This window comes from Bacillus sp. AFS031507, from assembly GCF_002584635.1.
Classification (GTDB): Bacteria; Bacillota; Bacilli; order Bacillales; family Cytobacillaceae; genus Neobacillus.
This window is the reverse complement of record NZ_NUOW01000009.1, coordinates 1-57,671: the sequence shown is the minus strand read 5'-3', so window position 1 is coordinate 57,671 and position 57,671 is coordinate 1. Positions and strand designations below refer to the sequence as shown.

General features: G+C 39.5%; 47 protein-coding genes, 2 pseudogenes and 1 riboswitch (1 of these 50 running past the window's edge). Of the genes and pseudogenes, 34 read left to right on the top strand and 15 right to left on the bottom strand.

Annotated features, from left to right (window positions below; genetic code table 11):
• From COE25_RS10405 to COE25_RS10395, 3 genes are all read left to right on the top strand, one after another.
• Positions 1-1,540, top strand: the 3' portion of a protein-coding gene (locus tag COE25_RS10405; protein ID WP_098932594.1) for a BglG family transcription antiterminator. It extends 380 nt beyond the left edge of the window; 1,540 of the gene's 1,920 nt are visible here — the last part of the coding sequence; the start codon falls outside the window, past its left edge; the stop codon is at positions 1,538-1,540.
• A gap of 392 nt (positions 1,541-1,932) precedes the next feature.
• Positions 1,933-3,873, top strand: coding sequence for a PTS fructose transporter subunit IIABC (locus COE25_RS10400; protein WP_098932593.1), 1,941 nt, complete (start codon positions 1,933-1,935; stop codon positions 3,871-3,873).
• A gap of 273 nt (positions 3,874-4,146) precedes the next feature.
• Positions 4,147-5,109 (top strand): bile acid:sodium symporter family protein, encoded by a 963-nt coding sequence (locus COE25_RS10395; RefSeq protein ID WP_088089939.1) that lies wholly within the window; start codon positions 4,147-4,149, stop codon positions 5,107-5,109.
• A 172-nt stretch (positions 5,110-5,281) separates the two neighbouring features.
• On the opposite strand, the gene COE25_RS10390 is transcribed toward COE25_RS10395, so the two are convergent.
• Both COE25_RS10390 and COE25_RS10385 read right to left on the bottom strand, forming a co-directional pair.
• Entirely contained in the window at positions 5,282-6,391 is a 1,110-nt protein-coding gene (locus COE25_RS10390; RefSeq protein WP_098932592.1) for an FtsZ/tubulin family protein, read from the bottom strand.
• Between the two features lie 700 nt (positions 6,392-7,091).
• Positions 7,092-7,574: a sigma-70 family RNA polymerase sigma factor gene (locus COE25_RS10385; protein WP_098932591.1), complete on the bottom strand. Its 483-nt coding sequence runs from the start codon at positions 7,572-7,574 to the stop codon at positions 7,092-7,094.
• A 614-nt stretch (positions 7,575-8,188) separates the two neighbouring features.
• Between COE25_RS10385 and COE25_RS10380 the strand changes: the two genes are divergently transcribed.
• Entirely contained in the window at positions 8,189-9,637 is a 1,449-nt protein-coding gene (locus COE25_RS10380; RefSeq protein ID WP_098932590.1) for a L,D-transpeptidase family protein, read from the top strand.
• Positions 9,638-9,839: 202 nt separating this feature from the next.
• Complete coding sequence (locus COE25_RS10375; RefSeq protein ID WP_098932589.1) at positions 9,840-10,262, top strand: HIT family protein; 423 nt, start codon at positions 9,840-9,842, stop codon at positions 10,260-10,262.
• Between the two features lie 338 nt (positions 10,263-10,600).
• On the opposite strand, the gene COE25_RS10370 is transcribed toward COE25_RS10375, so the two are convergent.
• Complete coding sequence (locus tag COE25_RS10370; RefSeq protein ID WP_180247477.1) at positions 10,601-11,344, bottom strand: DUF4253 domain-containing protein; 744 nt, start codon at positions 11,342-11,344, stop codon at positions 10,601-10,603.
• 456 nt (positions 11,345-11,800) lie between these two features.
• Between COE25_RS10370 and COE25_RS10365 the strand changes: the two genes are divergently transcribed.
• The 3 genes from COE25_RS10365 to COE25_RS30685 all read left to right on the top strand — a co-directional run bounded on the left by COE25_RS10365 (position 11,801) and on the right by COE25_RS30685 (position 15,325).
• Entirely contained in the window at positions 11,801-12,889 is a 1,089-nt protein-coding gene (locus COE25_RS10365) for a HupE/UreJ family protein (RefSeq protein WP_098932587.1), read from the top strand.
• Between the two features lie 112 nt (positions 12,890-13,001).
• On the top strand, positions 13,002-14,642 hold the full coding sequence (locus tag COE25_RS10360) for a bifunctional metallophosphatase/5'-nucleotidase (protein ID WP_098932586.1): 1,641 nt from the start codon (positions 13,002-13,004) through the stop codon (positions 14,640-14,642).
• A gap of 524 nt (positions 14,643-15,166) precedes the next feature.
• A complete protein-coding gene (locus tag COE25_RS30685) occupies positions 15,167-15,325 on the top strand; it encodes a hypothetical protein (protein WP_179195967.1) in 159 nt (52 codons plus the stop codon).
• Positions 15,326-15,773: 448 nt separating this feature from the next.
• Here COE25_RS30685 and COE25_RS10355 read toward each other — a convergent pair whose 3' ends face one another.
• The gene (locus COE25_RS10355; protein ID WP_098932585.1) at positions 15,774-17,123 is read right to left on the bottom strand and encodes an MFS transporter; all 1,350 of its coding nucleotides are present in this window, start codon (positions 17,121-17,123) and stop codon (positions 15,774-15,776) included.
• Positions 17,124-17,378: 255 nt separating this feature from the next.
• A complete protein-coding gene (locus tag COE25_RS10350) occupies positions 17,379-18,155 on the bottom strand; it encodes an IclR family transcriptional regulator (protein WP_098932584.1) in 777 nt (258 codons plus the stop codon).
• Between the two features lie 320 nt (positions 18,156-18,475).
• Between COE25_RS10350 and COE25_RS10345 the strand changes: the two genes are divergently transcribed.
• On the top strand, positions 18,476-19,918 hold the full coding sequence (locus COE25_RS10345) for an alkaline phosphatase PhoX (protein ID WP_098932583.1): 1,443 nt from the start codon (positions 18,476-18,478) through the stop codon (positions 19,916-19,918).
• A 139-nt stretch (positions 19,919-20,057) separates the two neighbouring features.
• Here COE25_RS10345 and tatC read toward each other — a convergent pair whose 3' ends face one another.
• Positions 20,058-20,780 (bottom strand): twin-arginine translocase subunit TatC, encoded by a 723-nt coding sequence (tatC, locus tag COE25_RS10340; protein WP_098932582.1) that lies wholly within the window; start codon positions 20,778-20,780, stop codon positions 20,058-20,060.
• 63 nt (positions 20,781-20,843) lie between these two features.
• Positions 20,844-21,041: a twin-arginine translocase TatA/TatE family subunit gene (gene tatA, locus COE25_RS10335; RefSeq protein WP_098932581.1), complete on the bottom strand. Its 198-nt coding sequence runs from the start codon at positions 21,039-21,041 to the stop codon at positions 20,844-20,846.
• Between the two features lie 383 nt (positions 21,042-21,424).
• Between tatA and COE25_RS32255 the strand changes: the two are divergent.
• From COE25_RS32255 to COE25_RS10305, 7 genes and pseudogenes are all read left to right on the top strand, one after another.
• A pseudogene (locus COE25_RS32255) lies at positions 21,425-21,711 on the top strand (Ger(x)C family spore germination C-terminal domain-containing protein).
• A 600-nt stretch (positions 21,712-22,311) separates the two neighbouring features.
• Positions 22,312-24,057 carry a beta-N-acetylhexosaminidase gene (gene nagZ, locus COE25_RS10325; protein WP_098932579.1) on the top strand — a complete coding sequence of 582 codons (1,746 nt, stop codon included), beginning with the start codon at positions 22,312-22,314 and terminating at the stop codon, positions 24,055-24,057.
• A 312-nt stretch (positions 24,058-24,369) separates the two neighbouring features.
• Complete coding sequence (locus tag COE25_RS10320; RefSeq protein ID WP_098932578.1) at positions 24,370-25,002, top strand: FMN-dependent NADH-azoreductase; 633 nt, start codon at positions 24,370-24,372, stop codon at positions 25,000-25,002.
• Positions 25,003-25,351: 349 nt separating this feature from the next.
• On the top strand, positions 25,352-25,588 hold the full coding sequence (locus COE25_RS10315; protein ID WP_142292208.1) for a hypothetical protein: 237 nt from the start codon (positions 25,352-25,354) through the stop codon (positions 25,586-25,588).
• Positions 25,575-25,745, top strand: coding sequence for a hypothetical protein (locus tag COE25_RS30680; RefSeq protein ID WP_180247476.1), 171 nt, complete (start codon positions 25,575-25,577; stop codon positions 25,743-25,745). Before COE25_RS10315 ends, COE25_RS30680 begins: the two co-directional genes overlap by 14 nt.
• A gap of 550 nt (positions 25,746-26,295) precedes the next feature.
• Positions 26,296-28,509, top strand: coding sequence for an arylsulfatase (locus COE25_RS10310; RefSeq protein WP_098932599.1), 2,214 nt, complete (start codon positions 26,296-26,298; stop codon positions 28,507-28,509).
• A gap of 17 nt (positions 28,510-28,526) precedes the next feature.
• Positions 28,527-29,753, top strand: coding sequence for an anaerobic sulfatase maturase (locus COE25_RS10305; RefSeq protein WP_098932577.1), 1,227 nt, complete (start codon positions 28,527-28,529; stop codon positions 29,751-29,753).
• A 285-nt stretch (positions 29,754-30,038) separates the two neighbouring features.
• Here the strand turns inward: COE25_RS10305 and COE25_RS10300 are convergent, their stop codons facing one another.
• A complete protein-coding gene (locus COE25_RS10300) occupies positions 30,039-30,665 on the bottom strand; it encodes a hypothetical protein (protein ID WP_098932598.1) in 627 nt (208 codons plus the stop codon).
• A 699-nt stretch (positions 30,666-31,364) separates the two neighbouring features.
• Positions 31,365-31,787, bottom strand: coding sequence for an organic hydroperoxide resistance protein (locus COE25_RS10295; RefSeq protein WP_098932576.1), 423 nt, complete (start codon positions 31,785-31,787; stop codon positions 31,365-31,367).
• A 179-nt stretch (positions 31,788-31,966) separates the two neighbouring features.
• Here COE25_RS10295 and COE25_RS10290 point away from each other — a divergent pair, with 179 nt between their 5' ends.
• The 3 genes and pseudogenes from COE25_RS10290 to COE25_RS10280 all read left to right on the top strand — a co-directional run bounded on the left by COE25_RS10290 (position 31,967) and on the right by COE25_RS10280 (position 33,393).
• Positions 31,967-32,407: a MarR family winged helix-turn-helix transcriptional regulator gene (locus tag COE25_RS10290; protein ID WP_088090596.1), complete on the top strand. Its 441-nt coding sequence runs from the start codon at positions 31,967-31,969 to the stop codon at positions 32,405-32,407.
• A 612-nt stretch (positions 32,408-33,019) separates the two neighbouring features.
• Positions 33,020-33,175: pseudogene (locus COE25_RS10285) on the top strand (FMN-dependent NADH-azoreductase); the annotation flags it as partial.
• Positions 33,176-33,207: 32 nt separating this feature from the next.
• Positions 33,208-33,393, top strand: a complete 186-nt coding sequence (locus COE25_RS10280) for a VanZ family protein (protein WP_098932575.1) — start codon at positions 33,208-33,210, stop codon at positions 33,391-33,393.
• Between the two features lie 486 nt (positions 33,394-33,879).
• Positions 33,880-33,965, top strand: a riboswitch (cyclic di-GMP riboswitch).
• A gap of 644 nt (positions 33,966-34,609) precedes the next feature.
• Here the strand turns inward: COE25_RS10280 and COE25_RS10270 are convergent.
• On the bottom strand, positions 34,610-35,593 hold the full coding sequence (locus COE25_RS10270) for an LCP family protein (RefSeq protein WP_098932573.1): 984 nt from the start codon (positions 35,591-35,593) through the stop codon (positions 34,610-34,612).
• Positions 35,594-35,930: 337 nt separating this feature from the next.
• On the opposite strand from COE25_RS10270, the gene rfbA reads away from it, so the two are divergent.
• From rfbA to COE25_RS10245, 5 genes are all read left to right on the top strand, one after another.
• Positions 35,931-36,809 carry a glucose-1-phosphate thymidylyltransferase RfbA gene (gene rfbA, locus COE25_RS10265; RefSeq protein WP_088089912.1) on the top strand — a complete coding sequence of 293 codons (879 nt, stop codon included), beginning with the start codon at positions 35,931-35,933 and terminating at the stop codon, positions 36,807-36,809.
• Between the two features lie 13 nt (positions 36,810-36,822).
• On the top strand, positions 36,823-37,383 hold the full coding sequence (rfbC, locus tag COE25_RS10260) for a dTDP-4-dehydrorhamnose 3,5-epimerase (RefSeq protein WP_098932572.1): 561 nt from the start codon (positions 36,823-36,825) through the stop codon (positions 37,381-37,383).
• A 3-nt stretch (positions 37,384-37,386) separates the two neighbouring features.
• Complete coding sequence (rfbD, locus tag COE25_RS10255) at positions 37,387-38,241, top strand: dTDP-4-dehydrorhamnose reductase (protein WP_098932571.1); 855 nt, start codon at positions 37,387-37,389, stop codon at positions 38,239-38,241.
• A complete protein-coding gene (gene rfbB / locus COE25_RS10250) occupies positions 38,241-39,269 on the top strand; it encodes a dTDP-glucose 4,6-dehydratase (RefSeq protein WP_098932570.1) in 1,029 nt (342 codons plus the stop codon). The genes rfbD and rfbB overlap by 1 nt, the downstream gene beginning before the upstream one ends.
• Positions 39,270-39,613: 344 nt before the next feature.
• On the top strand, positions 39,614-39,748 hold the full coding sequence (locus COE25_RS10245) for a BA3454 family stress response protein (protein WP_098932569.1): 135 nt from the start codon (positions 39,614-39,616) through the stop codon (positions 39,746-39,748).
• A 203-nt stretch (positions 39,749-39,951) separates the two neighbouring features.
• Here COE25_RS10245 and COE25_RS10240 read toward each other — a convergent pair whose 3' ends face one another.
• Entirely contained in the window at positions 39,952-41,664 is a 1,713-nt protein-coding gene (locus tag COE25_RS10240; protein ID WP_098932568.1) for a fibronectin type III domain-containing protein, read from the bottom strand.
• 247 nt (positions 41,665-41,911) lie between these two features.
• Between COE25_RS10240 and COE25_RS10235 the strand changes: the two genes are divergently transcribed.
• The 4 genes from COE25_RS10235 to COE25_RS10225 all read left to right on the top strand — a co-directional run bounded on the left by COE25_RS10235 (position 41,912) and on the right by COE25_RS10225 (position 43,655).
• A complete protein-coding gene (locus COE25_RS10235; protein WP_088089906.1) occupies positions 41,912-42,421 on the top strand; it encodes a DUF2179 domain-containing protein in 510 nt (169 codons plus the stop codon).
• A 98-nt stretch (positions 42,422-42,519) separates the two neighbouring features.
• On the top strand, positions 42,520-43,113 hold the full coding sequence (locus COE25_RS10230) for a YdeI/OmpD-associated family protein (RefSeq protein ID WP_098932567.1): 594 nt from the start codon (positions 42,520-42,522) through the stop codon (positions 43,111-43,113).
• 39 nt (positions 43,114-43,152) lie between these two features.
• Positions 43,153-43,338, top strand: a complete 186-nt coding sequence (locus tag COE25_RS32250) for a cupin domain-containing protein (protein ID WP_373605349.1) — start codon at positions 43,153-43,155, stop codon at positions 43,336-43,338.
• Between the two features lie 50 nt (positions 43,339-43,388).
• Positions 43,389-43,655: an ABC transporter permease family protein gene (locus tag COE25_RS10225; protein WP_257208765.1), complete on the top strand. Its 267-nt coding sequence runs from the start codon at positions 43,389-43,391 to the stop codon at positions 43,653-43,655.
• Positions 43,656-44,199: 544 nt separating this feature from the next.
• Here the strand turns inward: COE25_RS10225 and COE25_RS10220 are convergent.
• Positions 44,200-45,573 carry a sigma-54 interaction domain-containing protein gene (locus tag COE25_RS10220; protein WP_098932566.1) on the bottom strand — a complete coding sequence of 458 codons (1,374 nt, stop codon included), beginning with the start codon at positions 45,571-45,573 and terminating at the stop codon, positions 44,200-44,202.
• Positions 45,574-45,848: 275 nt separating this feature from the next.
• On the opposite strand from COE25_RS10220, the gene COE25_RS10215 reads away from it, so the two are divergent.
• The 5 genes from COE25_RS10215 (at position 45,849) to COE25_RS10195 (ending at position 51,375) form a co-directional block, all read left to right on the top strand.
• Positions 45,849-46,931: an aromatic ring-hydroxylating oxygenase subunit alpha gene (locus COE25_RS10215; RefSeq protein ID WP_098932565.1), complete on the top strand. Its 1,083-nt coding sequence runs from the start codon at positions 45,849-45,851 to the stop codon at positions 46,929-46,931.
• Complete coding sequence (locus COE25_RS10210) at positions 46,924-48,375, top strand: aldehyde dehydrogenase family protein (protein ID WP_098932564.1); 1,452 nt, start codon at positions 46,924-46,926, stop codon at positions 48,373-48,375. Before COE25_RS10215 ends, COE25_RS10210 begins: the two co-directional genes overlap by 8 nt.
• A 17-nt stretch (positions 48,376-48,392) precedes the next feature.
• On the top strand, positions 48,393-49,484 hold the full coding sequence (locus tag COE25_RS10205) for a tartrate dehydrogenase (RefSeq protein ID WP_098932563.1): 1,092 nt from the start codon (positions 48,393-48,395) through the stop codon (positions 49,482-49,484).
• Between the two features lie 239 nt (positions 49,485-49,723).
• On the top strand, positions 49,724-49,912 hold the full coding sequence (locus tag COE25_RS10200; RefSeq protein ID WP_088089896.1) for a DUF3311 domain-containing protein: 189 nt from the start codon (positions 49,724-49,726) through the stop codon (positions 49,910-49,912).
• Complete coding sequence (locus tag COE25_RS10195) at positions 49,909-51,375, top strand: sodium:solute symporter family protein (RefSeq protein WP_098932562.1); 1,467 nt, start codon at positions 49,909-49,911, stop codon at positions 51,373-51,375. The genes COE25_RS10200 and COE25_RS10195 overlap by 4 nt, the downstream gene beginning before the upstream one ends.
• A 453-nt stretch (positions 51,376-51,828) precedes the next feature.
• On the opposite strand, the gene COE25_RS10190 is transcribed toward COE25_RS10195, so the two are convergent.
• The 3 genes from COE25_RS10190 to COE25_RS10175 all read right to left on the bottom strand — a co-directional run bounded on the left by COE25_RS10190 (position 51,829) and on the right by COE25_RS10175 (position 56,171).
• Positions 51,829-53,328: a sodium:solute symporter family protein gene (locus COE25_RS10190; RefSeq protein ID WP_098932561.1), complete on the bottom strand. Its 1,500-nt coding sequence runs from the start codon at positions 53,326-53,328 to the stop codon at positions 51,829-51,831.
• On the bottom strand, positions 53,328-53,531 hold the full coding sequence (locus tag COE25_RS10185; RefSeq protein WP_098932560.1) for a DUF3311 domain-containing protein: 204 nt from the start codon (positions 53,529-53,531) through the stop codon (positions 53,328-53,330). The genes COE25_RS10190 and COE25_RS10185 overlap by 1 nt, the downstream gene beginning before the upstream one ends.
• A 417-nt stretch (positions 53,532-53,948) precedes the next feature.
• The gene (locus COE25_RS10175; protein WP_257208764.1) at positions 53,949-56,171 is read right to left on the bottom strand and encodes a glycerophosphodiester phosphodiesterase family protein; all 2,223 of its coding nucleotides are present in this window, start codon (positions 56,169-56,171) and stop codon (positions 53,949-53,951) included.
• A gap of 641 nt (positions 56,172-56,812) precedes the next feature.
• Between COE25_RS10175 and COE25_RS10170 the strand changes: the two genes are divergently transcribed.
• A complete protein-coding gene (locus tag COE25_RS10170; RefSeq protein WP_098932558.1) occupies positions 56,813-57,460 on the top strand; it encodes a hypothetical protein in 648 nt (215 codons plus the stop codon).
• Positions 57,461-57,671: the final 211 nt, after the last annotated feature.

Sequence of the window (57,671 nt, the reverse complement as noted above, 5' to 3'; positions counted from 1 at the left end):
GATTACAAATTGGCTCGAGCGGTTTGAGCTGGAACTCATTTCGAAGCCGCGGGTGGGAAATGTGATTCAAGGATCAGAATTGAAGAAACGTAATGCTTTGGCGCACTTGTCTGAGCTGTTTTTACACGAAAAAAATGTAGTGTTGGATTTATTTTTACCCTATGAGATTTCGACTGTTAGGAATGCCCTTAAGGATATGCAGGGGCGATTTTCAATTGCATTTTCAGATGATGCGTTAGAGAGCTTGCTCGTTCATGCACTGATTATGGTGAAACGGACCCGGCAGCGGTCGCCTGTATTTGTTCAAGAGTCCGAAAAGGTGATGGCGTTTGAACGGAAAGAATATCAATTTGCCAGCTGGTTTTTTGATAAATTGGAAATTGCCTTTCGGTTAACCTTTCCGGACGTGGAGCAGGTTTATTTCACTTGGCACCTGATTAGCAGCAAGCGTGTCGGAGAGGAATTCCACCAAGATTTAACAGTGGATGAAGAGGCAACTGCGTTTGTTCTTGCTTTCGTTCGCAAGATGGAAAAGTTGACTTTCATTCATCATGAAGCGGATCCGATTTTAATCGATGGCCTTGCCGTTCATTTGCATTCGGTCATCAATCGCATCAAATATGGTTTTCCGATTAGCAATCCGCTTCTATCGAATATTAAAAAAATGTATCCCTATATGTTCAATATGGTGATGTTAACGCTTGAAGAAATAAAACAAACTTTTCAGATCGAAATCCCTGAGGATGAGGCGGCCTATATTGTCCTTCATTTTCAAGCCTCTGTTGAAAGACTGGAAAAAAAGAGAGATATAAAGAAGAAAGCGTTGATTGTGTGCCATATGGGGATTGGCATGTCGCATTTGTTAGAGGCGAAAATCGAACAGCAGTACCAGAACATTGAGATTGTCGCCTGTATTGGAAAGGCGGAAGTGCCGGATTATTTGAGTACGCATCCAGCGGATTTTATTATCTCAACGGTTCCACTTGAGAAAGTAAACATCGAGCACATCGTGATTTCACCGTTGTTTGGACAAGAGGATAAGAAAAAGTTAAATCAGTTTGTTGAAGTGTTGAAGCAAAAAAGTACCGAACACCATGGCCCCCATGTATTTTCTCCATTCTTGAAGGAAGAGCTCGTGTTTTTTAACGTGGAAAAAGAACACCGCTATGAAGTCGTCGAAATGCTGGCGGACGCTCTTTTTAAAAAAGGCTATGTCAGTAAAGAGTATATCCATAGTGCGGTCAATCGAGAGAGGAAATCAGCTACAGCTATCGGCGGGGGAATTGCCATCCCGCATGGAAACCCATCGATGATTCACCAATCTGCTTTAGCCACGGCGATCATGAAGGAGCGGATGGAGTGGGGGAATGAACGAGTGTCCCTTGTCATCATGCTGGCCATTGCCAAAGAAAATCAAGGAGAGCTTCGCGGGGTAATTGGGAAGATTTCTGCCCTGAGTGAGGCGCCTTTGGTTGTACATGCGCTAACAGCTGCACTGGATTATCAAGAATTTTTACAAGTAATCGACCAATTCGCCTAGCGGGTTGGTTTTTTTGCAATTCTCCTCTAATTGTTACCGTCAACTCCGTTTTTACAAGGTGTCGGGCACAATTACCCTCTAATTGTTACCGTTAGCTCTGTTTTGTAGGAGGAGGGTTCTACGTGACCGAAGTGGTAATAGAACTAAGATTGGGGTAACGTAGGAGGGTTCTACGTGATCGAAGTGGTAATTGAACTAAGTTTGAGGTAACGTAGGAGGGTTCTATGTGACTGAAATGGAGCTACAACTAACATTAAGGTCACGTAGGAACGTATTAAACTTTTTTTACCGCAGTCTCCGGTAAAAAGATGAAAAATTAACAGGACAAGATTGGTATATTATAAGTTTAAGAAAGCGATTACTTAGTTATTTTTACAATAGGAGGTAACACGATGGGGAAAATATTAGCTGTTACAGCTTGTCCAGTGGGAATTGCTCATACATATATGGCTGCTGAGAACTTACAAAAAGTGGGCAAAGCGTTGGGCATCGATATAAAAGTGGAAACACAAGGTTCGATTGGCGTCGAAAATGCGTTAACGGATCAAGATATTGCCGAAGCAGATGGCATTATTATTGCAGCGGATAAAGAGGTTAAGAAGGACCGTTTTGCCGGCAAAAAATTAATTGTCACCGGTGTCCAAGATGGCATTCGTAAACCAGAAGAATTGATTAAACAAATTCAAAGCGGTGACGTTCCTGTTTATAAACCTGAATCCGCCCCAGCTGGTGAAGAAAAGAAAAGCAAACAAAAGGAAAACGGCTTTTATAAGCACTTAATGAGTGGGGTTTCCTACATGATTCCCTTTATTGTCGTGGGGGGATTATTGATTGCGATTGCCTTAGCTCTAGGTGGTGAGCAAACGCCAGGTGGAATTAAGATACCAGATGGTTCCTTTTGGAAACAAATTGAAGGTCTTGGCGGTACTGCTTTCATGTTCATGGTACCGATCCTGTCTGGTTTCATTGCGGTAAGTATTGCTGACCGTCCAGGACTCGTACCTGGTATGATCGGCGGTTATATTGCTGCCAATGGTAGTTTTTACGGAAGTGAAGCGGGTGCAGGATTTATCGGCGGGATTATTGCTGGTTTCTTAGCGGGTTATGTTGCCCTTGCTATTAAAAAAATTAGAGTGCCAAAAGCGGTTCAGCCCGTTATGCCGATTATTTTTATCCCAATTCTATCAAGTGTTATTGTCGGTCTATTATTTATCTTCGTCATTGGTCATCCGGTTGCAAGTGTGTTCGAAGCATTAACAACTTGGCTTGCTAGCATGCAAGGCGGAAGCTCGATTGTCTTAGCGATGATTCTCGGTGCGATGATTGCGGTCGATATGGGTGGCCCATTTAACAAAGTTGCTTTTCTTTTCGGTTCGGCCATGATTGCAGAAGGTAACTATGAAATTATGGGACCCATTGCAGTAGCGATCTGTATCCCGCCAATTGGACTTGGACTTGCTACTTTTATCAACAAACGCAAATTTAGTCAGTCAGAAAGAGATGCCGGTAAAGCATCCTTTACGATGGGGTTATTTGGTATTACAGAGGGTGCGATTCCGTTCGCCGCACAAGATCCATTTCGTGTGATTCCAAGTATCGTTGTCGGTTCGATGGTAGGCGCAGTGATCGCTATGCTTTCTAGTGTGGGAGACAGAGTTGCTCACGGTGGTCCGATTGTTGCTATATTAGGTGCTGTTGACAATGTGGTTATGTTCTTCATCGCTGTGATTGTTGGTGTGATTGTAACGGCCCTCATGGTTACGGCATTAAAGAAAAACGTAGATGGTGCTGTGCCGGTTGCAGCGGGTGTTGGTCCTGTGACTAGTGCTGCGGCGCCAGTACGTGAAGAAAAAGTCGAAGCTGTTTCTAAAACCGATATTAGCAAGTTAACAGATATTACAACAATAGAGTTAATTGATACCGATTTAGCTGGCAACACACGTGATGATGTAATCGATGAATTGATTGCAAAGTTTGATACAGCTGGTGTCTTACGTTCAAAACAAGAATATAAACAAGCGATCTTAAATCGTGAGAGTGAAAGTTCGACTGGGCTTGGCATGAATATCGCCATCCCCCATGGTAAATCAAATGCGGTTAAACGCCCAGCTGTTGCCTTTGGTATCAAACGTGACGGTGTAAATTGGAATAGTTTAGATGGCGCCCCGGCAAAATTAATCTTCATGATTGCCGTACCGGAAAAAGCAGCAGGAGATGCCCATCTAAAGATTCTACAAATGCTATCACGAAAATTAATGGATGATGGGTTTAGAGAGCAACTATTAAAGGTTACGTCGAAAGAGGAAGCCTATAAACTTCTTGAGACTATTTAGGGGTCAGTGGGAGGTAAACTGAATCTAACAGTAAAGTAGAGAGCAATGTCTCTCTGCTTTTTTTGTGTCTTTGAGACCCTGGTTACGGTTCTCTTGGTCAAGCCGCATTTGAGTTTGCGATATCAATGATGATGAGAGCAGAAAGCATCAACAATAGACAGAAAATTTTGTAACAATTTGTAGAAACATATTGATTTTTTAAAATATTTACTCTAATATAATGTTTATTAAATTTATTGAAATAGTTGGAATTAATTTATAGGGGGAATTGTTTTGGAAGTCATCGAGAAAATCAGCAGCTTTGCTGGGAAAACATTTACGTTATGGGTATTGATCTTTGCGGTAATTGCTTATCTTAATCCTGGTAACTTTGTGTGGCTGGGAGGCTATATTGTTCCTCTACTAGGAATTGTTATGTTTGGTATGGGCCTGACACTTGAGCTATCGGATTTTAAAGAAGTATTTAGAAGACCGAAAGAAGTGGCGCTTGGGGTCATCGGTCACTTTATCATTATGCCGTTACTTGCCTTTTTATTGGCGGTCGGACTCCATTTACCTGAAGAAGTTGCTGTAGGTGTCATTTTAGTAGGATGCTGTCCAAGCGGAACTGCTTCCAATGTTATGGTGTTTCTAGCAAGAGGAAATGTGGCACTGGCCGTTGCAATTGCCTCAGTTTCTACGATTCTTGCACCAATTGTTACACCATTGCTTATTCTTCTGTTTGCGAGCAAATGGGTTGATGTCAGTGTTGCTTCCTTATTCCTTTCGATTGTACAAGTTGTCATTGTTCCATTAGCAGCTGGCTTTATCATTAAAAAGTTCTTTGGCAAACAGGCAAAAGCCGGTGCAAAAGCATTGCCGCTTGTTTCCGTTATTGCGATTGTGTTAATTGTATCTGCTGTCGTAGCAGGCAGCGCGACCAAAATTGCTGAATCGGGTCTACTTATTTTTGGTGTAGTAATCCTTCATAATCTGCTTGGATTCTTCCTGGGCTTTTTCTTTGCCCGTTTATGCGGGATGGACCTTGCAAAACAAAAGGCTGTAGCAATGGAAGTTGGTATGCAGAATTCGGGCTTGGGAGTCGCTATCGCTACCGCTCATTTCTCGCCTTTAGCGGCAGTACCAAGTGCCATTTTCAGCGTCTGGCATAATCTATCTGGTTCCGTTCTCGCTAATATTTTCAGCCGTATGAAAGAAAAAGATCAAAATGATCAAAGTATCAAACAAGCAGTCTGATCCTGAAGACCATTCGCCTAAATTAGTAAAATAGAAGAGATCAACAACCTTTTAAGATTTTAAAAGGTGGTTTTTCTATGTTTAAAGGGGGAAATAGTGCAAATGGTGTCAGGCACCACGAAAAGACATTTGTCCATTTGTGGTGCCTGACACCAATAACTATTTATTCCTCTTATTTTTGGTACTTATCTAACTTAGAGGTTACGGTGCTGGGCTTTCTCTCCTGAGGTTTGGCTTTTAGGGTTGATGCCCAAGCTATTTTTGATTCATATTTCTGGGTATGTTCCTTTTTGACTAGGTTCTGTAACCGATCTTTGTTTTTTTCTAGGGATTCCTCAAGGGCATGCAGGCGCCGTGAAGGAAAAGCGAGTCCTGCCAAAATAGTCGTTACCGTAGGGTCTGATTCCGAGAAATAGGTCCCTTCGAATAATTCGAGTGGTTCTCCAATCCGCTCAAAAATGGATGGAACATTAATTAGTTTAGCCATTTTTTCCGGGCCTTCGTAGATTAACCCCGCGCGGATTACACCGGTTGACTCCACCGGACAGAATACGGAGGTAGCCCAAGATTGTTGTATTTTACTAGTAACATCTGAGGTTGATTTTGCATCGGTAATTGCGGCAGAAGATATAATCGTTACTCCTCTGGTTCCCAATATATTCATCAGATCAGTTTCATCAAAGTTTCCGTAAAACGAGCTCTTTTTCGTTACTTGCAACACACTTTTAATGGCTTCCATGACTTGCTGATTAGAAGAAAGGTAGATTTGATGTTTACTGGATTGTGGGTTTAGCTTTCTCATTTGATCATTATCAACTAGGAACACCGATGAAAGCGAGTTTATCTTGGAAAGCTCTTCAATACACTCTGTAGCATTGATGCGATTACCTGTTAATACATTTCGATCAGGAACAATTGGAATGGCACCTATGTTAACGCCGGACATATGTTCCAATAACAGATCAATCAATAACGGGCTCATCCCTGATCCAGTACCACCATCGGTAGAGAAGGCCACTAATAAAAGTTTAATTTTCTTAAAGGAATTCTTTACAAAGTCGACAATCTCTCGGTAGTTATCGTTAACCGCTTTTAAACCGATGGATCGATCCTGCCCAGCACCATTGTAACCAGGAACAAAATACTTCCTTTCCACTTTTGTGTTCACTATGCCATCGCGTTTGTTCGTATTGATAAGTGCGGTTTGAAACCCCATTGATGAGGCAATTTCCGCTAAATTACCGCCTGCTTGCCCGACTCCTAAAATCCCAACTGATTCCATCAGATCGCCTCCTTCATTACTAAAATGATACTCATGTTTTTCGAAATTAGACTTTTTCATTTAAAAAATGCCTAAAAATAATAGTTAAAAAATGAATGAACCAACTGGGACTTAACAATTGCTACATATTAAAAATGGTGTCAGGCACCATGGAAGGACATTTGTCCATCTGTGGTGCCTGACACCAAGAAATCTTTTTGTATTCAAATCTGGTTCAGCAGCTAAACATGGTTCCTTTTCTAAAGAGTCATTTTTGAAGATTTCCCTCGACATTCTTCGCAGGTACTTAGAGTGAGAAATCTTGTATTGAAGCATGTTGAGGCACCTATTAATCAATCGTTTGTGTAGTCTCGAAAAGGCGGAGTTTTAATAGAATAATGTAAGTTCGAGAGAAACCCATCTGATTTTGTAGAAAGATGGGTTATTTCCTGCGAAATGATTAAACGCATCTCGACAATCTTCATACCTGTTTAGCAGAGGGAATCCATTCCCTTCAGTACTTGCAGCGATTGTAATCAAACGTTTGTGTAATAAGGGAATTTGAGAGATCGGTAGTTAATAATCCTTATTGACGACCGAACTAACGGTAAATTCGCTAGTCCGGTGGTTAATAGGCGGTATTGAAGCCCCAACTCATGGCAAATTTTCTAGAACGGTCTGGTATTGCCGACCGGGTGCACGAATTTTTTGTTCTCGTATTCTACTCCCGTATTAAATTCTTTACTTTTTCTCTGGCACCACTGCGCCAACCTTTCACGGCTGATAAGGATACCTTTTCTAGTTCGGCAATTTCCTTGACCGATAGGCGATCACGGATGGTATACAGGAGCCATTTCTTTTGATTCGGTGTCAGCGTTTCGCAGTAGGTTAATAGAATTTCATCCTGAAATGGGTCATCCGAATAAGGATCTGCTGCCAGGTCCCAGAATTGCTCATCAGGGTAAACATTTCGTTCTTGGTCTTGGTGTAATTTTTTCAATTCCATCAGAAGATAGCCTTTGATATAGGTGTAAGCATAGTTGGTGAAGCTCCCTTTTTGGGGGGCGAAGCGTTGGCTTGCTTCCCAAAGGGCGATGAGACTGTGCTGATAGAATTCCTCATGGTGTTTGTAAAGATGGAGCGAGTGCATGATTTTATGGAGCATGGGCTGGTACTGATCGACTAACTGTTCAAAGCTTTCCAAGGGAAAGTCCTTTCACAAAGCGCGCTTTTCATGTATTCCCGGGTACCTCTACCATAGCGGGAATGCTCGATTGTATCGAACGGACAATATTCACTTTTGGAAGGGATTTTGGGCTAAGTGAGGTGATTTTTGCTAGCAAATTTGATTTTTGGAGGCGTTTTTTGGAGTTTCAGTCGATTTTGGGGTGAATTGCAGATGCTTACTACCTAACTATAGGGACTTACTACGTAATTTCGTACACTTAATTCATAATTATTAGAAATTACTACATAATTTCGTACCCTTATTACATAATTATTGGAATTTACTACATAATTCTGTACACTTATTACATAATTTACGAAACTTACGACATTTGCTGGATAATTATTGGAAATTAGATAAAAACGGAAAGCTCAGTCCAAACAAACCCTGCTTTAAGACAACCAGATTACAAAAAGATTAAAAAAATTTCACTTAGATACAAAATGTGACAAAGTTCACACTTTATATCTAGTAGAATAGTAGTAAAATTTAAGATTTGATACTATAATTTATATTTATGATGCAAAACCAAAAGCTACAAGTCGAAAGACGTCGATAGCTTGATTGTTAGGTATGCGGGGGGAATTTTAATGGAAAATGCTGTAAAAGAATCAGTGGAAGAAATTGGAGAACGGCGGGCAAAATCTTTTAAATGGTATACGAACTGGAAGTTTATCACAACGGGTATAATCATTATTATAGCGCTCATTTTTGGGGCAATCAGCTATTATCAGGCAAACCACTTTAATGCAAATATCAAGATTAATGGCGTAAATGTCAATGGACTGACTGCTGATGAGGCACTTAACAAATTAAATACATCTGTTTTAAAAAACGTCGTCTATGTCGGGAAACAACAAATTTTTGATGGACAAGATACGAAGATGGGTTTTACAGATAAGGATCTAGCGGGTGTTAAAAAATTATTAAGCAGCCAGCGAACGTATTTTCCTTCTTCAAAGGCCAAAGAATTTTCATTAATGCCTGGCCAACCCGATCAGTATCGCAGCCAAGAGATGAAGAAACAAGTCGAAGAAAAGCTATTATCAATGAATAAGAGTTTAACAGCGCCTAAAGATGCGAAAGCCAGTTTGGAACAAGGTAAAGTTGTCGTCTCAAAAAGTAATGATGGACAGCAGCTTGATTTCGCCAGTCTATTAAAGGACTACGAAAAGCAAGGATATACGAGTGAAATCCGTTTGAACCCTGTATACATCCAGCCAATAAACGAAGACAGTCCGATTGTAAAAAATGAACAGAAAAGGCTAGAAGAACTCCTACTGCAAACCGTTGATTATAAGGTACAGGATAAAGTTTTTTCGTTAAAAGGCAGCGAATTAATTAAAAATGCCTCTGTGACAAAAGACTTGAAGGTCACGATTGACCCAAGCGATATTAACGAGAAAATTGCTGAAATTAATAGTTCTCAATCCACATTAGATAAAGATTTCACATTTAAGACCCATTCAGGTGCAGTCGAAACCGTAAAAGGGAAAGGCTATGGCTGGGCTTTAGATGTGGATAAAGAAACAACACAGATTAAGAAAGCTTTTGAAAAAGGCGAGAAATCAATCGCTGCTACTAATATTATCGGACATGGCTGGAGTGGTGAAGGCTATGGTTATGAAACGACATCAAACAATGGCATCGGTGATACATATGCTGAAGTTTCGATTGCACAACAGCGGATTTGGATTTACAAAAATGGTAAATTAGTCGTCACATCGAATGTTGTGACCGGGAAACACAGCACCGGTCATGATACATCAAAAGGAGTGTGGTATATTCTTTATAAACGCACACCTTCGATACTAACGGGCAGAGAACTCGGAGGAAGTCCGGGTTATTCCGTAAAAGTTAATTACTGGGCTCCTTTTACGAATGATGGACAAGGATTTCACGATGCGGGCTTCCGGTCAAACTGGTCAAGCCAAGCCTATCTTAATGCAGGATCGCATGGTTGCGTCAACACACCGCCAGATGTTATGAAAACCGTATATAATAATCTCAGCACATACGAGCCAGTGGTCATATACTAAACAATCGATAAAATCAGGATATCGCAAATGATTTCCTGATTTTTTATTTGGAGTCTACTTTTTTGAACTTCATCAAGTAAAAGACAAAAAGCGAACTTCCATCCTGACTGCCCATTAAGAAATCCAAATCCAAATTATTTTTCAAAACTGAGGTACTATAGGGATAGGTTCAAAATTCATAAATAAGTGAGGCAGAAAAAAGATGGAGTTAAATAAAGAATGTATGTATTGCATGAAGGATGAAAGACGCGACAATCTTATGATTGAAATATGTGAGTTGGAGGTTTCAACAGTCTTTCTTTTTAAAGAACAGACGTATACTGGGAGATGTAATGTAGTTTATAAAGATCATGTTAAAGAACTATTTCAGCTCAGTCATGATGAATTAGCGGCCTTTATGAACGATGTAAAAAAGGTAGCTGCAGCGGTCGATCAGGCTTTCCAGCCAAACAAGATTAATTATGGAGCGTATGGTGATACATTACATCATCTACATATGCACATTGTGCCTAAGTATGAAGGAAGAGAAAATTGGGGGTCCACTTTCGAGATGAACCCAGGAAAAACATACTTAACAGAAGAAGAATATCATAACATGATCGAGACAATAAAAGGAGCTCTGTAACATCTATTGAAAGTTATTTGTAAAAGTGATTCAGGGTCGGTACCGAGTTAAATTTCCGTGCCGTAAGAGGGGAGAGGTGTGAGTGTAGCGCACTTCTCTTTTGTTTGCCTTAAAAAAATGTCTTAAGGTATAACAAAAAAGGATGGGATCACCCCGCTTTGTTTCTTACTAACTAATACTTATTCCCCACGTGAAAGTTATCCGAAACTACGAAATTATCGTTACCAATCAGCTTATTACATAATAACGGGCACTTATACATAATTATTGAGACTTACAAGGATGTCGGATTGAGGTCCTAATTGACTCCCTATAATAGTGGGCGATTATAACGGTTTTTAGTCCCACCAAAAATACCAAACCGAAGAATTGATAAGAGTTCCTGCTAGGGAATTTACTGTTCCAACCCCTTGCCAGACTATATCACCACAATATCCAAATTGTTCCCAAGCGAGTAATTCTGATTCTTCTTGTGTCTTAGGAGGGTTTTCAACAAATAATTCCCATACATCTGTGGACACTAAAGCGGGAGTAGCTCCATATTTTTCGTACCAGTATTTGAATACTGCAACTTGCTCCTCTGGCATAGGACAATCATTAAACCCGCCCATTGGAACCCAAGCAGCTACTTCCCAAGGTTTATCCGTTGGAATCTTTGCGATAATTATTTTCTTATTTATTACATCTTCAATGGTCAGAAAATGGTCCATCTGATCCTCTAAAGAAAACTCACCAGTGATATCATCGTCTTCCTCCATGGGCATGACCTCATCAAGCAGTCTCTTTAATAATTCTTTTACATCAATATCCTTCGCTTTGGCTATGATTGATTCTCGATCATCGTTCAAGTATTCTTTATCCGCATTGGTATCAACGATTTCTAACATCATCTCTGAAGGGATAATGATAAGTGGTGTATATCCTTCTCTTTTTCCCTCTATGAGAGATTGATGATACCTCGTCATAACTCCTTTAACATCGTCCTCTTCAATAATCGAACAGTCACAATCCAATTTAGTAATTATTTCATCAATATAATCAATCTTTTCTTTTTTTTTCTTGAATTTATCAAATATTCCCATGTTCCTCATCTCCTACAGGCTTTGTTATTGGATAAAGATGGTCATATTAATAAATTCAATAAAATATATTTATTTCCTCTTAGAAATTAATCAACTCAAAAAGGTGATACAGAAATTTGTATCATCTCTAATTATTGCTTCTTTAAAACCGCTCTATTTATGATAAGGTCCCCCCGTAACAAGGCTATCGCAAAATTTTTATCCAAGTTAATTTAGCTCCTTAAAATTGGAACGGTATATGAATAAATCAAATACTAGTATCATATGTTTTTTCCGTGTTGCTTAATAGATTTCCGAAGAATTATCCCGTGGTTAGCAAAAGGGGAAGCCGCAAGCAATATCGTTCCTGTCGAAGGAATCAATTTGAACAATGCAAACTTGTTTTTCCTCTCCGTATCATTCTTTTCTTCTCAAGTAATTGTTTCTCAGGTTACTAGATCTTAGGGGGGATTCACATTGAAAAAAACCTATTTACTTCTCATTGCAATTATCATTTTTCTGGGATTTTTCTTTATATCCTCCAATACCGATAAAGCGTACGCACATTCCGGAAGCTACGGCTTTGCTAAAATCGCGGCGGAAGGAGATACGGTAAAAATTACCCTCCTGATTGATTCATTATCCATCGCCGAATTCCCGGGTGTGGATGCCAATCATGACGAGATAATCGATCAAGATGAATTGAAAAATGCCTACGACGAGGTGCTTCGTCCCTACATTGAAAAAGGCTTGGCAGTAAAAAATAACGGCCGCGTTTTGTCAATGAGCCATGAACTTCAATCCGTCCCCCAACTGTCGATGATTCAAATCGATTTATTTTTTAAGGATTCTTCCAAAATCGGGACAGTGTCAATTCTTTATAATTTGTTTTTTGGCCGGTCCGAAAACAAACATACGAATGTTGCCACATTTAAAACGTTAGACGGAAAATCGTTCGAATATATATTTTCTAAAGATAAAATGGAGTGGACAGGAACGTTTGGTGAAGCCCCGGGATTTTTTGACACGGCTTTTCAGTTTATACGGCTTGGAATCGAACATATATTAACTGGGTACGACCATATGTTGTTTTTGCTGGCCCTTCTTTTGGTAAAAATGAAGTTTCGAAGTGTGGCGGCCATCGTCACCTCCTTTACTATTGCACACAGCATCACACTCATTCTAGCAGCTTTGGACATCGTGTCCCTGCCTTCCCAGATTGTAGAAGCGACGATCGCCCTCACCATCGTTTACGTAGCGCTGGACAATCTTTGGTCACGGGATTATCAGCATCGCTGGGCGTTAACGTTTGCCTTTGGATTGATACACGGATTTGGTTTTGCCGGAGTACTTCAGGAAATCGGTTTGCCTAAAAATCACGAACTCACTGCGCTGCTTACCTTCAACCTTGGAGTTGAATTGGGTCAATTGCTCATCTTGGTCTGCATCTACCCTCTGATTCGAAAAGTGGAAAATTTCCGCTGGTGGCCAAGAGCAGTACAAACCGGTTCCGTCCTGGTGGGACTTGCCGGATTGTATTGGTTTGTGACGCGTGTTTTTACCTGAAATTTTTCAACTTATAAATTAACTTAAAATTTATGGGAATGTTATCTAAATTTAACAATTCCTCCTTATCCTAAAGTAGTAATCCACTAAAGGATTGGGAGGGGAGAACTGAGTGAGGGCAACTTTGAATTGGGACGCAGTGAAAAAAGCAATTCCTGCTATTGTTCTTACGACCACAATATCTGCGGGTTTTGTTTTGGCCAACGGAAATTCTGAATCTCCAGGCATACCCAAAAACACCGAGAATGATAAGAACCGTTTCATTCAAGTACAATTACTCGGCCTTAACGATTTGCATGGACAATTGGACAGGACCCGTAAATTTAACGGAAGGTATTTGGGCAAAGTCGAATATCTAGCAGCCTATTTGAAGCAAAGGAAAGGGGAAAACAAAAACACTCTTTTGGTCCATGCAGGTGACATGGTTGGTGGAAGCGCACCCGTATCTTCGCTTTTGCAAGAGGAACCTACAATTGAAGTGTTGAACAAAATAGGCTTTAATTTGGGAACGTTAGGGAATCACGAATTCGATCGGGGTGTGAAAGAAATGATGCGCCTGATCCACGGTGGGACCAACCCGAAGGCCGGATACTTTGAAGGTGCTCAATTCCCTTATGTATGTGCCAACGTTATTGACGAAAAGACGGGTAAACTGATTCTCCCTCCCTATGAAATTAGAAGGTTTAATGGCATACCGATCGGATTTATTGGAGTTGTATTGAGCGATACCCCCAAGATTGCGAATGCGAGTGTATTAGTGGGAGTAAAGTTCACAGATGAAGTGAAAGCCATTAATAAAGCAGTGGCAGAACTCAAAAAACAAGGCGTTAAAGCTATCGTCGTTCTTGCACACAATGGTGGCAGTCAGTCCGCCCTGACAGGTGCCGCTACCGGAGAAGTCATTGATATCGCCAAAAAGGTAGACGATGAAGTAGACGTGATGTTTGGCGGTCATACTCACACGTATCTAAACGCCAAAGTGGACGGAAAGCTGCTTGTTGAAGCTTATTCTTACGGAACAGCTTTCTCCGACGTCGACTTGGAGCTTGATCCGGCAACTAAAGATATTGTGACCAAAAAAGCTGAGATTGTATACGTCTATCAGGACGCTATCAAACCGGACGAGGAAATTAAGCAAATGATGAAAAAGTACGAGGCCAAGGTCGATCCCATCGTAAGTAAAGTCGTTGGAACGACTGCAAATGACATTACCGGCATTAGGAACAAAAACGGTGAATCCGCTTTAGGAAATTTGATTGCCGATTCCCAACGAAAAGCCATGAAGTCTGACTTCGCTTTTATGAATCCTGCTGGAATCCGGGCTGATATCCAAGCTGGGGAGGTCAATTGGGGAGAGCTGTTCACCATTCTACCATTTAAAAATAATCTAGTTAAAGTGACTTTGACCGGCGACCAAATCCGCCAAGTCTTGAATCAGCAATGGCAGCCGAAGGGAATCGTGCGTATGCTGCAAATTTCCGGACTGAAATACACCTGGAGCGGAACTAAAGGTACGAAAAGAAAAGTCCTTGATATCTTCCGTGCTGACGGGACCCCTATTAACCCTGATTCCAAATATACAGTTACGGTTACCAGTTACCTGGCTAATGGCGGTGACGATTTCACCGTTTTCCTTGAAGGGACAGACAAAGTGGCCGGTCCGGTTGACATCGATGTCTTTGAAAATTATGTGAAGAAGCTGAAGCAGCCATTTACTTCTTTGATCGAAGGACGGGTCACGAAAATTAAATAACCCCGTGTTAGGAGACCTGTTCTACTTTTTCAACCGCTGGAAGCAGAAAATGAAATTTCCTGGAAGGGATATATGTTAAACGGCAAAAATATGATTCTATGACAATTGGACCGTTCAGATTTATATGGAACTGTGTTTTTTATTTGTAATCTCGACGGTTAAACTGGACTAATTTTTTTAGGGAATTTACAAAGTCTTTAGAAACTTTTTGAGAGTTCTTAATCCTTGCAAATTGTTTATTTGCTAAAAAGTATTTCCAATCCCGGTAATCCATTTTTCCATTTCAAAATTTTACCATATAAAAATTTTTTATTTGTAACTATAACTTTATTGCATTTTATTTATTTCCATTATTGCATTATCATTGGTTTGAGGAAATGAATAATTACTTCTTTAAATCCTAGAGTGCGGATTTCATCATGCTAAATCATCCTTGAGGTTAAACATAGCTTATGTATATTTAGCCAAATTTTAGACGTCTGCTGGTAGGACAGAAATGATTTATAAAAATAGGAGGAATTTTTATGTGGATTATCACTCGTTATTTAGATTCAAATATTTCCATGTTTGAATTTGAAACAGAAGAAGCAGCAAGAGAGGCTCTCAAATACATGAAGGGCTGTAAAATTCTTTCTGAAGTTGTATACTACAATGATCCTTGTTTCCAGCAGGAAGCAGCTTAAGATATTTGCGTACTAATGAAGAATAGAAGGTTGAAAATGAGGCTAACTCTCCAGTGCCTAACTGAACAGTCAACCCTCATTCACAATCTAGAATATTAACGAAACACACTTAATAAAGGGAAAGTCGTTAGTTGTCTATTGATCTTCTAACGACTTACCCTTTTTTAATAAACAATTACTTTCATTTGTATCAAAAAGTAACTCGTAAATTGACTCAAAATTGGTGACAGACAGGTAGTACTGATTTTTCCTTCGAATTACTCAATATTAAAAAATACCTTTTCTACATTCCTTTATGATAAGAGCTTTAAAGACCTCATTTATTTATGGTAAAGTCATCCTCAGTTTTCAACCTTTCTAATTTAACTTCACTTATAATATGGCTCTCTTTTAAAAAAAATGTTCAGAAATACCTCATTTACTTATAATACGGTTCACATGTCTGATGTTAACTCACATGGGTTGTAATCGACTCACTTTTGTTATCGTTTTCATTAGAAAACGCATGTCTAACAGGTATGATAGCTAGGGCCGCTGCTGCGATTAAACCAGGGATGGCAAAGGCAATGAAATTTAAGTGAATCGGTAACGAAACAGATAACAGGAATCCGCCTAAAAGTGGTCCGAGCATTCCACCAAGTCTTCCGATGCCAGATGCCATTCCTAATGCTGTCGATCTAATATTTGGAGGATAGTATTGTGACACATAGGCCTGGACTATATTTTGGGCACCGATGGTTGCAGCACCTGCAATGGCTACTAAGAGATAGATCAAAAATGAACTTCCGCCAAATCCGAGCAATGTCAACGCTACTGCCCCTGACGCATACATCGGAATGAGCATTTTTTTGGAGCCGTATTTATCACAAAGTCGTCCAATGATAAGCGTTCCGATAATGGCACCGCCTTGAAGGGTAATGAGGAAGGTTAAGCTGGAATTAAGTCCATATCCTGCTTCAATCATCAACTTTGGAAGCCAAGTATTTAAACCGTAAACCATCAATAAACAACTGAAAAAGGCGATCCAAAACATAACTGTACTTAATGCTCTTTTTTCTTTAAATAATCCAATAATAGGAACTTTTGTTTCTTGTAATTTTATTTCTATGATTTCATCATGTTTATTAAATTTTGATCCGGGGCTTACCTTAGTAAGTGCAGAGATCAATTTTTCCTTTTTGCCTGTCCGTATCAGGTAGCTTGCTGTTTCAGGTAGTTGCTTATACATAAAAGGCACCAGTAATAGAGGCAGACCTGCAAACCAAAAGATCGATTCCCAGCCGAACTTTGGCATTAAAAAGATTCCTAATAACGGAGCAAGGATTCCCCCAATCGAATAGCCGCATAATACGATGGAAACGATCATACTTCTCATGGTTTTAGGGGCATAATCTGTCAATAATGCGATGACATTTGGCATGATTCCTCCCAGTCCTAATCCTGCTAAAAAGCGAAAGGTTGAGAAAACAGTGGGTGTTTCTGCAAAGCCGCATAAGAAGGTAAAGAAACTAAACAACACTAAGGTAATTGCAATTACGTTTTTTCTTCCAATCCGGTCTGCGAGTGTTCCGAATAGGATGGCACCGAACATCATCCCAAATAATCCATAGGTTCCGATGGCTCCTGCTTCAACAGGGGAAAGGTTCCATTTCTCTATTAAAGTTGGGACGACGGTTCCATAGACGACTAGATCATACCCGTCGAACGATATGATGAAGAAGCTCCATAGTAGTAAGCCTAGATGAAAACGGTTAAATTTACTGTTAGCAATAATCTCTGTCGAATTAATTGTTGCCAAATTTTCTCCCCCTTTTTTCATTTCAAACTAATGAGAGCGCTTACGGTAATACAATTAAGCTCGTAAGCAACATATTCATTATAGATATAGTGAATACTGTTATCTAATTAGAGATTATAAAGGGCAATTTCTTTATTTTCAATATAAAAATTATAATATTTAAAGTTTTTTGTAAATTTGACATTTTTAAAATGGTTAAATACACACAAAAAAAGCGGGGATTATCCCGCTTTGAGTTTTTTGACTTCTTCCTATTTATTCTTCTTCCTCATTTGATAAAAATCCGAAACTACGGGATATTTCTTTGCTGGTTTGGATGAAAAATTGACTTAGTTCTTCTTCTTCATTACTTGGGATTAACTCGGAAAAACCTACGATCGTTACAGCTCCAAGGAATTTCTTTTTAAAATTAAAGACTGGGAACGAAACGGAGGACACGGATGATACCAGCGGCTCCCTTGCAAAAGCAATTTCTTTCTCCTGAATCAATCTGCGTTCTACTTCCAGTTGGCTAACCTTTTCTGGAGGACTTTGTTGCAATTCCCTCGCTTTCCACTCACGAATCGTTTGCTCATCCATGAAGGCCATAAATACTTTCCCGGCTGAGGAATAAATGGGAAGTATGGTCCCGATCTGAGCTCCAATATTATATCCTCGATTGGTGTTAATATCTTTAACGATCATTGGACCATTATGGGTCCAACTGGAATAAAGGACAGTGCTTGCACTCTTTTCGTTCAGCTCTTGTAAGTAAGGGGTGATCCGATCGATAACGTTTTCGTGATCGACTGCTGCCATTCCGTATTCAATTAACTTACTTCCCAGTACATAGGATCCGGTAGCTTTATCACGATAAAGGATTCCTAATTGTGTAAAGGTATTTAAGTATTTATAAAGATTACTTTTTGTAATCTGTGTTAGATCCTGAATATCGGTAAATTTTAATGGCCTTCCTTGTTGGGCCATTATATCTAGGATACCCATTCCGATTTGTAATGATTGAATGGTCGTTCCTTTTTTGGTGACTTCCATTGTGACCCCTCCTTTAAACCCTCGTTATTATTTCCTATATTAGCATAGCCGTGAATCATATCCCACAGTTATTCATGACCAATGATACGTAGTAAAGAAATACATAATTAGGGGAACTTACTACATAATTTTTGGGACTTTAGACTAAAAAAAGAGGTGGAGGTTTTCACATATTTATAAAGTCGATTTATTTAGGAGTATTTTTACATTTCTTTAATCTTATTTACTTAATCCTTACAAAATTTCCATTAATGCTTAAAGATTGCTAGTTAAACTATAAATAGATAGAAAAGGCATTAATGAGGAGGAATATTTACATTATGGAAAATCAAGTATCTAAAGATGGCATGAATCGACGAGATTTCTTAAAAGCGGGAGGAATGAGCACACTTGCAATTACGCTTGGATCAACCGGAGTGTTAACACTCGGTTCAAAAGCATTTGCGGATACTACCAATAATCCAACCAGCGGTTTTGGTGGGTATGGTCCTTTGGTTCAGGATCCGAATGGAATTCTAGATCTTCCAAAAGGATTCCATTATAAGATTATTTCCGAAGAGGGCGGTCAGCTGACAAACGGCGGAAAAATCCCTGGAGCCTTTGATGGAATGGCAGCTTTTGAAGGACCTAACAATACAACCATTCTTGTTCGTAATCATGAATTGAGTCCAGGTGCAGCAAATCCGGTGATTGGGACCAAGCCTTATGATGCCGCAGCTGCAGGGGGGACAACTGCACTAGTTATTAGCCCCAATCGAAACGTCATCAAAGAATATGTCACCTCTTCAGGTACTATTCGAAATTGTGCAGGAGGAGCGACACCTTGGGGTACGTGGCTGACTTGTGAAGAAACACGTTCGGCGACGCACGGCTATGTATTCGAAGTGGACCCGCAGCAGCCTGAGAATGAAATGTCCAGAACTCCAATTAAGGAAATGGGACGCTTTTCTCATGAAGCCTGTGCGATTGATCCGGCGACAGGATATGTTTACTTGACTGAGGATGCATCTCCAAGTTATTTCTATCGTTTTATCCCAAATGATACCACCCAACAGCCGGGTGCCTTGCAAAAAGGCGGCAAGCTTTATGCGGCAGCGATTGAAGAGGTAGCTGGCCCATCAGCAAGCACATTTAAAACAGGACAAACCTTTAAGATTGTCTGGAAGGAACTAGATCCTCATTTATGCCGTGAGGATGCCAAGGCACAAGGCTGTATTGAATTCAAAAAATTAGAGGGAGCGTTCTTCCAAGCGGGTGTGTTTTGGTTCGATGACAGCTCTGCAGGCGAAAAAAATCTTGGACGCATTTACCGCTATATTCCAGGCACCAATACCTTGGAGCTTTTCTATGAGGCAACAGATGCAAAAGACATGGAATCTCCGGATAACATTGCTATGACTCCATGGGGCGACCTTTGGTTTGTGGAAGATGGAGCAGGTGACGATCGACTTATGGGAATTACACCTGAAGGCAAAATCTATCCTTTTGCTCACAATCGTCTCAATGGATCTGAAATGACAGGGCCTACCTTCTCGCCTAACGGAAACACGCTTTTTGTTAATATTCAAAGCCCAGGCAGAACCTTTGCCATCTGGGGTCCATTTGCCCGCAGTAACTCTGCTCGTGCAAGGGAAATGTCTTACGCTATTCCTTCGAAAAATTTTGCACCACAGGTTTCTAACAAGGTTGCCCAGTTTGCCGAGAGTCAAGGAATGTCGATTCTAGAAGCCGCAGCATTTGAGCGCCACGGCCTGAAGATTTAACCTTTATATGAATCTATACAAAGATGTAAACCGGCCCCGTTGGTTTACATCTTTTCTTTTTGACTTATGTTGGTTGGTTCGTTGATGGTCTATTTCATAAAAAAAAGTCTTAGCACATGGACTAAGACTTCTTTTTCATTTACGCAGCTAGATTCATTTGTAGTTTTCGCCGATACACGACCTTGGATAATAGAACGCTGCATTCATATAGGAAAATCAGGGGGATGATTACCAATATGTCTGATAGAAAATCCGGCGGGGTGATGAAGATTGCGATTAAAATTAGTACAAAATAGGCGTATTTCCGAATCTTTTGCAATCTATATGGGTTCAGCACTCCGACACTTGTTAGGAACATGATAATCACTGGAAGTTCAAATAAAAATCCAAATGGAAGCGTCATATGAATTAAAAACATAAAGTACTTTTCTGTTGTAAAAAAGGTCATAAACATGTCCTCTGACATGGAGAGGAGGAATTGAAATACCGTTGGAAAAATGACAAAATAACCGAAGCAAATTCCGATAATAAATAGAAGGAAAAGTGCTGGAATATATGCCAGCGTTGCCTTACGTTCCGTTTCTTTCAATGCAGGACGGACAAACAGCCAAGTTTGATAGGCGGCCATTGGGATGGTTCCTGCAATGGCCACGACACTTGATAGGATCATATAGACCCATAAAATGTCGCTCGGTCCTAATATGGCCAGCTTCACTTCTAAGTCCTTCACTAGCCAGTGATAAATGTCCTGTACATAGATAAAGGATACAATGAAGAACAGGATAAAAGTTCCTAGTACAAAAATGAGACGTTTACGTAATTCTTCAAAATGACCAATCAGGGCCATATCGTGGTTTTTCATCTGGTCCTCCTTATGAAAAAGAAGATGCAAGCCTCCTTACATCTTCCTAAAAAATGATTTGGATTAAATGGCTTTTTCCTCCTTTTTGAGCTGTGCTTTTGCCGGCTCTTCATCGGAAACTAAATCTCTTGTTGATTTTTTGAATTCCTTTAATGTGGAGCCAACCGCGCGGCCTAATTCCGGTAATTTTGAAGGGCCGAAAATGATTAAGGCGATTACAAGAATAAGAATCAAACCAGGAATCCCAATATTTTGTAGCATTTAAAATTTCCTCCTCTTATTTGGCTGTATACGCAAGAATAAAGTACGTAGTGGACTTTCATCTCCACCTATGATTATAGGTTACTACCATCACTATGTTAATTAAGTGAGTGTAAAGAATTGTAAATAAACTATTAATTGTTTTAATTGCCTGTAAATATGTTCGGAGGCTGACAAAAGGGCTAGCTTTGGTCCTATAATATAGTTTTGGCAATCATGTGTATCGGTGGGTAAGGTGAGCCGTTAGTCTGTTACTGTGAACCCTATCATAAGTAAATGAGGTTTTGGTTTACTGTAAAGATAACATGCTAAAAACTTGCCTATTTTTGATTTAATATAAGTCTTTTAAAAGTTTTAGTTGAACCTTTTCTTTAACGTGCAAAATTGATCTCAAGCTGAATGTTGAGGTCATATGCTATCCTCAAGATTTTAAAAATCCACTTAATATAAAAAAGATAAATCAAGAACTGTCTGATGAATTAACCAAACAAGCGAAGGAAATCACCAATACATTACTACAGGCCAATTGTGATGCGTTGGGAATTGGCCGGCAAATTTCAGCTTTCACCCTCAATTATGGAATAAAATCCATTGGGACGAAGAATATAAAAATGTTCAATTTGAACCGAAAGTAAAGGTAAATATCATAAAAACGGGGAATGTTTTTTAGACTTTAACACTTGTGGGCAATCGAATAATTTAATAAAGTTAATGTACAAAAAACTGCAACCCCTTGGTACAAAAAGGGATTGCAGTTTTTTGTACATAAATTGAGATCCTTAATAGATTTAATCCAGGATGATAAGATCGGTAGTTAATTTGTTCCATTCTTTAAGTTGCAAAACAGTTACATGATGATCCATGGATATATCTCATATCTGAGGAAGAGTGAGTTTTTAGTAAAAAAATTGCCTCTTTAACAGTTATGGTGAACCGTACCAAAAGTTATGAGGTTTTTGAACTCTTAAAAAATAATTAGAGTCCAGGTGTTTGTGTGATTAAATAGAGTTCCTGTTATTTATATTTCTTTAAATAGCACGATTCAATCTCCTTCATTCCCTGGCATTCTATTTCATAAAAGAATTGTTTCTAGATTCATTAAAAAGCTGTATTATACAAAGGTATGAATCATATTTGTATGTTACAGCACTATTTTTGGTCATTAAGTTATTAACACACTATTTAGGTATAATGGATAAACAAGACATGGTGTAAGCACTAGTAAGAAAATTATGGCAATTTCGCCAAGGAAAGGATAAGGAATCATTATATGTCAAAACGTAATAATCCCATCGTAAAACCACTTATTTTGTCAATCCTTTCTTTCCTTATTATTCTAGTTGTTGTTATTTATGCTTTTGATAAAGACAGGGGTGTGAAACAGTCAACAAATGTAAACTCTAAACCACCCCAAACCTCAACCGATGGTCCAACAGAATCAGTTGAAGACAAAAATGAGCAACTACATGCCTATAGTAGGGAAATCTTTTCACTTTCAAAAGAAGGAAAGGTGGTCAACATCCCTTTCATTTCAGGTAAGACAAAGATTAAGGCAGTACATAATGAATGGGGAAAACCGAACCAAACAACGGAAACGGCAAGTGGAAGATACGAAGAATATGAGGATCGAAATGTCGTCATAGGCTATCTGGGTGAAGTTGTCTCGGATATCAGGTCATATGATCCTGAATTACAAAAAATCCCGCAAAGTGAAATCAAACTGACGTGCGGAAAACCAGATGAGATTAGGTCCTACAAAGATGATACTCATGACCAAATTATTCTTGTATTTCAGGTTACCCCTTTAACAGAGTTAAAGTGGATCTTACCAAAACCAACCGATCAGGAGCCGAATCCAAAAGTGGACCATATTTCAGTCTATACACAAGTAAAAAATCAAGCGAGTCAACCCAACCAACAAAAGAGCATATCGGACATGATATCAGGTATGAGTTTAGATGAGAAAATTGGGCAAATGATCATCGCAGGTATTTCCGGCACAACCATGGATACAAATACAAAAAAATTACTAACGAAATACAAGGTTGGCGGTATAATTTTTTACCAGAACAATTTAGTAAACCCAACGCAAGCAGTTCAGTTTGTGAATCAAATGAAATCTGAAAGTGATCCGAATTTGCCGCTTCTATTAGGAGTGGATCAAGAAGGCGGCCGTGTAACCAGGCTTCCCGGCGGTTTGGTTAATTTTCCAACAAATAAAGAAATTGGTTCCATTAATAATTCTCAGTTTTCCTATAATGTCGGGACGATTATAGGGAAGGAGTTAAAAGGATTTGGTTTCAATCTTGATTTTGCTCCTGTTCTTGACATCAACAGTAATCCCAAAAACCCGGTTATCGGGGATCGATCATTCGGGAATAATCCGGAAGTTGTTAGTAAGCTTGGTATTCAAACCTTTAAAGGTATACAGTCGCAAAAAATTATCCCAACCATTAAGCATTTTCCGGGTCATGGAGATACGTCTGTTGATTCCCATCTGGAGCTGCCAATTGTCAATAAAAGCCTTGCACAACTAAAAGAATTCGAATTAATCCCGTTTGAGCAGGCAATCAATAGCGGGGCTGATGTGGTGATGGTTGCCCATATCTTACTGCCCAAACTGGATGCTGCTTTTCCATCTTCCATGTCCAAAAATATCATAACAGGGATCTTGAGAGAACAGCTGGACTATAGCGGTGTTGTCATAACGGATGACATGACCATGGAGGCGATTATTGACCATTATTCGATTGGCAAGGCTTCCGTTGAATCAGTCAAGGCTGGCAGCGATATTATTTTAGTGGGACATGATTATAACAAAATAGTGGAAACCATTTCTTCTTTAAAGACCGCTGTCCAAAAAGGGGAAATTTCTGAACAAAGAATCAATGTTAGTGTCACTAGAATTTTGAAGTTAAAAAAGAAATATGGAATAAATAATGCGAAAGTGAAAAATGTGAATATAGAGGAACTAAACCAATCGATAAATAAACTCTTGGATGAGTATTCAAAATAATTGTTAGTATATTTCAACCAGGTAACTAAAACATTCCTTATTAGAGCATGGACCAGTTTATCTGGTCCTTTTAGCTATAACCGCTTTATATCGTGCCAATGACCACAGGAAAAAGGAGTCAGTGGTAACGATTAATGAATCAACCCACAAATCAGTTAGTTTTTTTATAAAAGCAAAAAATGGCTCTAATAAAGGGCATGGCGAAATTTTCCTCCCTTGTCAGTGCATTTCGTTTGCCGAAAGCTCGCAATTAATATATTATAAATTCGAGATACTTACATTAAATGTATTACAAAAGGAGAGTTTGAATAGATGAATATATTAGTAGTGAAAGCAAACAACCGTCCAGCTTCTGAAGCTGTTTCTAGTAAAATGTATGAAACTTTCATGGAGAACTTAGAGGGCGTAAATGTAACAACTTACGATGTTTTTGCAGAAGATATGCCTTACTTTGGTCAAGATTTATTCAACGCGTTCGGTAAATTACAATCAGGCGAAGAGATGACAGATGTCGAACAACGTATTTTAGCTGCTAAACAAAAAGCAATGGATGCCTTAACTGCCGCAGACGTAGTGGTATTTGCCTTCCCGCTTTGGAATTTAACGATCCCTGCTAAATTACAAACGTTTATCGACTATGTATACGCAGCTGGTTTCGCATTTAAATACAGTGAAACTGGACAATTAATTAGCTTAATGACTGACAAAAAAGCCGTTATCCTAAGTGCTCGCGGAGGCATTTACTCAACGCCTGAAGCTGCACCAATGGAAATGGCTGCAACTTATGTGAAAAATGTTTTTGGAGGAGTATTTGGTATGGAGATCGTTGATGAAGTGGTTATCGAAGGTCATAATGCGATGCCAGATCAAGCTGAAACGATTATTGCTGAAGGTTTAGCAAAAGTGGCAGAGGTAGCTAAGAGTTTTTCCGCTGTGACTGCCTAAGTCTGAGAAATAGATTAGATTATTGTAGCAAAATGCCCTGGCGAGTATACCACTCCCAGGGCATTTTACATAACTCAGATCCAGAAGTTACAGAACCAAGGTAATTCTCTACGTAAAAAAGAGGTAAAACAACTTTATCCTGATTTAATGCGAAGTGCTTTGTATTACTACCCAAGTTGGCAACATGCCATAGAAGAAAATAAAGTAGGTTAGAATATCTAATTCCATCAAGACAATAGATTAACATGAACGAACACGCTGTAAAGGCGTGTTATTTTTTTGATTCCATGTGTACATAAAATTAAAAAGCTCTTTCCATTTTATCGGAAAGAGCCTTTTTGCAGTTAAGGTGCAAAAAAATAAGGATAGTGCCAAGAAATTTGGCAAATTGTTTTCAAAAAAAGTTAGTAAAGATGCCTTAAAGCTGCATGGGATAAACCGGCAATTTAATGAAGCGTCATTACTAGAATTAGTCGGCTTTTACAATCTTTATCGAGATGAATTCGATAAATGGGACTTACTATACGCTAATGAAGCTAATCAATATGTATTTTTGGCAGGTTGGTTTTTTGATGGATACTGTTGATGTAAGTAATATTGAACTAGTAAAAATTAAGGAATTTGCTGCTCCATTTTCTAACATTAGAGGTAGGCAATACAATAATGGAGGATTAGTTATGCAAAAATTTATTAAAAATCCAGGATTAACGGATAGAATTCGAGAGTTTATTATTAGTGATTAAAACAAGCCAAAGAAGAGGGAATTACTTCAATTAAAATCATGTCTCCATTTTGCTCCGTAACACACTTTTAGAGAAGAAAGAAGCCAAGGAGTTCAAAATGATTGATTGGTTGTATGGCTGTAAAAAACTTTCAGCTAAAATTTGATTGGTTGTATAGGAGGGGCACCATCCTTGTTGGGGATATTGTTGTGCCCGTCATAGAGGAAAGAATTCGGATAGGGTAATTATTGGGAATTACTACATAATTAGGGGAACTTACTACATAATTTTTGGGACATACGAAAAGATTGCGGTCACTTACTACATATTCTACGAAACGTATGACATTCGCTGGGTATCAACTGGAAATTATTTTGGGAATCTAATGGTCTAGGGGGGGTTCGGATTAATTGAGGTGAACCGTATCATAAGTATATGAGGTTTTTTTAAGGAGCCGGAAAAGGCTTCTTTTTATAAGTGTTTTTTCATATAAAAATTGTCCCTTTAATATAGTACTTAATATATACTTGTCGATTTTTTGGTAGTCCTTGAATGTTGCAGTATGAAGGAGATGAGGAGATTGCCAGAGAGCTCCGATAAGAAATCTGATCTTAATGTCATCTATATCGTTCTGGATGACGTGGGTTATTCAGCATTAGGCTGTTATGGTTCAGAGATTGAAACACCTAATATTAATTCATTAGCAGAGAACGGTCTTAGGTACAATAACTTTAATGTAACCCCTTTGTGTTCACCTACCCGTGCTTGTCTACTAACAGGCCGTAACTGCCACTCGGTGGGGGTGGGAATCATAGCGGATATAGATTGGGGGCCTCAATATCCCAATAAACGAGGAAGAATTTCAAACTCGGCTGCCACCCTGGCTGAAATTTTAAAGTGGAATGGGATGGCTACTTATATGGTTGGAAAGTGGCATCTGGTTCCAGGTCATGAAGCTGCATCGAGCGGGCCATTTGAAAACTGGCCGCTCTCAAAAGGCTTTGAGCGGTATTATGGCTTTTTAATAGCGAGGACGGATCAATATGCGCCAGATTTAGTTTTTGATAATCATCGTGTAGGCAAACCTGATAAATCTAATTACCATTTATCAGAGGACCTGGTTGATAAGTCGCTCGAATTTTTGACGGATCATCTCTCTGTTACACCTGACCGTCCCTTCTTTCTTTACTTAGCCTTCGGGGCCACACATGAGCCCCATCAGGTACCAAAGGAATTTATCGAAAAATATGAAGGGGTATACGATAAAGGTTGGGATCAAATCAGGGAAGAGAGATTCAACGTGCAAAAGCAAATGGGAATCATCCCACCGTTCACCGAACTCGTGGAACGTAATCCAGGAATTAAGCCATGGGACGAACTGACAAAGAAAGAAAAATTATTGTTTACCAAATTCCAACAGACGTATGCTGGATTTCTTACTCACACAGACAAGCAAATAGGGAGATTACTCGATTTCTTAAACTCAAAAAACAAGATGGGTGATACCATTATTGTGTTACTTTCTGATAATGGAGGAAGCCAGGAAGGAGGCTGGAACGGTTCTATTAACGATTCTGCCTATTTCAATGGGATTGAGGAAAGTGTAGAACAGATGTTTACTCATGTAAAAGAAATAGGAGGTCCGTTCACAAGCCCCAATTATCCTAAAGGTTGGGCGCAGGTTAGTAATACACCTTTTAAATATTATAAGCAGAATACGTTTTATGGAGGGACTCATGTTCCCCTGATCATCCAATGCCCTCAAAGTATTCTAGATCCTGGTTCCATTCGTTCACAATTTTATCATGCGATTGATATTACTCCTACTATACTAGAACTCCTAAACATTGAAGCACCTAAATTATACAAAGGTGTTCCACAAATGCCGCTTCATGGTGTGAGTATGTTGGATACATTTACAGAACCGCTTGCCCCATCAAAGAGAAAAACTCAGTACTTTGAAATGCTCGGACACCGTGCTATTTGGCAGGATGGATGGGTGGCTGTTACCTATCATAAAAGAGGTGTCCCTTTCCAGGAGGATCAATGGGAGTTATACCATGTAAACCAGGATTTTTCCCAAAAGTATAATTTAGCAAATAAGTATCCAGATAAATTAAAGGAGCTTCAAGCAATTTGGTGGGAAGAAGCGAAGAAGTACGGTGTTCTTCCTTTAAATGACAATCTGTTTATAAAAGGTTATTACGGCTTGCAGGAGGGAAGAACAACGTTCACATTCTATCCTGGAATGGCTCATTTGCCATCAACTGCTGCTCCACAACTAACCCTTTCTTCTTATTCCATCACCATTCCCATCTTTCGTTCCACTCCTTCAGATGAAGGAGTGTTACTTGCTCATGGAAATCATTCAAGCGGCTATACATTATATATAAAAGATAACTACCTATTCTATGAATATAATTATGTTGGCTCCGTCTATAAGATTCAATCGTCCGTACAAGTACCTACTGGGTCTTCGACTGTAAGATTTGATTTTAAACGAGGTCAAGAAACGAGTGGAACGGGTAAGCTTTCTATCAATGGACTGCAAGTTGGCACACGTTACATGCCTCGTACATTACCATTTCTTATTTCTATTGAGGGAATGGATATAGGCCGGGATCGATTAACTTCTGTGAGCGCTAACTACCCAGTTCCGGAATTTCCGTTTACCGGGCAAATACAGAAAGCGGTTATTGAACTGTATAATGACCCGATGTTTTTTAAAAAGAAAAAAAGAGATCCAATCTCCATTAATATAAATGGTTCAATTTCTTATCTTTAGAGAAAGGAGGTAGACAATTGGGGAGTTTTCACATTCTTGCTAAGCCAACAGGTCCAATCTGTAACCTTGATTGCAAATACTGTTTTTACACAGAAAAGGAAGTGTATTATCCGAAAAATCATTCATTCCGAATGCCTGATGATGTTCTAGAGTCGTATATTAAACAATATATTGACTCACAGGATACACGGGAAATTATCTTTGCCTGGCAAGGAGGGGAGCCAACATTAATTGGCTTAGATTTCTTTCTAAAAGCCGTTGCGCTGCAAAAAAAGTATGCTAACGGGAAGCGAATCACTAATACGATTCAAACAAATGGAACATTATTAAATGATCGCTGGTGTGAATTCTTTTCGACCGAACGTTTTCTGGTAGGTATAAGCTTGGATGGACCCGAGCCTATTCATGATAAGTACCGGATTGACCGTGGGGGAAAACCTACGTTTGAATTGGTCATGAAGGGCATATCTCTGTTAAAGAAACATCACGTCGAGTTTAACGTCCTAGCCTGCGTCACGAGACATTCCGCTTATAAAGCTCTGGAAGTATATCATTTTTTTAAGCAGCAAGAAATTAAATATATACAGTTTATCCCTATTGTAGAAAGGGAAGTGAATGAAGGAGCGGCAGAGCTGTCTCTAAGCCATGCGACTCCGCCTTCTTTTTTAGTAGAAGAAGCACAACAAACAGTCACTCCTTGGACGGTAGAACCTGAAATGTATGGAGACTTCCTCATTCAAATATTTAATGAGTGGGTTCTGAAGGACGCAGGTTCCGTTTTTGTCATGAATTTTGAATGGGCGTTAGCTTCTTGGATCGGGATTCCGTCACCAATTTGTATTTTTGCAGAAGAGTGTGGCCGAGCAGTAGCGATGGAACACAATGGGGAACTGTTTTCCTGTGATCATTACGTGTATCCTGAATATCGATTAGGAAATATTACTGACGGCTTATTAAATAGTATAAATCATCCAGCGCAGCTTGCCTTTGGCCGAAAGAAAAGGGACACACTTCCCTCCGTGTGTAGAAGCTGCCAAGTTCGATTTGCTTGTCAGGGGGAATGTCCTAAACATAGATTTCTCATTTCAGATCAAAATGAACCAGGATTAAATTATTTATGCGCATCCTATAAAAAATATTTTACACATATTACTCCGTACATGAAAATAATGAAGCAACTGCTACAAGATCGATTGCCTGCTTCCTATATTAAAGAAATACTTATGAACCAAGGTGGTTTATAAAAATCTAAAAAAGGGTTTTTATACCTCATTTTGATTAGTCAGGGTGAACCTTATCATAAGTAAGCACAGATTTACTTTTAGTGAAAGTTTTAAAGAACTATTCACTGTTCTTGACACTTCTTTCAACTGGTGAATAGCTTTCATTAAAGGCTGTTTTTTAATGAAGTAAATCTTTTTGTTTTTGGTAACCAAATGGAAATATTTGATTTTATGTAAATAAGTCGAAAATATATAAGGTGAACAAAGCTTTGTATAATTTCGACTTGATGCTAAAATACCAGTTTATCATTCACATCTGTACTTGAACTTAGGCTCTGTCTGAATATAAAAAGCATTTCTTACTTGTGCACTCCAATTTTCAAAGGCTGATCTCCATTCAGCAGTGCTAAAGAATTGATCAACAGTTTGAGTTTCAGAATGCCAAACTATAAAGAGGTTAAGTGGGGCAATTCCGCCTGCCCAAATTCCATTATTTGCGTCAGTATCTTCTTCCCTTACTAATAATAAGGGTAGACCAAATTGAAAAGCCATAGAAGGTTCTACTTGTGAATAAACTGATCCTACCCAGACTGGAGTGGACGGTGGAAGGGGTCCTGCATTGACGTCAACTGTTTCAATTTTAAAACGACGAAGGTTTACAGCCAACATTCCATAGCTTGATGAAACTAACCGACGAATATCAGTTAAAATGGATTCGGGATAACTTTCGCTTAAAGGTAATGTACGCGGAAAAAGCAAAGCATTCTCAATCTCTAAAATTAGACGGTTTAGAAACCGTTGTTGGTTGTCATTTAAATGAGTTGTCGTACTTAAAAATATGGGAATACGATAAGCACGGTCAATACATTCTTGGTGTGCCGATTCTATTTTTGCTATATCTTTACGTAAAGAGCTTTGCTCATTATTACTCACTTTCTCTTCATCCTTGCGTGAAGAGCTATCCTTTTTTTTGCTCACTTTCTCACCTCCTTTTTTATTACTATATGGAAAAGGAATAAGTGAGCTTGGACTTAACACCTAGATTCCATAATATAGGGGCTTAATAGAAAGAATATAAATATTTTTTTCATTTGAATAATTTTACTGAAGCAGGAAATAAGTAATTATCATTAGCTATCCAAAATAAGCTTTTTGAATGAAGGCAATGTTGAGGAAAAAATATAACCCACAACAAGATTGTGGGAAAATGCTATATAGATATGAATACTTTGTGTTCAAAATTAACCATGTTATTATGTTTTGTTCGGTGAAACTTATCATAAGTAAATGAGGTTTTTTATCGTATTGAGGGTGGCTTATGGCCTGGCTGGGTTGGATAGAAGGGTTCACCATAGCGTTGCAGGGCGTTGACAGTTTGGATAATAGTAGATTTTATTAACGAATTTCGACCCAACATGTTCAAAATTCTGTGTAAGCCCTGCCTCTGGATACCGTCATTTTCCGGAACAACCCGACCTTCATTTTCTATTTTGCATCTACATATACCGGGCTTTTTTGAAAGCAGATGGGTAAAGTGAACAAAAGAAAGAGGCTTACTCCTTGTTTTTAGGAGAGTTAGCCTCTTTTTATTTGATAATAAATCCACTTTAGGACGTTACTTGAAGGAAAAATTTAAATTACACTCATCATTAATTTTACATCGATATTCTCTTTTGTTGCTTTAGAGTAAGGACAAACACCATGAGCTTTCTTTACTAATTCCTCAGCCTCTGCGAATGATACCCCTTTTATTGACACGTTTATGACCGCAGCTAATTTGAATTCGCCATCATGATCTTTTCCAAGTGAAACTTCCGCAGTAACTTTAGAGTCAATTCGTTTTCTCTCTTGTCTTGCGACCAAATTTAACGCACTATCGAAGCAAGCTGCATAGCCAGCAGCGAATAATTGTTCAGGATTTGTTGCATTTTCTTTTCCTTGACCGCCTAGTGATTTCGGCATTGATAGTGCTAAATTTAAGGTTCCATCACTACTTGTTACTTTCCCAGCTCTACCACCCTCTGCTGTAGCACTTGCAGTGTACAATGTTTCCATAAAAAATCACTCCAAAATATAGTTTTATAAAATTAAGTTGCGCACAATTTAATTTATAAAACTATATTAGCAATAAAATAATCTGCAGTCAACAATTAAATTGTGTAAAATTAATTTGTGGTTTAAATAACTGTTTGATGTATTATAATGGTACTGATGATAGAAGAAAGGACAAAAAAATGGACAACAATAAATTAAAGCTAGAGAACCAAATTTGTTTTAAGATTTATTCAGCAGAACGTGAAATCACTAAATTATACAGAAGTTTATTAGAAGAGTTGGATGTCACATATCCTCAATACTTAGTAATGTTAGTACTATGGGAGGAAAAATCGGTGACTGTTAAAGAGCTTGGGCAAAAGTTATTTTTAGATTCGGGAACATTATCTCCTATGCTGAAACGAATGGAAGGGAATGGTCTCATTGAACGCCGGAGATCATTACAGGATGAAAGAACAGTTATCATTTCATTGACTAAAAAAGGCGAAGACTTGAAGGACAAAGCTCAATGTATTCCGTCTCAATTGCTAGAAAATCTGTCTTTGGACTTGGTGGAATTAAATCATTTAAACCAAACGCTATCAACCATTTTAACCAGAATACAACAGATTAACAGTTGAAAGTAGTAGTTTTGCATGATTGAGGAAGATATGAAATTGACAGTGGTCAAATTAAAAATGGCAGTTAGGAAATAATAAATTAAAAAACATCAATTTACGAGACGTAATCACTTCTTTTATAACCCCTCTATAGAAAAGTCAAAAAGACCTTTTGAAAGCAGCTTAAAAGGTCTTCTTCTATATACCTACTAAAGAATGGAGTAATATACGCCTCAATCAAAGCGATACGATGATCAGAGGAATACACTTGAAGTGAAAAAGCCAGGAGTGGAGAGGACTGAGGCTACTTTAAACCAAACGTTTGTGTAGTGGGGAAAAGGTGGGAAATATGTGGGGAGAAATTAATTGTGCCCGTGACCAAGGAAAAGAGGAGTCGGCGGTAACAAATAGAGCATAATCGTGCCCATGATCTTAATAAAAGAGGTAATGAATAATGAATCGACCACGACGTCAGTTAGTTTTTTTATAAAAATCAAAAAAAGACTCTAATAAAAGTGCACGGAGAAATTTTCCTCCTTTGTCAGTACCTTTTGTTTACCGAAAACTCGTATTTAATATATTATTAATTCGAGATACTTATATCAAGATATCACAAAAGGAGAGTTTATATAGATGAATATATTAGTAGTGAAAGCAAATAACCTTCCAGCTTCTGAAGCTGTTTCTAGTAAAATGTATGAAACTTTCATAGAGAACTTAGAGGGCGTAAATGTAACAACTTATGATACTTTTGCCGAAGATATGCCTTACTTACAGAATTTGTTTGATGTTTCGCTTTTACTGGAAAAAAAGGATTCAAAATGATAATGGGGATCTGTGTCCTTTTTGCGGTCTCTGATGAATTCCATCAGTTATTTGTAGCGGGCAGAGGGGCTCAGGTCAAAGATGTTTTCAATGATAGTGCGGGAGCGATGATGGGCATAGTGATTTTTAGGATAGCCAATCGATTTTTATCAAAAAAAAAGCGTAAAACACTTATGAGATAAGGATTTTATGCTTTTTTTTAGATGATACTGTTGCCGGTCCAGCCTATTAGAAAATAAAATGAGTGATTACTTTGATCCAACCGAAAAACGCAATCCATAACGGAACACTTAGTGATGTACCCCAAATTAATCCAATTAATAGATTTCCCTGCTTGTCCATGAAATCCACTCCTATGATCGACATAGATAAACATTTATGGTTTTTGAGTTTTATTGATAACGCTTTCAATAGTTGAGATCTCAAATAGGCCTTCCCCTACTAAGGGGTGTTAAGTCTTCAGATTGTTTCCTTTATGATACCCAAACACTGTTAGGGAAAAACGTAGAAATGTGCGAAAATTGAAAAAATATTTCGACAATAAATGTGGTGAAGTGCGAATGGATGTAAGACTGTCGTTGCGTCACTTTATTATCATATTAAATAGGTTAATAGGGCTATTTAATCCATAGTAATCGATGGTATAATATGAAAATAAACACATAGTTCGTACGAAAGGGCACTCCCATTGAAAGATGGTGTCGCAAAACTAGAGGGGCTAAGGTTGTCATAACTATGCTAGCCAGTTACCGAATATGATCGAACACCTTACTACGAATTTTGAAACATACTCTAGGAGGTAATACTATGTTTATATTTATTGCAGGTTTATTTGTTGGATCGTTCTCTATGCTTGTGATTATGAGTCTGATGGTTGCCGCGAAAAGAGGAGACCAGTTAATCGAAACACATCAATAATATGAAAGCGTTTTCTAAAACAATCCCGTCTTTTTAGGGGTTGTTTTTTTATTTTTAGGTAAGGCGATCAGAGATTCAATCACATTTTCGTCACCTAGTAGCCCTACGTGACTGTATTCAAAATTTTAGGACGTTTTGGGTAACGTAGAACCCCTCTACGTGACTGTGCTCAAGAAATTCCAACGTTTTGGGTAACGTAGAGCCACTCTACGTGACTGAACTCAAGAAATTCCAAGGTTTTGGGTAACGTAGAACCCCTCTACGTGACTGTGCTCAATAAATTCCAACGTTTTGGGTAACGTAGAACCCCTCTACGTGACTGAACTCAATAAATTCCAACGTTCTGGGTAACGTAGAGCCACTTAACGTGACTGACTTCTTTGCCAAAGTCTATTTTTAAAGGGTCACCTCTCCACTCTAAAGCAAAAAAAGCCGAATGATGTTTTTTCATCATTCGGCTTAAAAGTGTTACCATTCTATTTAAAAGTTCTGAGCTACTAGATCTTTGACTTTATCCTGATCAATCACTAATTGGTAGTTATTTGCTTTTAAGATATCATCGTACATTCTTTTTCCTTCACCGGGAATTTGGTGGTATTCCAACTGGGTGTTGGGGTCGAAATCTTTCGCTGCTAGTCCAAGGCTTAACATATCTTGTGTAGACATATTGGTCGCAATTACAAAGTCCGGAATGGATTTCACTAAAGAAGGCAAGTTGGTGATATTATTTGGACTTAAGGCTTTCTTTGCAATTCCTTTTAGTGCTTCTTCTTGTAACTTTTGACGACCATATTCGCCACTTGCGAGGGAATAGCGCTCGTGTACAACCTCAGCCACCATTTTTCCATCAAAGGAATGGGTTCCTGCACTTATCACTTTATTCTTGTTTTCACCATACCAAGGATGTGTTAATTTCACATCAAATGGTACGCTCATCTCAATGCCATCGACGGCATCCACCATTGCTTGAAAGCCGCCATAATTGGTTTCGACATAGTAATTGATCGGAGTCCCCGTTAACTCAGCGACCGCATTGACTGCTGCTTCTACCCCTTTTTTGGCGCCTTTTGTGGCCTGCATAATATATTGAACACTTGTTAGTTTGGTATAGCCGTACCCATCTAAATGAACGCGGGTATCACGTGGAATGCTAACCGCATCATATTGATGTTTTGTTAAATCAACATGGACCAACATCATCGAATCCGAGTGACCCACATTTTGTCCTTTTCGTTCATCGGACCCGATCAATAACAGGTTAAAAACGGGTTCTTTTACCTCGACAGATTCACTTGTTGATGTGGTATCGCCCGTTTTTCCTGAACTTACCACAGGCACCGTGGAAAAATGATTTGTCGGCTGTATCTTATAGTATTCATATCCAAGGCCCGCAACGATGAGTAAAATAATCCCCAAAATGCTAAAGCCGGCAATCTTCCATTTACTTTTATTCTTCTTTTTCATAATTTCCTCCGATGGATTAGCAAAATCAATTCTATTAATTTTACAGTTTTTGAATCATCTATTCAATCATAATTTATGGGAAATCATTGGCAATCATGTGTCATCGATTCAATCATTCTAAGATTCCCAGTAATCCTAAAAATAAGCTCGATTGCCAACGTAGGAATCGGGCTTTTTATTTTTACCAGCGTTATCTAAAACATCGAACATTTCTGTTCGAATGTAGCGGTGGAATATTTCGTGAACTACAAAATAAGCATATATACATAAAGGAATGACACCCGATAGGCAGCCCAAACCAAAATTCCTTCCATAACGACCCGGAATGGAGGTTACGATGAAAGCTATTATTCTAGCAGGTGGAAGCGGGACACGTTTATATCCGTTAACGATGGTCACCAGTAAACAATTATTACCCATTTACGATAAGCCGATGGTCTATTATCCGCTTTCCACCTTAATGCTTGCAGGGATTCGTGATATTTTGATTATTTCAACTCCAGAGGATACCCCGCGTTTCGAGGCGCTGCTCGGAGATGGATCACAGTTTGGAATACATCTAGAATATAAAATCCAGTCGAGCCCAGATGGATTAGCCCAGGCTTTTTTAATTGGGGAAGAGTTTATTGGCGATGATTCCGTCGCGATGATTTTAGGAGACAATATTTTCTACGGCAGTGGGATGCGAAAAATTCTCCAACGTGCGGCCCAAAAGGAGAGTGGGGCAACCATTTTTGGTTACCATGTGCAAAATCCAGAGCGTTTTGGTGTAGTGGAATTTAATGAAAATGGAAAAGTATTAAGCGTCGAAGAAAAACCTCAGGTACCAAAATCAAATTATGCGATCACGGGATTGTACTTTTACGACAATCGAATTGTGGATATTGCCAAAAGTGTCAGACCATCGGCACGAGGTGAGTTAGAGATTACCACTGTAATCGATCGATATTTACGGATGGGAGAACTCGAGGTTGAGTTGCTTGGACGAGGTTTTACGTGGATGGATACGGGAACACATCAAAGTTTAGTGGAAGCCACTAATTTTGTAAAAACAATTGAGGATCATCAAGGAATTAAAATCGCGGCACCCGAGGAAATCGCCTATATTAATGGCTGGATTGATATTGATAGATTAATTGAATCAGGTGAGAAATTCTCCAAGACAGGATATGGTCAATATTTATTAAAAGTAGCCAATGGCAGCATCAAGTATTAAAAGAGGTGATAGGTTGAATGTGATTGAGACTTCCCTGCCAGGGGTAATGTTTATCGAGCCAAAACTAATTGGCGATCATCGCGGTTGGTTTATGGAGACTTATAGCGAGGCAAGGCTTCAGGAAGCAGGAATCGATGTGAAGTTTGTTCAAGATAACCAATCATTCTCGGCAGCCAAAGGGACCTTACGGGGATTGCATTATCAATTAAATCCAAAAGCGCAAACCAAGCTCGTTCGCTGTACCAAAGGGTCGATATTTGATGTCGCCGTCGATCTTCGTAAAGGCAGCCACACGTTTGGAAAGTGGTTTGGAATCGAGTTAAATGTGGAAAATAAACGTCAATTATTGATTCCTAAGGGGTTTGCACACGGATTCTTGACGTTGACCGATGATGTAGAAGTTCAATATAAAGTAGACCACTTATACGCACCTGAATGTGACCGGGGCATCAGCTGGAATGATCCAACCATTGGGATTGAATGGCCAGTTGAGATGACTCCGATATTATCAACAAAAGATGAAATGGCTCCATTCCTAACAGATGCGGAAAATAATTTTAACTTTGGAGAATAAACGATGAAAATTCTAGTGACGGGTTTTACAGGACAGCTCGGCTTTGATGTGGTTCATGAAGGCGAAAGGCGCAGTTTCGAAATGATTGGCGTGGGGTCAAAAGAGCTGGACATAACAGATGAACAATCCGTTTACAGGGTTGTAAAGGAAATCAATCCGGATGCGATCATCCATTGTGCAGCCTATACGGCGGTTGATCAAGCAGAGAATGATCAAGAAAATTGCTGGAAGGTGAATGTCGATGGGACCAAGTATTTAGCCTGCGCCGCACGGGAATTAAAGGCTAAATTCATGTTTATCAGTACAGATTATGTATTAGATGGATTGGGTGAAGCACCTTTTGACGAAACGAGCGCGCCCAACCCCTTCGGATATTACGGGGTGACCAAATATGAAGCGGAGAAAATTGTCCAAACGACCTTATCCGAATGGTTCATCATCCGGATATCTTGGGTTTTTGGACTAAACGGGGATAATTTCGTGAAAACAATGCTGCGATTGTCTGAAACTAAAGATGAAATACATGTGGTGGGAGATCAAGTGGGTTCGCCTACGAATAGCTTGGATTTGTCGCGGTTATTAATTGATATGATCCAAACGGATCGATATGGAATCTATCATGCCACGAATGAGGGATATTGCAGCTGGGCTGAATTTGCCGAAGAAATTTTTCACAAAGCGGGCAAAATAGTAAAAGTCCATTCGATAAAAACAGAGGAATATCCGACTAGGGCAGTCCGTCCCAAGAACTCCCGAATGTCGAAGCAAAAGTTACTGGACAACGGATTTATTCCATTACCTTCTTGGCAGGACTCCTTAGAGCAGTACTTAAAAGCGTTAAAGCAAGAGGTGAAGTAATGCAAGGGAAAAAGCTTATTGTAACAGGTGGAGCCGGATTCATCGGTGGGAACTTTGTACAATATATGATTAACAAATACCCGCAGTATGATATTTATAATTTAGATGGATTAACCTATGCAGGCGATCTAACCAAGCACCGTGAGATCGAAAAGAAGGAAAACTATCATTTTATGAAAGCGGATATTGCTGATCGCGAAGCCATTCTACCGCTTTTTGAAAAAGAAAAGTTTGATTATGTGGTCCATTTTGCCGCAGAAAGCCATGTCGATCGCTCAATTTCGGAACCAGAAATATTTGTTCAGACGAATGTGCTAGGGACGCAAGTGTTACTTGATGCCGCCAAACAAATAGAAGTCACCAAGTTTGTTCATGTATCAACGGATGAGGTATACGGTGAGTTAGAGCTGGATTCATCGACATTGTTTACCGAAGAGACGCCGTTACAGCCCAATAGTCCATACAGTGCAAGTAAAGCGTCATCTGATTTCTTGGTTCGTGCCTATCACGAAACATTTGGACTGCCAGTCAATATTACACGTTGTTCCAATAACTATGGTCCCTTCCATTTTCCAGAGAAATTGATTCCATTAACAATTTCTCGCGTAGTAAATAATCAGAAGGTACCTGTTTATGGTGACGGAGAGAATATCCGTGATTGGCTGCATGTCCATGATCATTGTGCAGCACTAGACCTTGTTTTGCATGAGGGTGTTACCGGGGAAGTCTATAACATAGGCGGGCACAACGAGCGGACAAATTTAGAAGTGGTTAAAACGATTATTACCACGTTAGGAAAATCGGAAGAGTTCATTGAGTTTGTCCCAGACCGTTTGGGTCATGATAAGCGCTACGCGATTGACCCTACGAAGTTGGAGAAGCTAGGATGGAAACCAACCTACACATTCGAAACGGGAATCTCGCAAACGATTGAATGGTATGTGGAAAACAAGTGGTGGTGGGAGCAGATTATTAGTGGGGAATACAAGAATTACTTCATGAAACAGTATTCTTTAGATCAATCATAGACCCAGCATTCACAATTGTGGATGCGGGGCTTTTTAGTTTATATGTTTCGACATTTTTCTGCATTCTAAGTAGTGTAACAAAATACAAGAGATTTTAGAATCATATAAAGTTTGTTGATTTTATTGACTTTTCCAGTCATTACCGTTGCTAGTGAGTATATTAATTTTTGTTAAGTTGAGAATTTGTCAAATCTTGACCTTTTATTTAGCTTTAATCACTTTCATTTTATTTGTAAAATATAAAAAAGTTAAAAAACATTTTTTAGGCATAACTAAATGAACTTTGATTTATTACAGAAGTGGAATGAAAAAAAGTTAGAATTAAATAAAGGAGATAGGACAAAATGTACAAGTATACAATCTATGTAACACATAAAGGTAAAGTCTATCAAACCAACGTAATAGCTACCAAAGACCAAACAGAAGAAGAAGTTTATCGTATGGCACAAGAACAAGTTCTGAAACAATGGGCAAATTAAATACGGAATCCTGGGATTAAAAGGATTGAATGGAACTTCCACTTGAAGAATAGATTTTAGATAGCTTCCGTTACTTGAAATCTAGCTGTCGATGACTGCTTTATTTCAGCACTTGCACTTATAACTCGTTGCTGGTGGTTTACTAGCATTTTTAGACCGTAAAAAAAGCCTGGCTGCCAATACCAGGCTTTTTGCTTTTTCTTTTATGGTCTTGCGCTTGAAACAGCGGTCCAGCCACTGTACACTTTTACAGTGCCGACCAACTTGTAGGACCTTGCTTTATAATAATAGGTTCTTCCGGTTGTCAATCCAGTATTGGTGAAATACAGGGAGGTCGTAGTTTTGACAAGGCTGTATGTTCCGGTGCTGGAAGTCGCCCTATACACTTCATACCCGCTTGCCCCTGTTACCGCACTCCAGGTTGTTTTGATGCTTGTTGAACTGTATCTTGCTGCCTTGAAGTTAGTTGGGACGGACGGGATTGGCTTGGCTGAGACCACTGTGGTATAACCGCTGTACACTTTGGTTGTCCCGACCATTCGGTACGCCTTGATTTTGTAATAATATAGTTTGTTGGTAGAAAGCCCTGTGTTCGTGAAGCTCGTTGCGGTCGTGGTTTTACCGACTAAGGAATACGTCCCCGTTGAGGAGGTTGCACGGTATACTTCATACCCGCTTGCTCCGCTGACAGCCGTCCAGCTTGTTTTGATACTGGAATAAGAAGCCGATGCTGCCTTGAAATTCGTTGGGACGGACGGAATAGGCTTAGCTGGGACCCCTGTGGTATATCCGCTGTAAACTTTGGTTATCCCGACCATTCGGTACGCCCTGATTTTGTAATAATAGACTTGGTTGGTAGAAAGCCCTGTGTTCGTGAAGCTCGTTGCGGTCGTAGTATTACCGACTACAGAATACGTCCCCGTTAAGGAGGTTGCACGGGATACTTCATACCCGTTTGCCCCGCTGACGGCAGTCCAGCTGGTTTTGATGCTGGAATAAGAAGCCGATGCTGCCTTCGGAGAAGCTGGGACCGCTAGTACTGGCTTTGCGGAAACAACCGGGCTGAATGCACCGTAAATCTTTTCGCCATTATCAAATGTAAAATAAGTCTGGATTTTATAGTAATACGTTGTGCCAGTATTCAAGCCTGTGTTTGTGTAATAGGCAGTAGGATCAGCGATACTGGTAATTTTCGTAAAGGTTCCGTTGCTAGAAGTTGACCTGTAAATGTCATAACCGTCAACCCCTGTTGCAGGAGTCCATGTCAGCTTTATGCTATTATAGGAGCTCGCTGTCGCTTTCGATGTAACGACAGGCTCAAGATAGGATGGGTCAGTTGTAAACCACTTATAATTGATTGCACCCGTTGCCTGGTTCACGCCCGTACTAATCCTGATCACCGGGAGGCCGGCTGACTTTTTGACAAGAATCCCATACCATACTTCGGACGCTGATGCTTCACGGTCTAAATTAACACCGTTTTCATCCAGTCCTGCTAATTGGTCTTTAAACGAGGCGGTTGCAATTGGGGTGATTTCCTCCCCGCCCTTTGTATAGAAATTATAATTGCTCCGAATGAGATCAGCGCGCATTAAGGATTTTTCCGGCCCGGAGATATAGGACATATCAAAACCCATCAATATCCACTGTTCATCCGCTGCCGGATCCTGGTTGGATCCATCTTCAGTTTGGATGATATCGTTGGCATCTTCACCAAAGTACATATCAAATTGCTGTAAACCCACCACTTTAGATGTGTCAGAACTGGATTTCTGCAAAGTGAACTCGTGATAATCCCATGCACTGTACGGTGTCGCTCTGTCCCCTATTGCTGCGAAAGCTTTTTCTGGAAGTAAGGAGACGGCTAATAAAAAGAAAAAGGACAATAAAAAGATGGTAACCTTGCTGTTTCTCATAATTTCCCCCTAGATAGGATATTTTCGGTATAGATCACCTATTTATCTCTTTTTTTACAGGCGGATCTATCCAATCTTAATTCTACAAGGTTTGAGAAAATCTGACAATATATTATCTTTATTGGAATTTTTGGTAGTAAAAACGTTGAATATCTTCTATCCTATTAAAGTAAGAATAACACTATTTTATTTAGATAAAAAAAGATAAAATAAAGTGTATTTTAAATATGACGATAGAGGTGCCAAAGTGAAAGAGATTCTTTTGATTTTGCTGTTGCAACTGATTTATGTACCTATATACACGCTACGAACAATCTTTTTGGTTAAAAATATAACCGTGTTAGCATCGATATTAGGTATTGCAGAAATGTTAATTTATGTTTTTGGCCTTTCTCTCGTATTTGGTGGAGATCAAAGTTTTGTATCAATGGTTGTTTATGCAGTTGGCTTCGGGTTAGGAATTATACTTGGGACGAAATTGGAACAAAAAATAGCTATTGGTTATATAAACGTAACGGTTAATACACAAGAAAAAAATAGTAATTTGATAGACACATTACGACAAAATGGCTTCGGCGTTACTTTATATACGGGTGAAGGCCGAGACAGTGAACGTTATCGAATGGAAATATTGACAAAGAGAAATAGAGAAAATGAACTAATTGCAACTGTGGAAATGTTTGAACCTAGTGCGTTTATTATTTCATATGAGCCAAGAAGATTTAAAGGCGGTTTCTTATTGGACCGACTTCGATAGATGAATTGAACACAACGAACTGTTGTGTTTTTTATTATTTTAAAAAAACAGATTATAATTTAATACTCGGGCCAAAAATTGAAGAGGGGTGTTCCTGGATGACCAATAGTAGAATGAATCCTAAGGTTGATGAATTTTTAAGTAAAGCTAAAAAGTGGAAGGAAGAATATGAGAAGTTGAGAAATATCGTTCTTGACTGTGAGCTGACCGAAGAATTTAAGTGGATGCATCCTTGTTACACGTTTGAGAAAAAAAACATAGTTTTAATACATGGATTTAAAGAATATTGTGCGCTGCTGTTTCACAAAGGCGCCTTGTTAAAGGATACCCATGGGATTCTAATCCAACAAACGGAGAATGTACAGGCGGCACGCCAGATTCGGTTCACGAATGTTCAAGAAATAGTTGAAATGGAATCCATCTTGAAAGCCTATATTTATGAAGCCATTGAAGTTGAAAAAGCCGGTTTGGAAGTGAATTTTAAAAAGAATACAGAATTTATAATTCCTGAAGAACTTCAAAATAAATTCGATGAAATCCCTGCCTTGAAAACTGCTTTTGAAGCATTAACGCCGGGACGGCAAAGAGCATACATACTTTATTTTTCCCAACCCAAACAATCCAAAACTCGAGAGTCAAGGGTTGAAAAATATATGCAGCAAATTCTCAATGAAAAGGGATTAAATGATTAATATTCGATGAACTAACAGGCTCTTCACAACAACCCAATAATGGGTGGAGCTGATTTCTCATTTAATGACCATTATTTGCTTATCAGTGTAATTAAGCATGACGGGACACTTTCTCATAATGGTGATCAATATGAACTTGAAAAGGGGACTCATTTTATTATCCCTGTAGGATTTGGTGACTTTGAGGTGGATGGGAATTGTGAATTGATTTTTTTACATATGTAATATGGTGAAATTTAGCTAATATAAACGAAGCGCAAAGATCCTATTTGAGTTTGGATTTTTACGCTTTTTTATTTTTTGCAGAAGAGATAAAGTTATTTAAATATAAAAATGAGTTGTTTCTAGCAATTATGTTTATCGAAAAAGAAGAAGCGAAAACGATACCTGTCGCCATGAATTCCTTTATCACAAAATATGATATTGATTGGGGTGCCATGTCTGCAGCTACTGTTTTATCTGTTATTCCTACGCTTATTTTGTTCGCATTTGCGCAGAAATACATCGTGGAAGGTATGACACAAGGCTCTGTTAAGGGCTAAAAGAAGGGACACAATGAAGTCCCTTCTTTTAATTCTTCAAATAAATGGGTTGAGAGCAATATGTATGAGAAAGCTGAATGGTGAAACTCTCCATTCAGCTTTCGTTTTTACTTTTGAAGACAGCTATCGACATTTTATTAGGCATTTTGAGGGGGAAATTTAGGTACGGCGCGTGCCGAGGACACTTTTAAACACACGTTTGTGTAGTAGGGAAAAAGGAGGGAATTAATAGAATAATGGAAGTTCAAGAGAAACCTAGCTGATTTTGTGGAAAATAGAGATATTTCCTGCGGAATTTTCAAACTGTTCTCGACAATTTTTTTTTCTTGCTTGGCAGGGGAAATACCTATAGATCAGTGCTTAGAGCTGTCCAATACCGCCGTATGAAACTTGGATTAGATTTAAAAAGGAAAAACGCGGATCGCTGCCAGTCGGTAACAGAAGACCATAGGGACGGTTTTTGTGGAAGGCATTAACCTCATTAAAAACGATGTGAACCGTCCCTGTGGAACCTACAAGTCCAATCTAAGAAAGTCTAAGACGCTCAATTAATCATCAAATCCTCGCAGTACTCCCGGATTAGTTTCGAGGCTTTCGTCTGGCTGATATCGAGGTCTTTTGCGACTTTCCTGGACGATTTGTGAGTTTGGTAAGCTCTTCTAATTAAGAACCGCTTTGTTTCGTCAATTGCTTTATCGAGTGAAGTGGGGAGAGCGAGCTGGGTGACTTGTTCCACGTTATCGGTGATCATATCAGGCAAGTCGGCCACCTGGATGATTGAGTCGCTAATGACGACTAGCCGTTCAATCAAATTTTCGAGCTGGCGTACATTTCCCGGCCATGAATAATGGATTAATATATTCAAGCATTCTTCCGAGATGACTTTGTTGTCATGGTACTTTTTATTGAATTGGTGTAAAAAGTTGTACGTGAGCGGAATGATATCTTCTTTGCGCTCACGCAGCGGCGGCAGGTGAATGTCGATCACATTCAGCCGGTAAAATAAATCTTCCCGGAATCTTTTGTCATGGACCATTTCAATTAAGTCCCGGTTTGTTGCGGCGACGATGCGGATATCGACTTTTTTCAATTCGCTGCTGCCGATTGGAATGAACTGTTTATCTTGGATTACTTGTAAAAGCTTTGCCTGCAGAGCGAGCGGCATTTCCCCAATTTCATCAAGAAAAACTGTGCCGCCGTTCCCAGCTTCGATTAACCCCGGTTTTCCGGTTTTGTTTGCTCCGGTAAATGCCCCTTTTGAATAGCCGAATAGTTCAGATTCAAGCAGCTCTTCAGGAATGGCCGCGCAGTTAATCGTCAGGAACGGGCCGCTTTTCCGCTTGCTAATCCGGTGGATGTAATGGGCGAGAACGCCTTTTCCTGTTCCTGATTCTCCCTGGATTAAAATCGTGGAATCCGTTGGCGCCACTTTTTCGCAAAAAGCCAGGATTCGATTGATTTTGCTGCTATTAGTAATGAACTGGCCCGCTTCATCTTCCGTTTGAGTGGTTGTTGACTCACCACTTATTCCATTTACTTTTCCCATTTTATATGTCTGCAATTCGGTCGATGTGATGACGACGAGTTCGATTTCCCCCTCGTCATTTAAGATGGGAACCGCCGACGTCATCAGTTCAGCGCCGATATACGTCTGTTGCCTCATGTAGCAAGGCTTTTTACTTTTATACACTTCCGGCACAATGGACGGTTTCCAGTAGCCTTTTTCAAATAATTCGACATTGTATTTGCCGATGACATCACTCGGCTTCAGCCCATAATGGCGCTCACAGACCTGGTTTACATAAAGAATCCGCTTTTCACCGTCGAGGACGAAAATTTCATCGGAGGAATGATCGAGAATTTTTAAAAGAGATTGAAGCGTCAACTCAATATTGCCTGTTGCATCAGGACTTTTCATAGAATGATCCTCTCTTTTCAAAAGGTAGTGAGTTAATTTTGACAAAAATGTGACTATATCGAGTCAATTATAACTCAAAATGACAGCGTTTTTAATAAAAATCGAAATTATTTGTGTGTTTGCACTGTTTTGAAAATTTGGCACACAAATTGCATATATAAGATTGACAGGCTGCAAAGCTAGTATGTCATTAATTGTTGTACTATTTTAAATATTTAATAGAGTCTTTGCCAGCAAGTACTTAAAAATAATATATTTATGAGGGAGAATGAATTATGGCTTATAACACAGTAGGAAATGCAACCAATCGGACATTTGAAAGAACATTGACTTATGACAAATACACAGATCCGAAAGTACTTGAAAAAGAAATGGATCTTGTTTTCTCTAAATCTTGGCAGCTTGTGGGGCATGTCAGTCAGTTAGAAAAAGTAGGTGCTTTCTTTACGACGGAAGTAGCAAACGAACCGATTATTGTGACTCGTGGCCAGGATGAAGTCATCCGCGCTTTTTATAACGTCTGTCCGCACCGTGCGACAAAGCTTGAAAAAAATGAGTCAGGTAAGAAGAAAATTTTACAATGCGCCTACCATGGCTGGACATTTAAATTAGATGGGCAATTAAACAAAGCACCTAACTTTAAAGGTGAAGATGCAGCTTGTGTACAAGACGCTTGTTTACGCTCAGTCCGCATGGAAATCTTGGAATCTTTAATCTTTGTCAACTTGGACGATAACGCGAAGCCGCTTAGCGAATCTTACGGCGATTTCTTCGACCGCTTGAGCAAATACCCGTTTTTAAGTGAGTTAAAAAGAACTAACCAAACATCACGGGTGATTAAAGCGAACTGGAAAGCGTTTATTGACAATTATTTAGAGTGTGACCACTGTCATGTCGCCCATCCAAGCTTCGTTGCAGCCCTTGACATGGATGATTATCAAATCATTACCTGTGAAAATTATTCACTACAAGGCTCCATTGTTAAACCGGATAAAAATTATGGAACAGTCGATTTAAATCAGGCGGAAATGCAAGGCGGATCTTTCTTCTGGCTGTGGCCAAACCTAATGTTGACCATTTATCCGGGACCTGGCAATATGGCGACGATTCAATTGGTGCCGATTGATCATGAAACAACTTTGATTCTTTATACTTATTATTTCCGTGATGAGAATTTGACTCAAGAAGAAAAAGACTTAGTTGCTTTTGCTGAACAAGTTCGCCTGGAAGATGTGGAACTTGTCGAGTTAGAACAAATCGGGTTCCGCTCTCGTGCATTTAACAAAGGAAGATATTCGTCTTCAGAAAAAGCAATTGTACAATTTCATGAAATGGTATTGGAGGCCCTCAATGAGTAATTTAGCGAATGAAGTAAAAGCGAAAAAGCAGTTTCTGATGATCAATGGCGAAAAAGTAGAAACAGCAACATATGCTCCTTTATACTCCCCGTATTCTGGGGAAGAAATCGCTCAAATTGCGATGGCAGATAAACACCTGACGGTACAGGCGATTGCGGCGGCCTACGAGGCACGCGCAAGTATGGCGAAAATGCCGGCGTATCAGCGGGCTGAGATTTTGGAAAAGGTTGTGGCGCTTTTAAAAGAGAAAGCGGCCGAAGCGGCTGAAGTGATTTCTCGTGAATCAGCTAAACCAATTATGTTCGCGAAAGCGGAAGTGGCTAGAACGATTGAAACGTATAAGTTTGCGGCTGAAGAAGCAAAAAGAATTCACGGAGAAACTATTCCTTTTGACGCAGCCGTTGGCGGCGTCGGACGAATTGGTTACACGGTTAGAGAGCCGATTGGGGTGATTGGAGCGATCACACCGTTTAACTTCCCTATGAACCTTGTTGCTCATAAAGTCGGGCCGGCGATTGCGGCTGGCAATACGATTGTCTTGAAGCCAGCATCACAAACACCGCTGTCTGCCCTCTTTATCGCGGAAATATTTGAAGAAGCGGGCCTCCCAGCGGGAGTATTAAATGTAGTAACTGGTCCCGGCGGCACAGTCGGGGACGCCATTGTCGAAGACGACCGTGTAAGCATGGTCACATTCACAGGTAGTCCGGGCGTCGGCATCGGCATCCGAAGCAAGGCAGGTTTGAAAAAGACGACACTTGAACTCGGTTCAAACGCGGCATTAATTATCGACAAAGATATTGACGTCGATTCCATTATTGACCGCTGCATCATGGGGGCTTTCTCTAACCAAGGGCAAGTATGTATTTCCCTGCAGCGTGTATATGCACATGAAGATGTGTATGAAGAATTTGTTGCGAAGTTCACTGAAGCAGCGAAGAAACTGAAAATCGGCGACCCGCTTGATTCGGACACATATATTTCCGCTTTAATCTCTAAAGGGGAAGCTGAACGTGTCCTAGGCTGGATCGAAGAAACGAAAGGCAGCGATGCAACGATAGCTACGGGCGGCAAACTTCAAGATGGCGTTCTTCAGCCAACAATTATTACAGATGCGGACCATTCGTTAAAAGTTTCTTGTCAGGAAGCATTTGCACCGGTTGTCGTTGTAAACAAAGTGAGTTCAGTTGAAGAAGCGATTGAGCAAGTGAATGATTCCCGCTTCGGATTACAGGCTGGAATTTACACAAACAATGTAAAAAATGCTTTATACGCTTCACAGGAATTGCATGTGGGCGGCGTAATTATTAATGACGTGCCGAACTACCGTGTCGACCAAATGCCATACGGCGGTGTGAAAGAAAGTGGGACAGGCCGTGAAGGAATAAAATACGCTGTGGAAGAAATGACTGAAATGAAATTGGTCGTTTGGAACCAAGGCTAAAAACGAGGGAGATCATTGTGAAGCAATTTAAAATAGCAGTTATCGCCGGTGACGGCATTGGCCCTGAAGTCATTAATGAAGGGGTCAAAGTATTAAATAAAGTGGCTGAACTTGATGCGGGTTTCCAATTTAATTTCACTTACTTTCCATGGGGATGCGAATTTTATGCGAAAAATGGAAAAATGATGGATGATGATGGAATTGAACAGCTGAAAGAGTTTGACGCGATTTATTTGGGAGCAGTTGGGTTTCCCGGTGTCCCGGACCATATTTCCCTATGGGATTTGTTGTTGAAAATCCGAAAAAGTTTTGATCAGTATGTAAATATTCGGCCCGTGACGCTGTTAAAGGGGGCTCACTTGCCGCTTGTGGATGTGAAACGCGAAGACATCGATATGCTGTTCATTCGTGAAAACAGTGAAGGCGAATATTCAGGCGCAGGTGACTGGCTGTTTAAAGGGCAGGAACACGAAGTCGTTTTGCAAAACGGTGTATTTTCCCGTAAAGGCACAGAGCGAATCATTCGTTACGCGTTTGAAACGGCGAAAAAAGAAGGAAGATCGCTGACGAGCATTTCTAAAGGAAACGCCCTTAATTACTCAATGGTTTTCTGGGACCAGGTATTTGAAGAAGTGAGCGCAGACTATCCTGAAGTCAAAACTGCAACTTATCTCGTCGACGCGGCGGCGATGCTGATGATTAAAGATCCAAAACGCTTTGAAGTCGTTGTGACATCGAACTTGTTCGGCGATATTTTAACGGATTTGGGTGCGGCGATCGCTGGTGGAATAGGGCTCGCTGCTGGAGCGAATATTAACCCGGAAAGAGACTTTCCGTCTATGTTTGAGCCGATTCACGGATCAGCTCCTGATATTGAAGGACAGCAGATTGCCAATCCGCTTGCCGCTATTTGGTCGGCAAGCCAAATGCTCGACTTTTTCGGCTATGAAGCATACGGAAAACTAGTGTTGGATGCGATCGAACAACTTTTGGTGGAAGATGAAGTTTTGACACCTGATATGAATGGAACTTCTACTACATCAGACGTAGGAAACCGTGTAGTAGACCTGATGAAATCTTTAGTTTTTTCTCAAAATGTGAAAAGCTGATAGACTGATAGATTCATCTGCTGTATTAGGTATTACATAAAAGGTCTCAATTCGGCCTTTTATGTAATACTCATTTCATTTTTGTTTTCAAAAATTTAAAGCGTTTTCAAACATGATGCTAAACTCACTTGTTTTTATATTACCAATACTCTACTCTAATAGAATTCGGTGAATTAGAAATAAGCAGAGAGTACAAAGTCTGAAAATTCATACTAAATTTCGTGAGGGGGAATATCTGAGTGAAAGTTTTAATTTGGATCCTAGCAATAATTCCTATTATTGGTGCGTTTACAGTTGTAAACCGTATCGAGCCGTATATTTTTGGGTTACCCTTCATTGTTTTTTGGGCGACTGCCTGGCTCGTTTTAACTTCATTATTTTTGTACATTATTAATATTCTGATAGATAGACAGGAGGGAATTAAATGAATAGTGCTATCTTCATTCTCATAGCTACTCTTCTTCTTGCTTTCTATTTAGGTGTCCGTGCCCGCAAAGGACAACAGCTCGAAGAATGGGCCGTAGGCGGCCGTAATTTTGGTTCTATCACCATGTTTGTGTTAATGGCTGGTGAAATTTTTACAACGTATGTGTTTCTGGGAGGAAGCGGTGGATCCTACCGAATGGGAGGACCTATCATTTATATCTTCAACGCCTTCTGTTATATTGTGCCGTTCTGGATTTTGCCTCCTATTTGGCGTTATGCCAAAAAGCATCGAGTGATTACTCAATCTGACTTTTTTGCAAAGAAGTATGATAGTAAACCACTCGGGTTATTAGTAGCCATTGTCGGGGTCGTTTCGATGATTCCTTATATCGTTTTACAGTTAAAAGGACTTAAAATCATTGTATCAGAGACTTCATATGGTGCGATTTCACCGAATTTAGCGGTGTGCATAGGGGTGGTTGCTGTCACGATATTTGTGACATTGTCTGGTATTCACGGTTCAGCCTCAACAGCCATTTTAAAAGACATTCTCCTTCTCGTTGTGATTCTATTTTTAGGTATTTATTTGCCGTATCACTACCACGGCGGAATAAAGCCGATGTTTGAAACATTGGATAAGGCAAAGCCGGAGTTTTTATTAATTCCTAAAGAAGGATACAGCATATCCTGGTATATTTCGACATGTTTAACGATCGGATTAGGGCAATATATGTGGCCTCAATGCTTTGGTGCAAGCTTATCATCTAAAAATGAAAGGACACTGCGCCAGAATGCTGCTATTTTGCCGCTTTACCAAATCATTTTAGTATTCATTTTATTCATTGGGTTCACAGCCCTTTTACAAATTCCAAATTTACAAGGAGCAGATACAGATTTAGCTCTCTTTAAAATCGCAAAAGCAACATTCGATCCGTGGGTGGTCGGAGTCATAGGAGCCGCCGGTATCTTAACCGCACTTGTTCCGTGTTCGATGTTATTACTAACAGCCTCGACGATTTTATCGAAAAATATATATAAGGCGATCAAACCGAATACCACCGATGAGCAAATTGGACGATACACGCGTAGGTTTGTCCCGATTGTGGCACTAATCGCTTTATTTTTCACTTTTTTCGGTGGAAACAGTATTATTGCCTTGCTGATCATGGCTTACAGCTTTGTGCTGCAATTATTCCCTCCACTGCTTTGCAGCTTATGGAAGAAAAACCCTGTGAACAAAACAGGCGCATCTGCAGGAATTATAACCGGTGTTATCATGGTTGCTTATGTAACGATCACCAGTTCAACTATGGGGACGTTTTTTCCAAAAGCCCCTCAGTTTATAAAAGATCTTGATATCGGTATAGCGGCCCTTGTCGTTAACATTGTTTTCATGTTCGCGGTCAGTGCATTTACTAGAACATTAGTGAAAGTAGAGACAGAGATTGAGACAAAAGCGGTATAACTGTTATCGAATAACAGCCTTTATCCTAACGGGTTCACTTTATAGGTGCAAACAAGATGCAAAAGGTTGAACAAGAAGCGTTAAAAGTTTAGTTTAAAAAACCTAATCACTTATCTCCAACTAACCTACAAAGGATGTTCCTTTGTAGGTTTTTTATAAATGCAGGAATTTACAATACCAAAGCAAAATTCAAAGAAAGGACACCAGGCAACCTCAAATGCGGTAGCAGGACCATGTAATCTATGCGACCGTAGCATATAGCAGCTAGGATTCCGAACGAGCAAGAGTTAAAATAATGAGCAAAAAAAATAAGAGGGGCTTCGTCCTTTTTTGGATTGTGCCCGCTCTTTTAGCTATAAGATGTTAGTGTAATTTTCCAATAAAGAAGCCTCTTACTTTTATTATGAAACTCAGCATTGATAGGGCTACCCACTGGGGGCTAAAACGCCCCCATTATGCGCCTGTTCTAAGTTTTGATTTTACAGATTTTGATGGATTAAACAGATACTCTTTTACAGAATTTGTTTGATGTTTCGCTTTTGCTGCGAAAAAAGGATTCAAAATAATAATGGATAATAAGTTGGCTGATAATCCCCAAAACCCTTCATAAATACCAAATGAGCTGTTTGTTCCGTATACTGTAAATGTTGTTGCTAATCCCACGAGTAATCCAATAATTGTTGCCTGTTTCGTTTGATTTTTCCAGAATAAGCTGACAACAATCGCTGGGAAAATTTGCACCATTCCTGAAACACCTAAGAGCTGCAAAGATACTAGTGCTGTAGGGAATAACAGTCCAAATAATAATGCAAGACCAATGACAACAAACACCATGGAGCGAGTGACGAGAGTTAATTTAGCGCCTTTTACGTTGGGATTGATTAAATCGCGATAAATGTTGTTTGCAAATAAGTTGGAAGCACCGATGGCCATAATCGAGCATGGGATTAAAGATGCTAAGGCAATTGTTGAATAAGCTAAACCTTGTCCAATACCGCCGTATGAAACTTGGATTAGATTTAAAAAGGCAAAACGCGGATCGCTTCCAGCCGGCAACACATGGTAAGCCACAAAACCAAGGAAAATAACTAGGATTAAGACCACATTATATAACGGCAAGAACATGGCATTTTTTCGAACGGCATCCGCACTTTTCGCTGTGAATACTCCTGTTGCTCCATGAGCCCACATAAATAATGCCAAGGCAGAGACAAGTGATGCGGTCATGAACCATGGAATGCCTTTAGGGCCAGATGTAGGAATCGTCAGTAATTGCGGTGATTCCTTCACAAGTGTATCAATCATTGGGCTCCAGCCGCCAAAATGGATAATCGGAAGAGAAATCACAAGGAATAACATAATCGCCCATACGAGAACATCTTTAATGATGGCTGTATAGGTAGGGCCTTTGATTCCGCTAAAGAATGTAAAAAGTGCAACAAGTAGGAATGACGTAATGACGACTACCTTCACATTAATATAACCTGTTCCAGCGACTTGAAGCGTATCTTGAATCCCGGCTAACTGCAAATCAATATACGGGATGAGCATTAATACGCCTACAATAGCAATAATAGAAGAAAGAAGTTTACTGCCAAAACGCTCCCGCGCATAATCGGCCAGTGTGGTTAGCTTAAATTGATTCGCTACTTTCCAGAGTTTAGGAAGGTAAAAGTAAGAAACAAAATAGGCTAAAATACAGTAAGGGATAGCAAAGAATGCAAGACTTCCAGCCGCGTAGGATGTACTTGTTAGTCCTAAAAATGTATATGCTGTATATAAATCAGCGCCTACTAAAAACCAAACCAGCAATCCGCCAAAGCGTCTGCCCCCAACAGACCATTCCTCTACTGAGCTTCGTGAAGATTTATTTCTCCCTGCTATGAATCCAATCAAAACAACGGTCAAGACAATGAATACTGTGATTAACAAAGCTGTTAAATTTCCCTGCATTAGTCAAGACTCCCTTCTGATTTTTGAAGTTGATAAATGCCAAATGTGCATAAAGGTGTTAATACGATCCATAAAAAGAACCAAAATTGAAGGAAGGGTAATCCTAAAATAATCGGGTCCATTCGATTGACGAAAGGTAGTACGGCTAACTGAGAAATAAAAGGGAGTATTATTAATATAAATTTCATGAATTTTCTGCCCATTTTAAGAACCTCCTGATGATCATAGTAGATTTTTACTATAAATGAATAGTAATATTACCTCCATGATAGTATTGTTAAATAATTTTACATGTACGTTATACTAACAATTTTTCCAAGAGATTACAAGTAAATTTTTTAATAATTTGTAAAATTCTAATTAACAAACTATTATTCTTTACTGGGTTTATTTTGGATTAACTATTATTTAATAAACTCATTAGTAAAATATGTGATGCGTTTTATGTTCCGCGGACTTCCTACAAAGAAGGGATAGCCCAGACCCTTGAGTTCATGTCCTCTCGCAGAACGTAAGGAAATGTTTTGATATTCGCTTAAAAAAGCACCAGGCGGCGGCCCGGTGCTTCTTAGTGTTGATAAAATCAAGGAGACAGTCTCCTAGTTTTCGGTTACTATTTTTTAATCTTCAAGCTGGAAGGTTTGGCTGAAATGGACTTTTCCGTTTTCATCGCGGATTTCCACTCCTGCTTGATTTTTTGCTGGATCTACATGGAACACACCGAAGTTGAAGAAGTTTCCTTCCGCATACAAGCGTTCAGGGCCGAAGGTAGGATCCAATGTACCAGGATTGATTTTTACGGCTCCAATCGGACCGCTGATTAATTCGTGATAATCTGTTTTGCCGTCATGATTTGCATCATATTTGATGACTTCGGCAAAATGGACATCAGTTGTGACGAAATAAACGTTTTTGATTCCTTTTTCGATAATAAAATCAGAGATTTTTTTGAACTCGTTCTCATATCCTGTTAGATCATTAGGGTTTACTTGATTTCCATTTGCCCATCCATCCCTGGCAGTTGCTTTTCCAGTCGGAACGGAGATTGGCACGGAAGTCGCGACAAATTTAACCTTGGCATCTGATTTGAGAAGCTGCTGTTCCAGCCATTTTACTTGTTCTTCGCCGAGCATTGTTTTATCAGGTCCATCTGCCATGGTGTTTGGAGAGCGGTAGCCACGGTTGTTAAGAATGATCATATCCATTGATTTACCCCAAGAGTACTTGTGATAAAGCTTGTCCGCTGAACTGCGTTCACTTGAAATGGGCCAATAATCCTTAAACGCACCCAACCCCGCTTGCGTTAACGGCTGGGAAGGACCTGAAAAGTCATTGGTCACTTCATGATCATCCCAGATCGCAAACGTTCCTGTTTTCTGTAAAAGGCTGCGTAATCCCGCATCCGTACGGTTCTCCTTATATTTCGCCCAGAAATCCTGAACAGTTTCAGAAGGAGGGTTAGGAACAGCCGGTGTCTTATTATCAGCATAGATGGTATCCCCGCTGAACAGGAAGAAGTCAGGATTGATGGCTGACATCGCTTTGAAAGATTTATATGGCGGTATCTCTCCCTGGCCGCCCGTATCTCCACCCCAAACGATTGACATTGGCTTTAAGCTGTTTTCTTCTGGTGCCGTTTTGAATGAACCATTTACGGTATACTGGCTTGAAACCGCATGGGCCCGGTAATAATATTTGGTATCAGCCTTTAATCCGTTAACCTCTACATTTACTGTATAATCATGCGCTACATCTGCACGGCTCGTTTTGACGATTGTATCGTGTTTGAAACTGCTGTCAGTTGAAATTTCAAACTGAACTCTTGCCTCTACATTGGTGCGCGCCCATAAAATCGCTGATGAATCCGTTACATCTCCGCTTGCCACTCCATGTGAAATATACGGCTTTTCCAGTAAATCAACAAGCTGGTCCGTATTGTTTGTGAACTCCCCGTCCACACCAAGGGAAAGCAAGGAAACCATATCGTCCTCTGAATTGACTGTCCATGGATGCACTAGAAGCTGATTCTGATGAGCGGCTTCCATTAGTTTCGGTACAACAAGCTCCTTACTAGGACCTACGCCGGCGGCATAGTCAGAGATCCGTTTCATTTCCTGGTATACATCCTTCCCCGTCAGCATACTTCCTGAATACAGTTGAATCAGCTTTACATTAGGGGCAAGCGTTTTTAATTTACGAAGGCTTTCCTCGCTAAATGATTCGAGAAAAAGCTTTTCGTCATCAAGTACATTGGTTTCTTTCAAGATTTCAATTACTTTCTCTTCCATTCCTGGATAAACGTTTGGCGCTTTTGTTTCCATGTAAAGGCCAACTTTTCCATTACCATGTTTTTTTACAAATTTAATGGCTTCCTCGAGTGTCGGCACATGCTGTCCGATGTATTCAGTTTTCGCCATGTTTGGATAAGTTTTATTAAACCACGAACCTGCATCCAGTCGGCTGATCTCTTCAAGAGTAAAATCCTTTACCCGCCAAGGTGCCCGGTCTGGATAAAGTTCCTTTGCATTGGTTGTTCTCGCCAGCGTTTCATCATGCATGGCAATCAACTGGCCATCTTTCGTCATTTGTAAATCGAATTCCACATAATCGGCTTTCATCGTCATTGCCTGCTTATAGGCTGCCAATGTATGTTCCGGACCGTACGCAGATGCCCCGCGATGGGCAATGACTGCAACATCAGAGGTAATTGGACGTAATGTAGATTGTCCATTATCAGTAGCTGCATTTTGAATAGGGTGGGCTAAAACGGCCAAAGGAGCACCTGAAGTAACCGAAAGAGACAGCGTAGCTAATCCAGCAATCAAACTCTTTTTCATTTTCATTTCCAATCATCTCCTATAAGTTTATGTATATCGTATTTAAAAATATAGGAGAATTGTAAAGTCGCTATTGATAGAATGTTAATGTTTGGTAAAATGGACAAAAATAGTACCTTTTTCTTATAATAGACTATTAAAAATAGATCTACTTTGCATGAAAAATTACCTATAATAACTTAAGATCAGGCAGAAAGCTGAATGGGGATAATATCCATTCAGCTTTCGTTTTACTCTATAATTCTAGTTGTGACTGGTAACAAATAGAAGGTAATTGTGCCCGTGAACACAGAAAAAGGGAGTCAGCGGTAACAAAAAAAGCTAATTGTGCCCGTGAACACAGAAAAAGGGAGTCAGCGGTAACAAAAAAAGCTAATTGTGCCCGTGAGCACAGAAAAAGGGAGTCAGCGGTAACAAAAAAAGCTAATCGTGCCCGTGAGCACAGAAAAAGGGAGTCAGCGGTAACGATTAATAGTTAATACTATATCCCATCTCGAAAAATATAGTTTTTTTACAAAAGAAGATCTATTTGCAAGGTAAGTTAAATAGACTACCAAATTCTGTTTTTGTTTCCTACCCCCATAAGATATTTTGGTTCGTTCGTATTCTATTAGTATGAACACACAAAAAAACACGAGGGGTTTAACATGATTAAAATAACCAAGGGAGCCCTTGCGATGGTATTAGCAGGATCTGTTACGTTTTCTGTCGCCAACGCTTTGTTAGGTCAACCTATTAAACAATTAACAAAAGAAATAGCTTTACCTATATCGGCGGACCGAAAAAAAGCGGATGTAATCAACCCAGCAGAAAAAAAGGACAAACCTCAAACTCCAGCAGCGAATGTGAAGAACCATGATATTGCTGTTATCCAAGTCTCTTTAAAAAATAGGAATACCAATGATACGGCAGTAGCAGCCGTTCAACAAAGTAGAGAAAAATCCAGCGATCGAACGACAACCAGCGCTGCTAATCCAAGAGGGACCACAACTACAAAGCCTGTTGCAAAAACGATACCTGTAAAAAGCACAAAAGCACCAACAACAACGAGAACTGCTGCAATAAGGACAACCACAAAGCCTGCTGCACCAACGATACCTGCGACAAGCGCCAAAGCACCAACGACAGCGACAACACCCACGACGTCGAAAACTAGTACAACTACGACGAAAACTAATAAGACAACTAGTGCAACCACAACAAAAACCAACCGAGGACAACAAGTTTCTCAAGCAGCTAAAGAAAAGGCAGCGAGTCAAAGCAATAAAAAAGAAAACAACGGAAAGAAAATGTAATTCTTTCAAAAAGGATCATCCAATGCTGGTAACTGATTCCATTGCCTATCGAAAAACGTGAATTCGTAGCTGCAAATGTATATTAAAATGTATATGAATTTGCACCGCATTTTGCGGTGCTTTTTGATTATAAAAATAAATAACTCAGTCCAATTTTTGAACTGAGCTGCTTCAATATTTTAATTCAAAGCTACTTCATACAGATAGGTAA

Excerpts from the sequence above, each read along its gene's own strand:
- COE25_RS10400 (WP_098932593.1), top strand. The coding sequence starts at position 1,933 with ATGGGGAAAATATTAGCTGTTACAGCTTGTCCAGTGGGAATTGCTCAT.
- COE25_RS10390 (WP_098932592.1), bottom strand. The coding sequence starts at position 6,391 with ATGGAATCAGTTGGGATTTTAGGAGTCGGGCAAGCAGGCGGTAATTTA.
- COE25_RS10380 (WP_098932590.1), top strand. The coding sequence starts at position 8,189 with ATGGAAAATGCTGTAAAAGAATCAGTGGAAGAAATTGGAGAACGGCGG.
- COE25_RS10375 (WP_098932589.1), top strand. The coding sequence starts at position 9,840 with ATGGAGTTAAATAAAGAATGTATGTATTGCATGAAGGATGAAAGACGC.
- COE25_RS10370 (WP_180247477.1), bottom strand. The coding sequence starts at position 11,344 with ATGGGAATATTTGATAAATTCAAGAAAAAAAAAGAAAAGATTGATTAT.
- COE25_RS30685 (WP_179195967.1), top strand. The coding sequence starts at position 15,167 with ATGTGGATTATCACTCGTTATTTAGATTCAAATATTTCCATGTTTGAA.
- COE25_RS10350 (WP_098932584.1), bottom strand. The coding sequence starts at position 18,155 with ATGGAAGTCACCAAAAAAGGAACGACCATTCAATCATTACAAATCGGA.
- COE25_RS10345 (WP_098932583.1), top strand. The coding sequence starts at position 18,476 with ATGGAAAATCAAGTATCTAAAGATGGCATGAATCGACGAGATTTCTTA.
- tatC (WP_098932582.1), bottom strand. The coding sequence starts at position 20,780 with ATGAAAAACCACGATATGGCCCTGATTGGTCATTTTGAAGAATTACGT.
- tatA (WP_098932581.1), bottom strand. The coding sequence starts at position 21,041 with ATGCTACAAAATATTGGGATTCCTGGTTTGATTCTTATTCTTGTAATC.
- nagZ (WP_098932579.1), top strand. The coding sequence starts at position 22,312 with ATGTCAAAACGTAATAATCCCATCGTAAAACCACTTATTTTGTCAATC.
- COE25_RS10320 (WP_098932578.1), top strand. The coding sequence starts at position 24,370 with ATGAATATATTAGTAGTGAAAGCAAACAACCGTCCAGCTTCTGAAGCT.
- COE25_RS30680 (WP_180247476.1), top strand. The coding sequence starts at position 25,575 with ATGGATACTGTTGATGTAAGTAATATTGAACTAGTAAAAATTAAGGAA.
- COE25_RS10310 (WP_098932599.1), top strand. The coding sequence starts at position 26,296 with ATGAGGAGATTGCCAGAGAGCTCCGATAAGAAATCTGATCTTAATGTC.
- COE25_RS10295 (WP_098932576.1), bottom strand. The coding sequence starts at position 31,787 with ATGGAAACATTGTACACTGCAAGTGCTACAGCAGAGGGTGGTAGAGCT.
- COE25_RS10290 (WP_088090596.1), top strand. The coding sequence starts at position 31,967 with ATGGACAACAATAAATTAAAGCTAGAGAACCAAATTTGTTTTAAGATT.
- COE25_RS10280 (WP_098932575.1), top strand. The coding sequence starts at position 33,208 with ATGATAATGGGGATCTGTGTCCTTTTTGCGGTCTCTGATGAATTCCAT.
- COE25_RS10270 (WP_098932573.1), bottom strand. The coding sequence starts at position 35,593 with ATGAAAAAGAAGAATAAAAGTAAATGGAAGATTGCCGGCTTTAGCATT.
- rfbA (WP_088089912.1), top strand. The coding sequence starts at position 35,931 with ATGAAAGCTATTATTCTAGCAGGTGGAAGCGGGACACGTTTATATCCG.
- rfbD (WP_098932571.1), top strand. The coding sequence starts at position 37,387 with ATGAAAATTCTAGTGACGGGTTTTACAGGACAGCTCGGCTTTGATGTG.
- rfbB (WP_098932570.1), top strand. The coding sequence starts at position 38,241 with ATGCAAGGGAAAAAGCTTATTGTAACAGGTGGAGCCGGATTCATCGGT.
- COE25_RS10245 (WP_098932569.1), top strand. The coding sequence starts at position 39,614 with ATGTACAAGTATACAATCTATGTAACACATAAAGGTAAAGTCTATCAA.
- COE25_RS10240 (WP_098932568.1), bottom strand. The coding sequence starts at position 41,664 with ATGAGAAACAGCAAGGTTACCATCTTTTTATTGTCCTTTTTCTTTTTA.
- COE25_RS10230 (WP_098932567.1), top strand. The coding sequence starts at position 42,520 with ATGACCAATAGTAGAATGAATCCTAAGGTTGATGAATTTTTAAGTAAA.
- COE25_RS32250 (WP_373605349.1), top strand. The coding sequence starts at position 43,153 with ATGGGTGGAGCTGATTTCTCATTTAATGACCATTATTTGCTTATCAGT.
- COE25_RS10220 (WP_098932566.1), bottom strand. The coding sequence starts at position 45,573 with ATGAAAAGTCCTGATGCAACAGGCAATATTGAGTTGACGCTTCAATCT.
- COE25_RS10215 (WP_098932565.1), top strand. The coding sequence starts at position 45,849 with ATGGCTTATAACACAGTAGGAAATGCAACCAATCGGACATTTGAAAGA.
- COE25_RS10210 (WP_098932564.1), top strand. The coding sequence starts at position 46,924 with ATGAGTAATTTAGCGAATGAAGTAAAAGCGAAAAAGCAGTTTCTGATG.
- COE25_RS10195 (WP_098932562.1), top strand. The coding sequence starts at position 49,909 with ATGAATAGTGCTATCTTCATTCTCATAGCTACTCTTCTTCTTGCTTTC.
- COE25_RS10190 (WP_098932561.1), bottom strand. The coding sequence starts at position 53,328 with ATGCAGGGAAATTTAACAGCTTTGTTAATCACAGTATTCATTGTCTTG.
- COE25_RS10185 (WP_098932560.1), bottom strand. The coding sequence starts at position 53,531 with ATGGGCAGAAAATTCATGAAATTTATATTAATAATACTCCCTTTTATT.
- COE25_RS10175 (WP_257208764.1), bottom strand. The coding sequence starts at position 56,171 with ATGAAAATGAAAAAGAGTTTGATTGCTGGATTAGCTACGCTGTCTCTT.
- COE25_RS10170 (WP_098932558.1), top strand. The coding sequence starts at position 56,813 with ATGATTAAAATAACCAAGGGAGCCCTTGCGATGGTATTAGCAGGATCT.